This window comes from Streptomyces millisiae (genome assembly GCF_031845425.1).
Taxonomy (GTDB): Bacteria; Actinomycetota; Actinomycetes; order Streptomycetales; family Streptomycetaceae; genus Streptomyces; species Streptomyces millisiae.
Genome location: NZ_JAVREM010000059.1, coordinates 1 through 41,050, shown reverse-complemented (window position 1 = coordinate 41,050; position 41,050 = coordinate 1). Strand labels below are relative to the sequence as shown.

Below are 41,050 nucleotides of genomic sequence, written 5' to 3'. Positions count from 1 at the left end.
GGTGGGAAAAACCTACGCCAGGGGCCACCGCGGCAGCGAAGGGCCCAGGTGGGTGGACTTGGGCGGCATGCCCGCCCCGCTGGCCGCGCCGGACCAGATCTGGTCCCACGTCGGCGGCGGCAGGATCAGGCCGACCTCCTCGGGCCCCGGCGGCTCGGTGGTGTAGCGCGGCGCCACCGGCACCCCCTGGTCCTCGCAGAGCGCGGGGATCAGCACGTGGTCGCTGATCGCCGCCGGCAGCTCCACCCACTCCGGGGGCACGAACCGCAGCCGACCGGCCATGGTCGCCGGCGACACCTCGGAGACCTCCCAGGCCCGGCCGCCGCCGGTCAGCACGAAGGTGCCGCTGCGCGGTGCGAGCCGCGCGCCGGCCGGCAGCTCGGTGACCCGCGCGACCCGGGCCGCCGTGGCCACCGCGCGGCCGAGGTCGAGGCCGGGCACCGCCCGGTGGGTGGCGGAGAGGGTCAGCGGGTAGCGGCGGTGGTCGACGACCAGCGCCGGCAGCCGGCCGGCCGCCGCGCCCGGCTCGGCCCGGCGCAGCCGCCTGGCGGCCTCCAGCCGGTGGTGGCCGTCGGCGAGCAGCACCGGCGGCAGGGCGGGAGGCACGTCGGTCCACGCCGGGTCGCACGCCCACAGCAGCTGGGTGCCGCCCTCCGGGGTGGGGAGTTCGCGGACCGGCGGCCCCTTGACCGTCTCGTCCACGCACTGCTGGAAGGAGCCGAGATCGGTCGCGGCCAGCAGTAACGGCTCGACCGGCGCGTCGGTCTGTTCGAGGAGCCGGACCTGGTTCCGCACGGCCGACTCGGCGACCTGCTGGTGCCGCAGCACGTGCCCGGTCTCCACCCCGTGCAGGCCCAACGCGCCGACCACGCCGCGTTGTTCGACGGCGCCGAGGGCGTCACGGCGTTCCACGACGAAGTAGGTGCGCCCGAGGGGCAGGAGGAGGTCTGTCCGTGGGGCCGGGGTCCGGGGCGGGACCAGCGCGGGGAACAGCTCAGGCCGCAGTGTGCTCCTCCTCCTTCACTGCCTCCCTCAGCATGTCCCGCGGCACGTCGGCACGTGGGATCTCCCGGGCCATCGCCCCGGCCAGCACGGACGGCCCGGGTTCCGGCGCCGGAGCCGGCAGCACCACGGGCCGCAGCGTGTCGAGCGCCTTGCGCAGCACCGCCTCCAGCTCCTGGGGGCTGTCGGCGACCGCCGTGACGTAGCCATGTCCGGCGACCCGGCTGGTGGCCTCCGGAACATGACTCCCCACGGGAACCGCGATCTCCAGCTCCCGCACCCCGGCGAGCGCCCGCGCCTCCGCGATCCCCTCCACCGCCTCGAAATGGCCGGGCGGCAGCCGCAGGAACCGGATGCCGGCACACCGCGGCTCGCCGAAGTCGGGCTCCGGCAGCGGCAGTCCGAGCGCGCTGGCGACGCTGAGCGCGATCAGGTCGGTCCCGGTGGCCAGCCGCAGCAGGTCGTGCACCTCGGTGGCTCCCGGGTGGGCGTGCGACTCGATGAGCCGCGGCCCCTCGGCGGTGACGATGACCTCGGTCTGCGAGAGCCCGTTGCGCTGGCCCGCCGAGTTGAGCGTGGCGACGACCAGTCGGTGGATCCGCTCCCGCGTGTCCTCGTCCAGATCGGCCGGCATGTCGTAGCCGGTCGTCCGCTGGTGCTCGGTGATGACGGCTCCCACCAGGTCGCGGGGGCCGTACTTCCTGGTGACGGCGAGGACCGTGTGCTCGCCTGCCCGCGAGTGCGCCTCGACGCTGTACTCCGGGCCGTCGAGGAACTCCTCGACGATCAGGGCGGGTTCGCCCGCCAGCTGGGCGGCCAGGTCCGACGCGTCCACCGCGCTGCGCAGCAGATGCACGTCCTGGCCGCCCGAGCCGGTGCGCGGCTTGGCCACGCACGGGAAGCCGACGCGCTCGGCGACGGCCACCAGATGCGCGGCACGGTCACAGTGCTCGAACCGGACGGGGGCACCGGTGAGCTGGTTGACCCTGCCGCGCAAGGCCGCCTTGTCCGTGAGGTACGCGACGGCCGCATGGGGGTTGCCCGGGAAGCGGAGCGCTTCGTTCGCCCGGGCGGCGATCAGGGCGCTGGCCTCGGTGAAGCCGAACACAGCAGCCCTGGCGGGAAGGTTGGTGAGATGGCCGACGGCCATCATCAGTTGGGGATGGTCGGTCCAGTCGACCGTGATCGCCTGGTCGGCGAGGGCGACGGCCTCCCGAACTCCCGGTCGTGACAGGTCGGGTGCCAACACCAGGGTGCGGGCGCCGACCCGGCGGGCCGCCTCGACCACCGCAGGGCGCGGGCTGAGCAGAACCGCCATCGGTGACTGGGGCGTCATCGTGCCGCCTCCTTGAGTCCACGAGATCCGAGGTTCGAGTCCACGTCCACGTCCAGTTCCAGGTCGACCGCGTCACCGGCCGAGGTGCCGGGCTCCCCGCGGGTCGCGCATCAGCCCCAGACGCTGCCGAGGGTGTCGTTCTGCCCGGCACTCGTGTCCTGAGCCGTGGCGACCCCACCGGACACCGCCGCGATCACGAAGGCGGCGAGAACGCTGAGAACAAACTTCTTCACGGGATCCCTCTTCCGTGTCCACATAGGCGAACATGAGTGGCATGCTGGCCCAATCATGCTCACGAGCATTCACGGCGAAGTCGATAGAATCGCTGTGGCATCATCTCGCCTGTCAAGTTGACGCCAAGGGGCTGGCCGATGTCGTTCGAGGAAGAAGATCGTGAGCGAATCCGGCAAAATAGACGCAGCGGCCGCCCGAGTTTACCGGCTCCGCGTGACTCACCCCACCAACTCCGTTGAATGGATTGCCGTTCGTGCTGGTCTTACACCGGAGCAAGTGAAGGACGCGGAGTTCCAGCTCGCCGAGTTGGGCCTGTTGCGGCCGTCCCCGAGCGGCGGCCGGGTGGCCATCAGCCCCGAGAGCGCCGCCGACGCGCTCCTCGCGCCGATGGAACAGGACATTCTCCAACGACGCATCGCGATGGCGGCGACCAGGGCCAGGCTGCACGCCCTCTCCGGCGACTACCTGGAAGCCCGCAGCATGCGCTCGGCCAAGAGCAGCATCGAGATCGTCGAGGGCATCGACAACATCCGCGCCGTCATCGACGACCTCGGCCGCACCTGCGCCAAGTCCCTGGACGCGCTGGTGTACGGCGGCCCACAGACCGACGACGCCCTCCGCGCCGCGCTGGCCGTGGACCGCGAGCTCCTCTCCCGTGGCATCCGGATCCGCTCGATCTTCCAGCACTCGGCGCGCGGCCACCGCGCCACCACCGTCTACGCGGCCACCCTCGCCAGCGAGGGCGGCCAGGTGCGCAGCACCGCCGTGTTGCCGTCCCGGATGCTGATCTACGACGACTGCGCGGTGCTGCCGCTCGACCCCCTGAACACGGCGGGCGGCGCCGCCCTGGTGCGCGATCCCGCGGTGCTCAAGTTCCTCAAGCAGCTCTTCGAGCACTACTGGGACCGGGCGTTGGACTTCGCCGAGGAGCAACGCACCGGCCCCGAGCCGGCCGGTGTCGAGCGCGAGGTGCTGCTGCTGATGGCGGCGGGCAAGAAGGACGAGGCGATCGCCCACCAGTTGGGCATGTCGCCCCGGTCCGTCAGCCGCATCGTCGCCCGCCTGATGGAGCGCCTCGGCGCCGAGAGCCGGTTCCAGGCGGGCGCGCGGGCCGCGCTCAACGGCTGGCTGTCCTGACACGACCACTCCGACGGGAAGGGGTGCGGACGATGGATGTGAGCACGACACAGGCGGGCGACGCCGTCGGCGACGGTGAGGCCGGCGCGGTGCTGGGCGACGACGAGGAGATCGACGCGGCGACCGTTCGCGTGTACCAGCTGCGGGTCACCCATCCCACCGACCTGGTCAGCCAGTTGGCGGCGCGGGCCGGTCTCGACCGGGAGCAGGTCAGCCAGGCCGAGAAGAAGCTCTCCCAGCTCGGCCTGTTGCAGCGCTCGCCGAGCGGCGGCTGGGTGGCGATCAGCCCGGAGAGCGCGGCGGAGGCGCTGCTCGCCCCGTTGGAGCGCGACATCCTCCAGCAGCGGATCGCGATGGCGGCCACCAGGGAGCAGTTGCACGCGCTCTCCGGCGACTACCTGGAAGCCCGCAGCATGCGCTCGGCCAAGAGCAGCATCGAGGTGGTCGAGGGGATAGAGAACGTCCGCGCGGTGATCGACGACCTGGGCCGCACCTGCACCACCTCGTTGGACTCCATGCAACCGGGTGGCGGCGTGACCGACGCGGCCGTCCGGGCGGCCGCACCGCTGGACATGGAGTTGCTGTCGCGCGGCATCACCATGCGGTCGCTGTTCCAGCACAGCGCCCGCCGCCACCGCAACACCGTGCAGTACGTGGAGCGGCTGACCACCGCCGGCGGGTCGGTGCGCAGCACCGGCACGCTGCCGTCCCGCATGCTGATCTACGACCGGGACTGCGTGGTGCTGCCGCTCGACCCGCTGGACACGGCGGCGGGCGCGGCCATCGTCCGGGACCCCTCGGTGCTGAGCTTCCTGTGCCAGGTCTTCGAACAGTGCTGGGAGGACGGCCGGGACTTCGTCGAGCCCGACGTGGCGGCGCCGGACACCGAGCCGGTGGGCGTCGAGCGCGAGGTGCTGCTGCTCATGGCGACCGGCCGCACCAACGACGACATCGCGCTGCGGCTCGGCGTCTCCCAGCGGTCGGTGAGCCGGACGGTGGCGCAGCTGATGGCGCGGCTCGGCGCCACCAACCGCTTCCAGGCGGGGGTGCGGGCGGCCGAGCTGGGCTGGCTGACCGTTCAGGACCCGGCGGAGGCGTAGAGCCCCTGGTCGGCCTCCGGCAGCCAGGAGCCGGCCGGGCGTTCCAACCAGGAGCCGCGGCCGCCCAGATCGCGGGCGGCCGCGGTGAGCGCGTCGAGCCCCGGGTGGTGCGGCCCGCGCCGCCACACCATGGAGACCGGGGAGAGCGGCACGGGTTCGACGAGCGGTCGCAGCACCATGCCCGGCACGCCGACGAACTCCGTGCTGGCCAGCACGGACCAGCCCTGCCTGCGCACGACCCGGCCGAACTCCGCCTCGCCCTCGATCTTCGGGAACGGCGGCGCGAGGTGGATGCCGCGCCCGGCGAAGAGGCTGCGGGCGTAGTCGGTCCACTCGGTGGTCTCCTCGTTGCCCGCCGCCGCGTACAGCGTCTCGCCCGCCAGTTCGGCGAGCGGCACCCGGGGCAGCGCGGCCAGCCGGTGGTCGCCCGGCAGCAGCACGGCCACCCGCTCGAAGCGGATCAGCCGGTGCGCGAGCCCGGCCCGCACGGCCGGGGCGAGGCCGGCCACCCGGCCGAACGACACGTCGAGCCGGCCGTCGGCGATCTCGGCCGCCGCCCTGGCGAGGCCGCTGTGGTAGCGGGCGACGAACTCGAGCTCGGGCGCGATCAGCCGCGCCTCGTCGAGCACCCGCTGCCCGGTGGCGACCCGCGCCGCCACGTCCACCACCAGTGGCCGGTCGCCACCGGCCGCCACGGCGGCGCCGAGCCCGTCGTACGCCGCCAGCACACGGCGCGCGTGCGGCAGCAGGCGCTCCCCCTCCCGGGTGAGGGCCACATGCCGGGTGCTCCGGTCGAAGAGCGCCGTCCCCCACTCGCGTTCCAGCCGCCTGATGTCCCGGCTGAGCGCCTGCTGCGCCACGAAGAGCCGGCCGGCGGCCCGGGTGAAGTGCAGTTCCTCGGCCACCGTGACGAACGCGCGCAGCAGTCGGGGATCGGTCTCGTGGTGCACGAGGACCATTCTCACGCGCCCCAGCCGATTCACAACAGGGGCGCGTGAATGGGCGCTGATCAGGTGTTGGACGCGGCGCCTCGCCCTTGGCGAGGGTGGATGCCATGCCGACCATGCTCTTCGCCCTCACCGGGGGCACGCTGATCGCCGCCCTCCCCTCGGCCCTGGACACCCGCCCACCCGCCGCGCGGGCGAACCCACGACGCCGCCGGCCGTCGTCCGCCGGCCGGCGAGCCGGGCGCGGGACACCCCCGCTCCGCCGACGGGCGGACGAGTGAGCGGCTAGGTCCTGTCCGGGCGGTCTTCGAGGATCAGCCCGCGGCGTCAGACGCGGTGCATCGCAAGGCACCGGATCGCAGCTCATACTTGGCCGTATTCGCGCGATTCGGTAACGCAGCGAGGTGCCGTGTATGGCGTCGCGGGCCCGAAGAAGATCGCCCGGACAGGGCCTAGAGCGCCGTGAGGAAGGCCGCGGCCAGCGGCCCGGCGTCGCGGCCGCCCGAGCCGCCGTCCTCGAGCACCACCGCGAACGCCAGGTCGCCCTCGCCGAGGAAGCCGATCATCCACGCGTTGGTCGACAGCTCGCCGTCCTCCGCCCGGTACTCGGCCGTCCCGGTCTTGCCGTGCGGCTCGCCCGGCACGCCGTCCAGCGCCGAGGCGCTGCCCTCCGTCACGGTGGCCCGCATCATCGTGCGGAGCGCCGCGACCGTGGACTCGGACAGCTCGGTGTCCGCCTGGTACGGCTCCTCCACGGCCGCCGGGACCAGCAGCGGCTGGCGGAACGTTCCGTCCGCCACGGTGGCGGCCACCGAGGCCATCACCAGCGGGCTGGCCTGCACCTGGCCCTGCCCGATCAGCGACGCGGCCAGCGCGTTCTCGTCCTCGGCGACCGGCACGCTGCCGTCGAAGGTGACGGCGCCCACGCTCCACTCCTCGCCTATGCCGAAGGCCCGCGCCGTCCGGTTGAGGGTGTCGTCCTCGAAGCGGTCCCGGTTGCCGATGAACGCCGTGTTGCAGGACTCGGTGAACGCCTCGCGCAGGGTCGTCTCGGGCCCGAGCTCGAACTCGTTCTGGTTCTCGAAGGCCTGGCCGTTCACGGTGACCTCACGGGGGCAGCCGAGGCGGTCGTCCGGCGTCACCCCGGCTTCGAGCAGCGCGGCCGCCGTCACTACCTTGAAGGTGGACCCGGGCGCCAACTGCCCCTGGAGGGACCGGTTGAACCCGTCGAGCGGCCAGTCGGCCGCGGCCAGCACCTCGCCGGACGACGGCCGTATCGCGACGATCGAGCCGGCCCGCCCGAGGTCGTCGAGCGCCTCCTCGGCCGCGGCCTGCACCTCGGGGTCGATCGTGGTCTCCACCGGGCTGCCGGCCTCGCCACCCTCCTGCTCGTAGAGGGTGTCGACGGCCTCGCCCGACTCGCGGTCGGCGATCACCACCGCGGAGGCGGGGGTGCCGGCCAACTGCTCGTCGTAGCGCTGCTGCAGCCCCGAGGAGCCGGCGCCGGACTCGGGGTCGAGGCCCCCGACCAGCGACCTGGCCGCGTGCGCCAGCGGCCTGGTGTCCTCCTGGACCTGGATCCCGGGCACGGCCCCCAACTCCCCGGCGTGCTCCTGGTAGTCGGCGTCCCGCAGGGTCACCACCGGCACCGCCTGGTCCGGCTCGGCCGCGGCCACCCGGTCCGCCAGCGCCTCGGTGTCGACCCCCACGTCCAGCGCGTCGATCGCCTCGTACGCCGCCGCGGGATCGCTGAGCATCGCGGGCCAGAGGCTGATGTCCCACACGGTCGAAGGGCCGGCCAACTGGCTGCCGTCGGCCGCGAGTATGGGCGCCCGCTCGGGCTCCTCGGTGGTGAGGACCAGCGTCTGCCCCTCCCCCAACCGCGGGTGGACGACGGCGGGTTCCCAGCGCACCAGCCAACGGTCCTCCTCGCCGGGCACCATCACCGCGGCCGAGTCGTAGGACCAGTCGCCCAGCTCCCCCAGGGTGAACGTCGCGGTGAACGGCACCCGCATCGCCTCGTCCGCGTCCTCGACCGCCTCGGCCTCGCCGGCGATCTCCAGCACGGTCTCCTCGGAGCCCATGTTCTCCGCCACCGAGTCGAGCAACGAACGCGCGCCCTCCGGATCGTCGGTGAGCGACGCGGCCCGCGCCAGGTCACCGTCGGCCCAGGCGCGCAGGAAGGCGTCCGCGCCGTCCCGCGCCTGGTCGGAGCGGCCGTCGCCGTCCACGCCACGGAGCACGAGCACCGCGACCACCGCCAACACCGTGACCAGCACGGCGCCACCTATCACCACGCTTCGATGAGACCGCCAACTCGCCGGCTGCCGCTGCGGGTCCCACCCCGGTGCACTGTTCCCCATGGCGCGCACCCTACCGCCGCCACCCGGGCCAAGCCGAGCAGAAACGACAAAGACGACGTGGCCTGGAACGACGCGGGGCTCTGAAACGACGAAGGCGACGCGGCCCGCGCGGAGCGCGGGCGCACGTCGCCTGTCGACGGAGTGGAGATGGCGGGAATCGAACCCGCGTCCAACGAAGCAGAAGGAGGGCTTCTCCGAGCGCAGTCCGCTCTGATTTTCTCAGCCCCGGAGATCACGCGGACAAGTCTCCGACGGGCTCAGTCGCTGTTTGGTGTCCCCTTAGCTCCCGCGACCGGAGCTAACAGGTGAGTTCCCTAGCTGATGCCAGACACCGGGACGGGAACAGGCCCGGGCTGACACTTCGCGAGTCGCTGCTCAGGCAGCGAGGGCGAAGGAATCGCGCTTGTTATTGGCGATTATTTTTTCACGGCACATGGTTAACGAGATCATTGCCGCGCTTCCTCGGCTCGCTTCCCCTACTTCGACATCCGCTGTCGAAACCGATCATCCCCATGTTGAGTTAACAAACACCACGACCGCTCCCGGCCGCGTCCCTGCCATGATACGTCACGCGCGCTGCCTGCGGCGAGCCGCCGAGACGACGCGCTCCGCCTCCCGGCGGTCCTGCTTCTCCCGCAGCGTCTGCCGCTTGTCGTAGTCCCGCTTGCCCCGCGCCAGGGCGAGCTCGACCTTGGCTCGTCCGTTCAGGAAGTAGAGGGAGAGCGGCACCAGCGTCAGGCCCGTCTCCTGGATCCGGCCGACCAGCTTGTCGATCTCCGCGCGGTGCATCAGCAGCTTCCGCTTCCGCCGGGCGCTGTGGTTGGTCCAGGTGCCCTGCGCGTACTCGGGGATGTGCACGTTGTGCAGCCACACCTCGCCGCCGTCGATCTGGCCGAAACCGTCGACGAGGGACGCGCGGCCCTGGCGCAGCGACTTCACCTCGGTGCCGGTCAGTACCAGACCGCATTCGTACGTGTCCAGAACGTGATAGTCGTGCCGCGCCTTCTTGTTCTGCGCGATCAGCTTGCGCCCCGTTTCCTTTGCCATGACCAGCCGAGTCTACCGGCCGGCCGCCAGACCGCCGAGCACGTTTTCCGCCCGCTCCTCGGCGTCCTCGCCGGGGCCGACGAGCAGGTCGGGCACGAGTCCCTCGGAGCCGACCGTACGGCCCGACGGGGTGGCGTAGCGGCCCACGGTCAGCTCGGCGACCGAGCCGTCCGGCTGCACGTCCGGCATCTGGACGGTGCCCTTGCCGAAGGTCGGGGTGCCGACGATCACCGCGCGGTTGCGGTCCTGGAGGGCGCCGGTCAGCATCTCGGCCGAGCTCATGGTGCCGCCGTCCACCAGCACCACCAGGGGCCTCTCCGTGTCCCCGCCGGGCTCGGCGTGCAGCGCGTTCTGCTCGCCGCGCACGTCGTAGGTGGCGACCAGGCCGCCGTCCAGGAAGACGGAGGCCGCGGCGGCGGCCTCGGTGAGCAGCCCGCCGGTGTTCCCGCGCAGGTCGAGCACGATGCCGTCCTCCGGCGGCGCGCTGTGTGCCGCGGCCCGGACCAGCTCGCCCGAGCCCTCGACGAAGGAGCTGACGTGGATCCTGGTGACGCCCGGCTCGTCGCGGGTGACGGTGACCGGGCGGGCGGTCAGCCGGGCGCGCTCCACCTGGACCGTGGTGACCACGTCCTCCCGCGCGACGCCGAGCAGCACCGTGCTGCCGGCGGGCGCCGGCTCGGGGCCCGCGCTGCCGCGCAGCCGGCTCACGGCGTCGGTGACCGGGCGGCCGGTGAGCGGCACGCCGTCGATGGTGACCAGTTCGTCGCCGGCCCGGACGCCGGCGCGCTCGGCCGGGCTGCCCGGGTGCACCTCGCTGACCACGATGCGGCCCTCGGCGGTGCTGATCACCGCGATCCCGGTGCCGACGTACTCGCCGGCCAGGTTCAGCCGGACCGACTGGTACTCCTCCGCCGAGTAGGCGCTCGCCCAGCGGTCGCCGCTACGGCTCACCAACTCGCCGGCGTCGTCGAGCGTCTCGGCCCGCTCCGGGCCCGGCCCGGCGGCCGGCACCGGCTGGCCGGAGCCCGCCGCCTCCGGCCAGGAGCCGGTGGCGGCGCCCGTCACGAGCACCCCGGCGAAGACACACGCCAGGGCGGTCCCCCGCCTGGCGGCGGCACCCCCGCCCCGTGGCCCAAACGAAACTCCGTGACACGGTCGTGACATGGTGCGGAGTGTAGGACACCCCCGGGGGGCGCACGGGAGTTTCACCCGGTACGTCCGGGTGCACGCCACGGTGATAAATCACACGCGCCCTACACGCGCAGGTACTTGCGGAGCGCGAAGAAGGCCGCCAGGGAGGGCATCAGCGCGCTCACCACCAGCACCAACGGCAGCACCGAGAGCACCGCGTCCCAGCCGATGAAGTTGATCAGCGGGATCTGCTCGGCCAGGAAGTTGTTGATCGCGAAGTACTTGACGCCCACGATCAGCACACAGGCGAACAACCCGCCGAGCAGGCCGGCGATCGCCGCCTCCAGGATGAACGGCAGCTGGATGTAGAGGCTGGACGCGCCGACCAGACGCATGATCCCGGTCTCCCGGCGCCGGCTGAACGCCGAGACCCGCACCGTGTTCACGATCAGCAGCATCGCCACCACCAGCATCAGCGCCATCAGCCCGAGCGCCGCGTAGTTGACGCCGTTGAGCAGGTCGAACAGGTTCTCCAGCGTCGAGCGCTGGTCCTGCACCGACTGCACGCCCTCCCGACCCGCGAACGCCGAGGACACGACGTCGTACTGGGTCGGGTCGGTCAGCTTGACCCGGTACGACTCCTGCATCTGGTCCGGGGTGACCACGGCGGCGATCGGCGAGTCGGCCTGCTGCTCCTGGTAGTGCGTGTACGCCTCGTCGGCCGACTCGTAGAAGACGTCCTCGACGAGCTCCAGTTCCTCGAGCTCCGCCAGCAGTTGCTCCTTCTGGTCCTCGGTGACCGCGCCGCGGGCGCAGGCGGGGTCGGTCTGGGCGTCGTTCTCGTTGCAGAGGAATATCGACACCTCGACCCGGTCGTACCAGAAGTCCTTCATGCTGTTGACCTGCTGGTTGGTCAGCAGCGAGCCGCCGAGCAGGGACAGCGAGAGGGCGACCGACACGATCACCGCGAAGGTCATCGTCAGATTGCGGCGGAGACCGACGCCGATCTCCGACAGGACGAAGTGGGCGCGCATGGCGTCCTTTCAGTCGGGGCTCAGGCCGGGGTCAGTGCTGGTAGCCGTAGACGCCGCGGGTCTGGTCGCGGACGAGACGGCCCTTCTCGAGCTCGATGACGCGCTTGCGCATCTGGTCCACGATCTGCGCGTCGTGGGTGGCCATGACGACGGTCGTGCCGGTGCGGTTGATGCGGTCCAGGAGCTTCATGATGCCGACCGAGGTCTGCGGGTCCAGGTTGCCGGTCGGCTCGTCCGCGATCAGCAGCATCGGCCGGTTGACGAACGCCCGTGCGATGGCGACGCGTTGCTGCTCACCGCCGGAGAGCTCACCCGGCATCCGCTCCTCCTTGCCGCCGAGGCCGACGAGTTCGAGGACCTCCGGCACGGTCTTGCGGATCTGCCCGCGGGGCTTGCCGATGACCTCGAGCGCGAAGGCGACGTTCTCGCCCACCGTCTTGTTCGGCAGCAGCCGGAAGTCCTGGAACACGGTGCCGAGTTGGCGGCGCATCTGGGGGATCTTCCAGTTGGAGAGCCGGCCCAGGTCCTTGCCGAGCACGTGCACCGAGCCGTGGCTGGCGCGCTCCTCGCGCAGCAGCAGCCGCAGGAAGGTGGACTTGCCGGAGCCGGAGGAGCCCACCAGGAAGACGAACTCGCCGCGTTCGACCTCGAGGGACACGTTGTTGAGGGCCGGCGCGTTCTGCTTCGGGTACGTCTTGGAGACGTTGTCGAATCGGATCACGGTTACACCATGTCGGGATGGGGTACATGCGGGGGGCTCCCCGTCGCTGGGGCAGACCATACGCGAAGCGGCGTGTGGTCCGCAGGCGGCGTCCCAGGCCATCCGCTTTTGCCGGTTTCGCTCCCGTTGGGTGGATCGGGGTCCTGTTTCCAGGCCGGTCCCCGGCGGGATCCGGCCCGGATCCGGTCGGGCTTCTGCGTTTCCGTACGGACCCTGGCACAGTAGGGAGCAGGGGGAGATGAGAGGAGACGATCGCATGACCGCCGACTGGCTGGTGTGCGCCAACTGCGCGGGGCGGGTCAGCGAGGGCCGTTGCGCCGTCTGCCGGGCCGAGCTCGCGCGGCTGCGCGCGGAGCGTGGCCCGTGGGGCGCGCTCGGCAGCCCCGCCGGTCTCGTCGCCCTGCTGCTGGCGCTGGTGGCCGTGCTGCTGCTGGTCGCCAGGCCCGCCTGAGCGGGCCGGAGCCCGGGACTCGAACGAGCGGGCCCGGGGCAGCAGCGCCGCCCCGGGCCCGTTCTGATGTGCGTGGTGTTACGCGGTGCACGCGCGCCGTGACCTGGCTGGTCAGGCGGCGGCCGCACCACCGTTCTTGGTGATCAGCCGCGGCAGGTAGCGGAAGGCCACGCCGCCCGCGATCATGGTCGCGGCACCGATGATCAGCAGCGTCTCGTTCATGGAGGCGCCGGTCTCGGCCAGCTCGCCGTTGCCGCTGGGAACGGCCTCGGCCTCCTCCTCGGTCAGCTGCTCGGTCGGGTCGTTCTGCTCGATCGGCGAGGTGGCACCCTCGGAGTCGGGCTGCGGACCGCCGGCGCCCTCGGCGACACCCTCGGGGCTACCGCCGTCGGCGCCGTTGGCCGCGCCACCGTCGTCAGCACCGCCGTCGTCCGCGCCACCGTCATCGGCACCGCCGTCGTCCGCGCCACCGTCATCGGCACCGCCGTCGTCCGCGCCACCGTCATCGGCACCGCCGTCGTCCGCGCCACCGTCATCGGCACCGCCGTCGTCCGCGCCACCGTCGTCAGCACCGCCGTCGTCCGCGCCACCGTCATCGGCACCGCCGTCGTCCGCGCCACCGTCGTCAGCACCGCCGTCATCGGCACCGCCGTCGTCAGCACCGCCGTCGTCCGCGCCACCGTCATCGGCACCGCCGTCGTTGCCCTCGGTCAGACCGAGAATGGCACCGTCCGCGCCCTCGGCGACGCCGAGGATGGCGGCGTCCTGGGCGGTCGGCGCCGAGCTGTCCTTGCTCTGCTCACCCGCGGACGCCGTGCCGACGACGGCGAGCGAGGCGCCCGCCGCGAAGACGGCGGCCGCGGCGACGCGCGCCATGTTGGCGCGTGTCTTGGGACTGGCCATAGATGCACTACCCCCTGTAGCTGTTCGGTACAGACTATGTCCCGCTTGTCATGGGCAGCCTGCGCAAGGGCGGCGCCCGGCGCGGAGGGCACCGAGCCTCTCACGCGCCCCTTGCGCAACACGCACCCCTGGACATAGGCATGCCAGGCGAACAGCTTTCCCGCTGAAACGACCCCCGTCAAGCGGGATGTCCGGTAAATGCCGAGCGGGCCAAGAAAGTTGTGTGAAGGTTACTTCTCCTGCTGTTTCCGCCAGCGGATTCCCGCCTCCAGGAAGTCATCGATATCCCCGTCCAAAACACCCTGGGGGTTTCCGACTTCGTGTTCGGTACGAAGATCCTTGACCATCTGGTACGGCTGGAGGACGTAGCTCCGCATCTGGTTGCCCCAGGAGTTGCCGCCGTCGCCCTTGAGCGCGTCCATCTTGGCCTGCTCCTGCGCCCGTTGGTGGGCGAGCAGCCGGGCCTGCAGCACGCGCATCGCGGCGGCGCGGTTCTGGATCTGGGACTTCTCGTTCTGACAGGAGACGACGATGCCGGTGGGCAGGTGGGTGATGCGGACCGCCGAGTCCGTGGTGTTGACGGACTGTCCACCGGGGCCCGAGGAGCGGAAGACGTCCACCCGGATCTCGTTCTCCGGGACCTCGATGTGGTCGGTCTGCTCCACCACCGGCAGCACCTCGACGCCGGCGAACGAGGTCTGGCGGCGGCCCTGGTTGTCGAACGGGGAGATCCGCACCATGCGGTGGGTGCCCTGCTCGACCGAGAGCGTGCCGTAGGCGTAGGGGGCCTTGACGGTGAAGGTGGTCGACTTGATGCCGGCCTCCTCCGCGTAGGAGGTGTCGAGCACCTCGGTCGGGTAGCCCTTGCGCTCGGCCCAGCGCAGGTACATGCGCTGCAGCTGCTCCGCGAAGTCGGCCGCGTCCACGCCGCCGGCCTCGGCCCTGATGCTGACCATGGCCTCGCGCTGGTCGTACTCGCCGGAGAGCAGGGTGCGGACCTCGAGCTCGTCCACCGCCTTCTGGACGGCGGCCAGCTCGGCCTCGGCCTCCTTGCGGGTGTCCGCGTCGGACTCGGCCTCGGCGAGCTCGAAGAGCACCTCGAGGTCGTCGATGCGGCTGTGCAGCTCCTCGGTCTTGCGCACCTGGGCCTGGAGCAGGGAGAGCTTGCTGGTGACCTGCTGGGCGCGCTCCGGGTCGTCCCAGAGGGTGGGGGCGGCCGCCTGCTCCTCAAGCGAGGCGACCTCGGCCCGCAGGCTGTCCAGGTCGAGGACGGCCTCGATCGACTCCATGGTGGAGGCGAGAGACTTCAGAGCTTCGGATACATCGACAACTGCCACACGTCCAGCGTAACGGCTGGGCGCCGCGGCCAGCGGCGCGCGCCGTCGGCGGGCGGCGTGGCCGCCCGCCGACGGGCCGCTACGCGGGCTGGGAGAGCTGGACGTCCGCCCTGGGCGGGCCGCCGGCCGGCTCGCCCAGGCCGCCGTCGCTGCTGTCGCCGCCGGAGAACAGCAGCCAGCCGCCGAGCGCGGCGGCGCAGACCAGGGCGGCGGCCGTCACGGCCAGCCGCCTGCGGCGGCGGGCGGCCGCGGCGTTCCTGGCCGAGCCGGCCCGGCGCTCGCCGGCGGTCCTGATGGTGCGCGCGGTGCCGTGCGCGCCCCCGGCCAGCTCCTCCGCGTCCGGTACCCGCATCCGGGTGTGGGTCTCGCGCTCCGAGTCGGGCGCGGTGCCGCGGACCAGCGGCACCGCGACCCGCCCCGCGCCACCGCCGCCACCGCCCGCGGCGGCCAGGGCCGCGATCGGCTCCTCCGCCTCGACGGGCTCGGGCGCCGCGTCCTCCTCCGGGTCGCCGATGTCGAGCGGCGGCAGACCCTCCAGGGACGGCAGCAACTCGCGCAGTCGGGAGGCCAGCTCGGCCGCGCGCAGTCGGGAGGCCGGCGCCTTGGCGAGGCACTGCTGGATCAGCTCCCACAGCTCGCGCGGGATGCCGGGCAGCTCGGCGGCCTTCTCGGTGACCTGCCGGCGCAGCACGGCGCCCGGGTGGCCGCCGCCGAAGGGGGTGAAGCCGGCCAGCAGCTCGTAGAGGACGGTGACCAGCGCGTAGATGTCCACGGCCGCGCGGGGCGGCAGGCCCTCCACGATCTCGGGGGCCAGATAGTCGGGGGTGCCGACGACGCCGCCCTTGCCGCCGTGCCGCGGCTCGTCGATCAGCTTGGCGACGCCGAAGTCGGTGAGCAGCGCGACCCGGCCGCCCTCGGGGGTGTCGAGCAGGATGTTCTCGGGCTTGACGTCACGGTGCACGATGCCGGCGGCGTGCGCGACGGCCAGGCCATTGGCGACGGCCGCGGTGATCGCCACGGCCTCGCGCGGCGCGAGACGGCGCTCGCGCTCCAGGTGGCGGCGCAGGTCGGGGCCGCGCACCAGGTCCATGACCAGGGCGACCTCCTGGCCGTCGGGGGTGTCGCCCGAGTCCGCGATGATCAGGTCGCGGACGCCGACGATGTTGGGGTGTTCGAGTCCGAGCAGGGCGTGCCGCTCGTGGGCGAAGCGCTCGGCCAGGTCGCGGTCCGCGGCGAGGTCCTCACGCAGGAGCTTGATCGCCACGGGGCCGTCGGGCCCGTCCCCGAGCCACACCGTTCCGGCACTGCCGCGGCCGAGCACACGGTGGACGGTGTAGTGGCTGCCGATGTTCCGTGCCATGGCGTGAGGCTACGACGACCCGTCAGGTGACGGGACTACCGCGTGCCCGGCTTGCCCGGTTTTATTGGCATGCCCGGACGAAATTCCACCCTCGGAAGTCGATAAATCCCCGAGGTCGTCGATTATTCGGGGACGCTGTTCTGGATGTCCTCGACTTGCTGATTGGCCTCCTCGATCAGGCCCAGCCATTCCCGGACGTCGTCGAACCACCCGGTGACGGTGTCCCAGAAACTCCGGCCGTCGGCAATCCAGTCCTGAAGCGGCGTGAAGTTCCAGACCAGAAAGCAGATGACGACGAGGATCAGCACCATGAACAGGCAGCCCTTGAGGCAGCCGAGCCCCGGGATGCGCATGGGGTTCGCGCTCCGTGACCGGCCGCGCGGCTCGTCGTTCCGGCGCGGGGCCGGCTCCTGGTAGCGCGGCGGCACCGGCGGCTGGTAGCGCTGCGGTTGCTGCTGGTACTGCTGGGGCTGGTACTGCTGCGGCTGCTGGTACTGGGGTGGCGGCGCCACGGGGTAGCCGTAGGCCCCGCCCTGGCCCTGCTGCTGTGGCGGGGGCGCGACGCGCTGCGGGCGGCGCTGGGGGCGCCGCTGTGGGGCGCGCTGCAGGGGGTCGAGCGCCGGCTCGGCGGGCTGGACCCTGGTCGGTTCGTTGCGGTCGCGGGCGGCCCGCAGCTGGTCACCCCAGGCCGTCGGGAGCTGCGGCTCGGGCGGCGGCGCGCCCTGGGCCGGCATGGCCCGGGTGGCCGACAGGTCGTCGTCGCGCCCACCGCCGCCCTGGCCGTGGTCGGGTCCCGCGCCGTGCTGCGGGAGCACGCTGGTGGCGCCGTAGGGGTCGGAGCCGCCGGCGGAGGCCGAGCCGCCGGGCAGCACCTGGGTGGGCTCGGCGGATCCTGGCGGGCTGATCCCCGTGCCCGGCACCAGGACCGGGTTGGTGTCCGGCGCGAGCAGCGCGGCGACGCCGAGCGCGGCCGTGCGCTGCTCGGGGCTCGCGTTCTCCGCGATGCCGGCGGCGACGGTCCGCAGCGCGCGGGCCAGCGCGGCGGCGCTCGGCCGCTCGTCCGGGCTCTTGCGCAGGCAGCAGTCGATGACGGTCCACAGCGGGTCGGGCAGCCCGGCGGGCCTGCGGGGCTCGTCGCTCAGGTGCCGGCGGAGGATCTCCAGGGTGCTCGCGCCGCCGAACGGCGGCTGCCCGGTGACCAGCTCGTACAGCACGATGCCGGCCGCGTAGACGTCGACGGCCGAGGTCTGCGGGCGGCCCTCGGCGGACTCGGGGGCGACGTAGGACGGGGTGCCGACGAACTCGCTGGCGCGGGTGACGCCGGGCGAGTCGGCCAGCCTGGCGATGCCGAAGTCGGTGAGCATCGGCCGCAGCGCCACGTTCTCGTCGTCGGCGCCGGCGAGCAGCACGTTGGCCGGCTTGAGGTCGCGGTGCACGATGCCGCGGGCGTGGGCGGCGGCCAGCGCGTCGGCGATCTGGGCGGTGAGCAGCGCCGCGGCCACCGGCGAGAACCGGCGGTTCTCGTAGAGGTAGCGGTGCAGGTCGGGGCCGTCGATCAGGTCCATGACCAGCGCTATCATCTCGCCCTCGACCACCAGGTCGCGGGTGCGGACGATGTTCTGGTGGTTGTCCCCGCTGAGCCGCAGCAGCACCGCGCGCTCGCGCAGGAAGCGCATCACCACGTCGGGGTCGGAGGCGAGCTCCTCCTTGAGGACCTTGATGGCGACCCGCTCGCCCGGCTGTCCCGCCACGGCCGCCTCGTCCCCGGCGGACTCGCGCTGGCGGCCCCGGTAGACGGTGCCCGTGGCACCGCGCCCCAGGGGCTCCTCGAGCAGGTATTTGCTGCCTACCGGCCGCACGTGAGCTCCCTGGCATCGCTGGTGGTGACGGGTTCGAGGTCCCTACTGTAGTGCGACCGCCCGCGGAAGGGCGGCGCCGTCCGCACGGCCGGGCCCGGGCCGGGGCCACGGCCGGCTCACGTGGGGGGACGCCGTCCCGTGGCGCTTGGTTGCGCTCCACGGTCCGGCGGGCCTTACGATCACCTCCGCCGCCGCGACGAGCCGCGGCGGGTGCCACCGATCAGTTTTGGTCAGAAGTCTTGGTCGGAATCTGGTCAGAAGCAGCCAATCAAGATCACTAACTGTCGGGAGCGCGGCGCGCCGTCAGTGGCGGGTGCGAGGATGCTTTCAGCATCAGCATCCGATGCGACGACTGGTGCGAGCGGGCGCGTGACAGCCGGGGCTGGCGAGGTGACCGGGAGGGCCGATGCCGATTCAGATCAGGTTGACCGTTCTCGGACACGGAGACGCCGCCGCGGGCGTCGACGTGCAGGTCGCCGCCCCCGCCGACACCCCGCTCGCCGCCGTGCTCGGCTCGCTGGCCGCCGCCCTCGCGCCCGGCTCCGCGACGCCGGGCGCCGTCTTCTGCGAGGACCACAGGCTCGACCCGAGGCGCGCCCTCCTCGGCCAGCCGCCCCTGGTCGACGGCGCCGTGCTCGCCTTCCACAAGCCGGTCGAGAGCGCGGGCCACGAGCCGGTGCCCGGCAGGCTCCTGGTCGTGGCCGGCCCCGACGCGGGCGGCGTCCACCTGCTGCGCGGCGGCGTCGCCAGGATCGGGCGCTCGGCCGAGGCCGACATCCCGCTCGACGACCCGGACGTCTCGCGCGTCCACTGCGCCATCTCCCTCGACCCCGGCGGCCGGGTGACGGTCACCGACCTCGGCTCGCGCAACGGCACGCTGCTCGACGGCCGGCCGGTCACCGGCGGCCCGGTGCCGATGCCGCCGGGCGCCCTGCTGCGGCTCGGCGAGTCGCTGATAAGGGTCGAGGTCGAGGGCGCCGTGCCACCCCCGCCCGTCGCGCCACCCGGCGTCCCCCAGGCCCGCAGACGCGGCCTGAAGGACCTGGCCGGGCGGCGACAGTCCGGCGGCGCCCCGGCCGAGCCGGAGACCGCCCGCGCCGCGGCCCCGGAGCCGGCCGCGGCCGACGCGCGCTGGCCCGACCTCGCGGCGCTGCTGCTGACGGCCCTCGGCTCGCCCCGCGCCCCCGCGGCCGGCCCTCGGCTGTGGGAGCGCGGCGCCACCCACCAGGACGCGTTCGGCGTCCGGCTCGGCACCGCGCAGCGCGGGGCCGAGCCCCCGAGACCCGTCACCGTGGCACTGCCGGAGGCCGGCTCGCTCGGTCTGGCGGGGCCACGGGAGCGGGTGGCGGGCGTCGCCAGGGCCGCCCTGGCCCAGCTGGCCGCGCTGCACCCGCCGAGCGCGCTCGAACTGGTGGTGCTCGCCCCCGGCCGGGCGAGCGAGTGGTCCTGGCTCGGCTGGCTCCCGCACACCCGCCCCGCCCGGGGCCAGGACTGCCGGCTGCTGCTGGCCTTCGAGCCCGCGCAGGCGACCGCCAGGATCCAGGAGCTGACCGAGCTCGCCGCCCGACCGTTCGCCGGCCGCCGCACCGTGGTGCTGGTCGACGGCGACCCCGGCGGCCCCGAGGCCAGGGCGGCCCTCGCCCACCTGGCGATAACGGGGCCGGCCGCCGGCATCCATCTGATCGTCCTCGCCGAGGCGCCGCCGGCCACCCCGGCCTCGCCCACGGCGCAGACGCTGGCCGCCGCCAGGGCCGCCTCCCCGCTCTTCCGCGCCTGCGGCACGGTGGGCCTGCTCACCGGCGCGGTCGCCACCTCGCTGCGGCTCATCGGCTCGGACGGCGCGGAGAGCCCGGCCGCCGGAGCCGACGCCGTGTCGGCGGCCTGGGCCGAGCGGTTCGCCAGGGCGCTGGCGCCCGTCACCGAGGAGACCGTGGGCCGGCCGGCCGGGTCGCCCCGCCAGGCCGCCGCGCCGCTCCCCGAGAGCTGTCGCCTGCTCGACGCGCTCGAGCTGGCCCGGGTCACGCCCGGCACGCTGCGGGAGCGCTGGCACCGGCACACCGGCCTGCCGCTGGTGCTCGGCGCGGGCGTCGAGGGCCCGGTGGCCGTCGACCTCGCCGACCTGACCGCCCCGCTGACCGTCGACGGCGGCCCGGGCTCCGGCCGCACCGAGCTGCTGAACACGCTGGCCGCCTCGCTGGCGAGCGCGCTCTCCCCCCGCGACCTGTCCCTGCTGCTGGTCGAGGGCGCGGGCGCGGGCCTGCGCCCGAGCGCCGAGCTGCCGCACGTCGCGTCGTACGTGGGGGCCACCGACCCGGTGCGGATACGAGCCTTCGCCCAGGCCCTGCGGGAGGAGCTCAAGCGGCGGGCCGCGCTGCTCGGCGAGGCCGACTTCGGCCGCGCCCCCACCAGGACCCGCCGGGTCCACCCGCCGCGCCCGGCGGTGGAGGACGACCTGCCGCCGATGCTGGCGCGCGGCAGCGACCCCCTGCCCTGGCTGGTGGTGCTGGTCGACGACTTCGACGCCCTGCTGACCCCGCCGCTCGGCGCGCCGGGGCGGCAGGCCGCCGGCTCGGTGCTGCGGGTGCTCGACGCGGTGTCCGGCGAGGGCCGGCGCCTCGGCGTCCGGCTGATCGTGGCGGGCGGCCGGGTGGCGGCCGGCGCCCCGGCCTGGATCTCGCTGACCGGCCAGCCGCCCGGGCGCGGCGAGCTGTGGCGGGCCGGCGCGACCACGGCCTTCCAGGCCGGCCGGGTCACCGGCCGCATCCCCCGCACCGCGACGCTGCGGCCCACCGTCACCCGGCTCGACTGGGCCCGCGCCGGCGATCCGCCGACCACCCGCCCCGTCCGCGAGCTCGGCAACGGCCCGACGGACGTGGCCCTCCTCGCCAGCGCGGCCACCCGCGCGGCGGAGACGGACCACCCCACCGCGACGCTGGTCTGACCGCTCCGAGTCGTGAAGATCGCGCCCTCCGCGAAGGGGGTGTGACCTGCGGACTTCGGCCAGCGCGCAACAGCGTGGTCGCGCCCCCTCACACTTCGTCAAGCTGGGTGCCGTGAGGGGGGAACGCTCGACTCCTCCGCCTCCGTGAGACAACCCCAGGACGAGGAGAACTCATGCGAACCATGCGCAAGTTGGCCGTCTCCACGGCCGTCACCACGGCCCTCGTGACCGGCGCGACGGTGCTGGCCGCCGCGCCGGCGTCGGCGACGCCGGACCGCGGCGCGGTCTCGGCCGACTCCATCGAGGCGTCGGCCTGGTACTGCGGCTACGACAACCGGACGACGCCGCCCACCATCGCGTACGGCAGCTCGGGCAACACCGTGCGCGAGGCCCAGTGTCTGCTCAACACCTTCGGCTACGGCCTCGCGGTCGACGGTCAGTTCGGGCCCGCGACCCGCTCCGCCGTGCGCAACTTCCAGTCCCGGTTCGGGCTGGCCGTCGACGGGATCGTCGGCCCGAACACCTGGTACGGGCTGCGCAACTACTGATCGCGCCGCGCGAGCCGCCCCGGCCACCGCTGGGGCGGCTCGCCCGCTTCCCGGAAGGAGCACCTGCCATGCCATCCCCGCGCAGCGCGACGGCCGCGGTGGCGATCGCCGCCGTCGTGTTCACCGGTCTCGGCACGCTGAACACCGCCCAGGCCGCCGACGTACGCCCGACCGCGCACTACTGCGGCTACGACAGCCGTGTGACGCCACCCACCATCGCGTACGGCAGTACCGGCGATACCGTTCGCGAGCTGTGGTGCCTCCTGGTCGTCTGTGGCTACGACCCGGGGGCTTACGACGGCGTCTTCGGCGACGGGCTGCGGCGGGCCGTCCGCGCGTTCCAGCGCGACCACGGCCTGGCCGTGGACGGGATCGTCGGCCCGACCACCTGGTACGCCCTTCGCAACTGCGTGCCTGCCTGACGCGTCACGCCTCGGCCCGCAGCAGGGTCCGTCCCAGCGGGGTCAGGGTGTGGACGACGACGTTCCCCCGGCGGACCGAGTCGGCGAGGCCAGCCTGCCGGAGCACCATGGCGTGTTCGCTCGCGGTGGGGGCGGCGACGCCCGCGCGGCGGGCGAGCTCGCCGGTGGTGCAGCCGTCCTCGATCACGCCGAGGCAGGCCGCGCGGGTCGTGCCCAGCAGCCTGACGAGGGCGCGGCGCCGGGTGCCCTCGTCAGGTTCCTCGAACCAGCCGGGCTCGAGCCCGATCTGGTACACGAGCGTGGCGGGGCCCTCCGGGGCGGCCCGCAGGATGGGGTGCCGCCCGCAGAAGACGCTCGGCAGCAGGACGAGGCCCCGGCCGGCCAGGTCGACCTCGCGGTCGGTCCGCTGCCGCACGGTCAGCACCGGCGGCTCCCACCGCGCCGGCGGCTGGAGGGTGCCGAGCAGGCTCTCGCCGCCGGCGTCGAGCAGCCTCCTGGCGCGGGCGGCCCGTTCGGCGTCGACGAGGCGGTGGATCCGTGGCCAGTAGGGCGCGATGGCGAGTTCCTCGTAGAGGCGCAGCACCGCGCGGTCCCGAGGCGACGCCGGATCGGGGAGGTCCGGGGACGGGCGGGCCAGCGTGCGCAGTCGGGCCAGCGTGGGCGGTGGCAGGCGGACCAACCCCGCGCGCACCCGGGTCCGCCAGGGGTCGAAGACGCTCCGCCCCTGGTCGGCGCCGAGCCGCCGGAGGCTCAACACCGTCTCCACCCACCGCTCCGGCCCGTCCGCGAGGCCGACCCGACAGAGATCCGCATCCGTGACGCGCACGCGCAGCACGACGACAACACTCCCCCCGGACGGCCCCCACAGCACGTCCTGCGGTCAGTGTGCGCGGGCCCGCATCCGCCCAACAGCCTCCTTTTCGGCCATTTCGCCGCCAATCATGACAAAAACTCGCCTTCGTGATCGTCGCGTGACTGGCGCGGCGGAACGGGCCGGCCGTCGTCGGGTGATGCCGTCAGCTTGTGAATGCACACATGCGAACGCATCCAGACTTGTCTGGACCACATCCCGCGCACGGCAATAACATCCCGATCACAAAGGCGACTTGGCTACCGTCTGCTCTTGCCCGGGCATCCTCCCGGGCGTAGGACATTCGCCACAGGACATGCGGTGTGGCAGGCCCTGCAGCCGGCTCGGCGCATTGCCGCACCTGAAGGGGTGAGGCTGTGTTCATGCACGGTTCAGGCCGGAAATCCCGGCGAGGGGCCGGAGGAACCAGGGGGTCCACGCGTGCCGTGGCCGCGGCCGCGCTGACGCTCTCGACGCTTGCGACGCTCACCGCGTGCGGCGGTGAAGAGGGCGAGGACCGGGGCAACCGGCAGTCGACCATCGAGCTGCCGGACCTCAGCGGGCAGAGCCTGGAGGTCGCCGCGGTCTGGACGGGCGCGGAGCGGGACAACTTCCTCCGCGTGATGGACGAGTTCGAGCGGCTGACCGGCGCCTCGGTCAGCTTCGTGCCGAGCGGTGACAACGTCTCGCAGTTCGTCAGTTCCAAGATCGAGGGCGGCGCGCCGCCCGACATCGTGATGGTCCCGCAGCCCGGCGTGCTGCGGGAGTTCGCCGCGAACGGCTGGATAGCCCCGGTCGGCGACCTCGTCCAGGAGCAGCTGGACGCCAACTACACGCCGGGTTGGCAGGCCGTCGGCCAACACGAGGGCGAGCAGTACGGCGTGTACGTCAAGGTCGCCAACAAGTCGTTGGTCTGGTACAGCTCGACGGCCTTCGACTACGCGGGCGTCTCGGCGCCGTCGACCTGGGACGAGTTCGTCGACACGGCCTGGACGGTCTGGGAGTCGGGCACCACGCCGGTCTCGGTGGCCGGCGGCGACGGCTGGACGCTGACCGACTGGTTCGAGAACATCTACCTCTCGCAGGCCGGGCCCGAGGCGTACGACCAGCTGATCGCGCACGAGATCCCGTGGACCGACCAGACGGTCACCGACGCGCTGACCACGCTCGGCGAGCTCTTCGGTGCCAACCAACTGCTGGCGAACGGCAACAGCGGCTCGTTGCAGACGGACTTCCCGACCTCCGTCACCCAGACCTTCATCAACCTGGAGATCCCGGACGCCGCGATGGTCTTCGAGGCCGACTTCGTCGGGGCCGTCATCACGGACTCCACGGACGCGGTGATCGGCGAGGACGCGCTGGTGTTCCCCTTCCCGGCGGTCGGCGAGGGCGACCCGCCGGTGGTGAGCGCGGGAGACGCCGCGGTCGCGGTGGCGCCGGACGGCGAGGCGTCGGAGGCGCAGGAGGCGATGCTGGCCTTCCTCGCCTCCACCGACGCCGCCGCGATCTGGGCCGAGGGCGGCGGCATGGTCTCCCCCAACCGGTCGCTCGACCTCGCCGCCTACCCCAACGACGTGCAGCGGGGCATCGCGGACGCGCTGATCTCGGCGGGCGACGACTTCCGCTTCGACCTGTCCGACCAGACGCCGGCGGCCTTCGGCGGCACCACCGGGCAGGGCATGTGGCAGGGCCTGCAGAACTTCCTGCGGAACCCGGACGACATCGAGGGCGCCCAGCAGTACCTGGAGTCGCAGGCGGCGAGGGCGTATGGCGACTGAGGCCCCGACCGCAACCGACCGGCGGACGACGCCGCGACGCTTCAACGACGACTCATCACGGACGGAGATCTCATGGCTTCCGGCAAGGCGGTGATCAGAGCCCGCCCCTGGGCGGTAGCCAGCTTCCTGCTGCCGGCGCTGCTGCTGCTCGGCGCGCTGGTCCTCTACCCCATCGGGTACTCGATCTGGTACAGCTTCTTCGACGCGTCGGGCGACGAGTTCGTCGGCCTCGACAACTTCACGGAGATCTTCTCCAACGAGGCGACCAGGACGGCGCTGCGCAACAACCTGATCTGGATCATCCTGGCGCCCACGGTGGCCACCGCGCTGGGCCTGATCTTCGCGGTGCTGACCGAACGCATCCGCTGGGCCACGGCGTTCAAGCTGCTGGTGTTCATGCCGATGGCGGTCTCGATGCTGGCCTCCGGCATCATCTTCCGGCTGGTCTACGAGCAGAACCCGGAGCGCGGCCTGGCCAACGCCGTGCTGACCACGGTCCACGACACCTTCGTCGGCTCCTCGTCCTGGCCGGACGCCGAGCCGCGCCCCGGCGGGCCGCTCACCGCGCAGGAGGACGGCTCCTACCTGCTGGACGCGCCGGTCTCGGCCGGCACCCCGGTGCTGCTGCCGCTGGTCGCGGTGCCCCAGCCGGAGCTGGCGGACGCCGAGCCGGCCGCCACCGCGGCGAGCGACCCGGGGCAGGTCACCGGCACGGTGTGGATGGACTTCACCCGGGGTGGCGGCGGCGAGCGGAACGCCATCGACGGCGAGGAGCGCGCGCTCGCGGGCATCACCGTCGAGGCGGTGCGGGACGGCGAGGTGGTGGCCGAGGCGGACACGGCGGCCGACGGCACCTTCGCGCTGCCGGCGGAACAGGCGGACGGCGCCCAGCTACGGCTGGCCGCCGACAGCTTCGCCGCCCCCTACAACGGCGCGAGCTGGCTCGGTCCCGACCTGATCACCCCGGCGATCATCGGCGCCTACGTGTGGATGTGGGCGGGCTTCGCGATGGTGCTGATCGCCGCGGGCCTGGCCAGCGTGCCCCGGGAGACCCTGGAGGCGGCGCGCGTCGACGGCGCCAACGAGTGGCAGGTGTTCCGCCGGGTCACCGTCCCGCTGCTCGCCCCGGTGCTGGCCGTGGTGATGGTGACGCTGATGATCAACGTCCTGAAGATCTTCGATCTGGTCTACATCATCGCGCCCAGCTCCAGCCAGGCCGACGCCAACGTGCTGGCGCTCCAGCTCTACATCTCCGCCTTCGGCGCCGAGCCCGACCAGGGCCTGGGCAGCGCGATCGCGGTGCTGTTGCTGCTGCTGGTGGTGCCGATGATCATCTTCAACCTGAGAAGGCTGCGACGGGAGAACCAGCGGTGACCGCCACCACCTTGACCGCGCAGGCGCCGGAGCCGGCGAAGGACACCGGCCCGGCCGCCGACTCCGGCCCGCCGCCCCGCTCGTTGGGCTCCCGGCTGGCCTCGTTCGCCGCGAGCGGCGCCGTGCGCGTCCTGCTCGTCGTGCTCGCGCTGATCTGGCTGCTGCCGACCGCGGGGCTCTTCGCCTCCTCCTTCCGCACGCCGCGCGACATCGCGTCGACGGGCTGGTGGGAGGCGCTGACCGATCCCGGACAGTGGACGTTCGAGAACTACGACGCGCTGCTCTCCAACGACACCTTCACCAGCTCGATCTGGACCACGATCGCGATCACCGTGCCCTCCACGGTGCTGGTGGTCGTGCTGGGCGCGGCGGCCGGCTACGCCTTCGCCTGGCTGGACTTCCCCGGCCGCGACTACTGGTTCCTGCTGGTGGTGGCGCTGCTCGTGGTGCCGGTGCAGGTGGCGCTGCTGCCGGTGGCCCGGCTCTTCAACACGCTGGGGATCTTCGAGACGACGCCGGGCGTGGTGATCTTCCACTCCGCGTTCGGCCTGCCGTTCGCCATCTTCCTGCTGCGCAACTTCTTCGCGGACATCCCGCGCGAGTTGCTGGAGGCGGCGCGGCTCGACGGCGCGGGCGAGCTGCGGCTCTTCACCCGGGTGGTGCTGCCGCTCGGCGGCCCGGCGATCGCGGCGCTGGCGATCTTCCAGTTCATGTGGGTGTGGAACGACATGCTGGTGGCGCTGATCTTCGCGGACGCGGGTTCGCCGCCGATGACGGTGGCGCTCCAGCAGGAGATGCGGCAGTTCGGCAGCAACTTCGACGTGCTGGCGCCGGGCGCGTTCCTCACGATGCTGATCCCGTTGGCGATCTTCTTCGCCTTCCAGCGGCAGTTCGTGGCCGGCGTGATGTCGGGCGCGGTGAAGTAGCGCCGCCCCGCACCGCCGCCTCGTGGCCGCCGGTCCGCTTCCCGCGGGCCGGCGGCTACGCCGTTCGGTGGGATCGCGGGCGCGACACCTCGGACCATCCCCGGGATGACGGTACGGAAGAGAGATTGTCAGATCGTCCGGACAATCCCCTACCTGGATGTGGTGCCGTGCCCCGCTTCAGCATCATCGTGCCCGCCTTCCGAGTCCAGGCGTACCTGCCGGCCTGCCTGACGTCCGTGCTCTCCCAGGACTTCCGGGACGTCGAGCTGATCGTGGTCGACGACGCCTCGCCCGACGGCTGCGGCGAGATCGCCGCCGACGTCGCCGCCGCCGACCCCCGCGTCACCGTGATCACGCTCGACCGGAACGTGGGCCCAGGGCCGGCCCGCAACGCCGGCATCGACCGGGCCACCGGCGACTACCTGCTGTTCCTCGACGGCGACGACGTCCTGACCCCCGGCTCGCTCGCCGCCCTCGACGCCAGGATCACCGCCACCGGCGACCCCGAGCTGCTGGTGTTCGGCCACGCCCGGCTCGCCTGGCACGGCCGGGTCACCCCCGCCGACCCGCCCGGCACGCTGACCGCGCGCCCGACCGAGGCCACCCCGCTGGCCGGCCGGCCGGAGCTGCTCGGCATGGAGCCGATCGCCTGGGCCCGCGCCTACCGCCGCGACCTCGTCACCCGGCTCGGCCTGCGCTTCCCCGCCGGCCACTACCAGGACGTGCCCTTCGCCTACCCGGCGCTGGCCGGCGCCGGTTCCATCGCCGTCCTCGACCGGGTCTGCCTGCACCACCGGGAGCGCCGGCACGGCGGCCGGGCCGAGAGCGCGGGGAGCGGGCACCTGGACGTGCTGCGCCAGTACGAGCTGGCCTTCGCGCTGCTGCCCACCGACCGCTGGCGGGCCGCCCTCTACCGCCGGATGGTGGCGCACCTGACCGCCGTCCACCGGGGCACCGCGCTGCCGGCCGCCGACCGGGCCGCCTTCCTGCGCGCCTGCCGGGAGCTGTGCCTCAGGCACCGGGCGGCCGCCGGCGCCACGGCCATCGGCGGCCGGCGCGGCGCCGGCCTCCCGCTGCCCAGGCTCCGCGGCCGGCACGCCTACCGGCTGCTCGCCGCCGCCCGGCGCCTGACGCGCCGGACCCGCGCCGCGCTCGGCGTGCTGGGCGCCCGCGTACGCGCCGCCGCCGCTGGCGCGCGCGCCGTCGCGCTCCGGGCGCACTACCGCCTCCAGCTGCACCGGCCCCTCGATCCCCAGCTCGCCGTCTTCACCACCCACGACCGGCGCTACGCCTGCCACCCGGCCGCCCTGGAGGCCAAGGTGCGCGAGCTCGCCCCCGGCATCCGCACCGCCTGGGCGGCCGGCCCCGAGCACCCGCTGCCCGCCGGCATCCAGCGCCTGGTCCCCGGCACCGCCGGCTACTGGACGGCGCTGGCCCGCGCCCGGTACCTGGTCTCCAACACCGACTTCCCCGCCACGCTGGCCGACCGCCGGGGCCAGCTGCGCCTCCAGACCCACCGCGGCACCCCGCTCGCCCCCCAGGGCCTCGACGTCGCCGACCGCGAACTCGACCCGCTGCTGCGCCAGATCGACCGCTGGGACCACTGCCTGTCGGCCAACCGGCACACCACCCTGGCCTGGCAGACCGCCTTCCCGGCCGGCTACACGGTCCTGGAGTACGGCTCACCGCGCGCCGACCTCTTCCACACGGCGCGCCCCGAGGAGGTCGCGGACGTCCGCGCCCGCCTCGGCGTGCCCGAGGGCGCGCGCGCCGTGCTGTACGCCCCCGCCCCGCGTGGCTATCCGCGCCAGCCGCTCGACACCCTGGAACTGGCCCGCGAACTCGGCCCCGACTTCGCCGTGCTGAGCGCGGAGGAGCACCCGGACACGCCGCTGGAGAGGCTCTGCCTGGCCGCCGACACGCTGGTCACCGACTACGCCCCCGTGCTCTTCGACTACGCCGGCCTCGACCGGCCGATCGTCGTCCACATCCCCGACTGGGAGGCGTACCGCGCCGTCCACGGCACCTACCTCGACCTGCCCGCCGTCGCCCCCGGCCCGGTCACCAGGACCCTCCCGGAGCTGGCCGCCACCCTGCTCCGCCCGTGGCTGTGGACCCACCCGCGCTCGGCCGCGCTGCGCGCCGAGTTCCGCCGCCGGTTCTGCCCCTACGACGACGGCTTCGCCGCGGAACGCGTGGTGCGCGCCTTCTTCCTCGACGGGCGTGGGGTGCCGCCCGTGGTCCCCGACGAGTGCCGCCGGCCCGTGCCGTCCCCCGTCGCCATCACGCCACGCGCCGCCGTCACGCCGCCTCCCCCTCAGCCCAACGCCCCGAGAAAGGTGAGCACATGTCCTATCTGATCACCGGCGGCGCCGGCTACGTCGGCGCCCACGTGGTGCGTGCCCTGGCCCAGGCCGGCGAGAGCGTCGCGGTCTACGACGACCTCTCCACCGGCGACACCACCCGGCTGCCCGACGGCGTCCCGCTGGTGCGCGGCTCCGTGCTCGACCGCGGCCTGCTCGACCGGACCCTCACCGAGCACCGGGTCACCACCGTCGTCCACCTCGCCGGCCACCAGGACGCCGCCGAGTCCGTCCGCCAGCCGCTGCGGTACTACCGGGAGAACCTGCACGGCCTCCAGATCCTGCTGGAGGCGGTACGCGGCGCCCGCGTCCCCCGCTTCGTGTTCGGCTCATCGGCGGCGGTCTACGGCGCCCCCGAGACGGAACTGATCACCGAGGACGCCCCCTGCCTGCCGACCACCCCGTACGGCGAGACCAAGCTCGCCGGCGAGTGGCTGGTGCGCGCCGCGGGCCGCGCCCACGGCATCAACACCGCCGCCCTGCGCTGCGTCAACGTCGCCGGCACCGCGGCGCCGCACCTGGCGGACACCGCGGGCCGCGGCCTGCTCCCGATGACGTTCGAGTACCTGCACGCCGGCTCCCCGGCCCGGATCCTCGGCGACGACTACCCGACCGGGGACGGCACCTGCGTGCGCGACTTCGTGCACGTCGAGGACGTGGCCGACGCCTTCGTGGCCGCCGCCCAGGCGCTGGTCGAGCAGCCGACCCCCGACCACCTGCCCCTCAACGTCTCGCGCGGCGAGGGCGTCTCGGTCCGCCAACTGATCCGCGCCGTCGCCGAGATCACCGGCCACACCCGGCTGCGCCCCAGGACCGCCCCGCGCCGCCCGGGCGACCCGGCCAGGATCGTCGCCTGCCCCGACCTGGCCGCCAAGCACCTGGGCTGGACCGCGAGCCGCTCCCTGGAGGACATGATCACCTCGGCCTGGGCCGGCTGGCTGCGCACCGCCCCCTGAGCCGTCAGGCGGTCGCCCGCCGCCGCTGCTCGCGGTGGCGGGCGACCGCGTCGTTGTTGGAGCAGCGGACGGAGCAGTAGGCGCGCCGGCCGTTGCGGGAGGTGTCCACGTAGGCGAGGCCGCAGTTGGCGCGGGCGCAGCGGCCCAGGCGCTCGGGCGCGGCGAAGCAGACGACGTAGGCGAGGCCGGCCGCGGTGACGGCGCGGATGTGGGCGGCGGGCCCGGCGCCGGGGAAGCTGTAGTGCAGGTGCGGGTCACGGCCGCCGTGTTGGGAGATGTAGGGCCGGCTGGAGGCGTCGGCCAGCAGCGCGTTGATGGTCTCGCAGCGCCGGGTGGTGTCCTGCGGCCCGAAGCAGGGGGCGAGCCGGCGGCTCCAGTTCCAGATGTCCCCGGCCTCCGCCTCGTCGAGCCTGGGGCGGGAGATGTCCCGCGCGACCAGCAGGGGTTCGAGCTGGTCGGGGGTGGGTGGGGCGGGGAGGTTGACGAGGTCGGCGGCGAGCCGGGCGGCCTCGCCGCCGTAATGGTTGAACTGCATAAGGCCATGACATCACGCTGGACGTCATGAGCACCATCCTGCTGGTACTGGGACAGATCACCTCGCTCCAGCTCGGCGCCGCGGTCGCCAAGGGCGCCTACGACCAGGTCAGTCCGCTGGCCCTGGCCGGGCTCCGGCTGACCATCGCTGCCCTCGTGCTGTGTGCCGTCGCCCGGCCCCGGGTGCGCGCCCTCGACGCACGCCAGTGGCGGGCCGTGGTGGGGCTCGGCCTGATCCTGGCGACGATGAACGTGGCCTACTTCGGCGCCCTCGAACGGCTGCCGATCGGGGTGGCCGCCACCCTGGAGCTGCTCGGCCCGCTGGCGCTCGCGGTCGGCCTCTCGCGCCGCCCGGGGCAGCTGTCGGCCGCGCTGCTGGCGCTCGCCGGGGTGCTGCTGCTGGCCGCGCCCGGCGCCTCGCTGGCCGCCGCCGGGGTGGTCCTCGGGGTGCTGGCCGGCGCCTGCCGGGCCGGGTACGTGCTGCTCAACAGGCAGGTGGGGGCCGTGTTCTCGGACTGGACGGGGCTCGCCCTGGCGCTCGCGGTCGGCGCCTGCGCCCTGGCCCCGGTGGCGGCCGTGGTGGACGGCGGCGCGGTGGTGGCGCACCCCGACGCGCTCGGCGCCGGGCTCGCGGTGGCGGTGCTGTCCTCGCTCGTCCCCTACACGCTGGACATGGTGGTGCTGCGGCGGGTGGACGCCCGCACCTTCGGCGTGCTGCTGTCGCTCACCCCGGCGGTCGGCGCGGCCGTGGGCTTCACGCTGCTCGACGAGCGGCTGAGCGCCCGTCAGCTCGGCGCGATCGCACTCGTGGTGGCGGCCAGCGCCTGGGCCGTCGCGCAGTCGCGGCGCCGAAGCACCGAGCCCGTCAGGATCCACACGCCGCGTGCCGAGGCATCGGACGCGGCGGCCGAGGAGGACGTCTGCCCGGTCTGCGGCCGGCCGGCCCCGGGCTCCGGGGAGCAGTGGACGCTGCGCTCCCGGCACCACTCCTCGCAGGGCTCGGTCGAGTACTGCGCCACCGCGGGCGGCTGCCTGGTGGTGCTGGTGGACGGCGAGATCGTCAAGCACACGGCGTAAGGGAGCTGGACCCCGGCGAGGCGCTTACGGCGGGCCTGGACCGAGCAGCGTCAGCGCGCCGTAGCAGCCGGAGGCCAGCGCCGCCAGCGCGACCACCAGCGCGCGCCGCCGGGGCGGCAGCCGCAGCAGCGCCATGGTCGCCGGCAGCAGCAGCGCGAAGGCCGGCATCATCAGCCGTGGCCGGGAGCCGAAGTAGCCGGAGCCGACCAGCGACGTGACCACCACGACGACCGTGTAGACCAGCAGCGCCAGCGGCCACCGCCCCCGCGCCAACAGCCACAGCAGCCAGCCCACCAGGGCCAGCGCGGCGGCCAGGCCGATCCCGCCGAGCACGTTGCCCGTCAGGTTCTCCCAGACGAAGCCGAGCAGCGCCAGACCGCCGTCGAAGCGGTTGCCCCACTCCGCCTGCACCTCGAAGTAGCCGAACGGGCCGCCCCGCCGCACCCCCACGTAGACCACGTAGCCGAGCCAGCCGAGCGGCGCCAGCGCCACGCCGAGCAGCAACCGCGGCGGCAGCCACCCCGGCAGCCGCGGCGACGCCCGCCGCGCCCGCCACACCTGGACGGCGGCCGGCAGCCACACGGCGGCCACCACGGCCGCCCCGCTGGGGCGGGTCAGCCCGGCCGCGAGCGCCAGCGCGCCGGCCCACACCCAGCGCCCGGTGAGCACCGCGTACAGCGCCCAGGCGGCGAGCGCGGTGAACAGCGTCTCGGTGTACGCCATCGACTGGACGAAGGCCGTCGGATACGCCCCCCACAGCGCCGCCAGCAGCACGCCGGCCGCCCGCCGCCCGGTGACCAGCGCGGTGACGGCGTAGATCCCCCAGGCGGCGGCCAGCGCGGCGACCTGGGAGACCAGCAGCCCCGCGTCGCCCGCCCCGAGCGGGGTGACGGCGATGACCGCCCGCTCCAGCGCCGGAAGCAGCGGGAAGAACGCCAGGTCGGAATGGACGCCGCCGTCCGCGAGCCGCACCTCGTAGCCGTAGCCGCCCTCGGCGATCCTGGCGTACCACAGCGAGTCCCAGCGGGCGGTCAGCAGCGTGTGCGGACTCCGGTCCTCGACGGCCGCCCAGATCGCCAACAGGATCAGCCCCGCCGCCCGCACCCCGGCGTACGCCAGCAGCGCGGGCGCCGCGGCGCGCGGCGTCGGCGATCCCGCGCCGGGGGACGCCGACGGCTCGTCCACGCCCTCCGGGGACCGCGACGAGGTCAGGGCCACCGGCGGTCAGTCCCCGCCCGGCGGCGCGCGGCCGGACGGATCACGGCGCCCACCCGCCCGGCCCGACCCGCGGCGAGGTCGCCGAGCAGCAGCCGCCAGGGCAGCACCGCCGCCTCCAACTGCACCCCGGCCGACATCTTCGAGGCGCCCTGCCGGCGCTCCTCGAAGCGGATCGGGATCTCCACGGCCGGGCAACCGGCGCGCACCGCCGCGTACTTCAGCTCCACCTGGAAGCAGTACCCGTTGCTGCGGACCTCTTCCAGGCGGAGCGCGCGCACCACGTCGGCGTGCCAGAGCACGAAGCCGGCGGTGGCGTCCCGCAGGCCGGTGCGCAGCACCGCGCCGACGTAGCGGTTGGCCCAGCGGGAGAGCAGCCGCCGGTGCGGGGCCCACTCGCTGGCGAGCCGACCGCCCGGCACATAGCGGCTGCCGACCACGAAGCCGGCGCCGGTGGCCAGGGCGCTGCCGATCAGCTGCGGCACGTAGGCCACGGCGTGGCTGCCGTCCGCGTCCATCTGGAGCACGTACTCCGCGCCCCGCTCGACAGCCCTGGTCATCCCGGCGACATAGGCGCGGCCCAGGCCGTCCTTGACGGTGCGGTGCAGCACCTCGACCCGGCCCGGGTGGCTCTCGGCCAGCTCCTCGGCGATCCGCCCCGTGCCGTCCGGGCTGTTGTCGTCCACCACGAGCAGCCGCAGCCCGGGCAGCGGCAGCGCGAGCAGCTCCTCGGCGATGACCGGCAGGCTCTCGGCCTCGTTGTAGGTGGGCATCACCACGGTGACCGCCACGTCACCGCACGCCTCGATCCACGCGGGGGCCGAGCCCTCGGGCGCCGCACCCGCCATGGTCCGCTCCAGTCGCTCGTGAGGCTGATGATCCGAACGACATCGTAACCATGGCCGTCCAGGGGCCCGGGAGGTGCGTGCCGGGAAGCCGGGGGGTCGCTTCCCGGCACGCGGTCTCGCGGGTCAGCGGTTGCTGCGCAGCAGGGTCCGCATGGTCCGCATGGCCACCGAGAGGTTCGCCAGGTCGAAGCTCTCCGAGGACTGGATGTCCCGCAGGGTGGTGCGGGCCCGGCCCAGGATCGCCGCGCTGCGCTGGGCCCAGGCCGCGAACCGCTCCTCGGGGGTGGCGTCCGCGTCGCCCTCGGCCAGCACGTCCGCCGTGATCAGCTGGTGCGCGGCGTACAGATCCTCGCGGATCGCGGTGCGCGCCATGGACTGCCAGCGGTCGGCCCGCGGCAGCTCGCTGATCCGGTCCTGGAGCTGGGTGATGCCCAGCTCGTCGCTGAGGTGGAAGTAGACCTCGGCGACGTCCAGCAGCTCCCGGCCCGTGCGGTCGGCGACGGCCACGATGTCGAGCGCGGGGAAGACCGCCGAGAACCCGGCCACCTGCTGGGCCAGCTCCGCCGGCACGCCCGAGCTCACGAGGTCGTCGTGCAGGCTGGCGTGCCACTCCAGGTCGCGGCCGCGCAGCAGCTTGGGCAGCTCCTGCCAGACCTGGCCGACCCGCTCGCCGAACAGCTCGATGGTGTCGGTCAGCTGCAGCGGCTGCGGGCGGTTGTTGAGCAGCCAGCGGGCACCGCGCTCCACCAGCCGCCTGGCGTGCAGCCTGATCCTGGTGAGGGTGGCGGCCGCCACCTGGTTGTCCAGGCTCTCGGCGGTGTCCCAGATCCCGGCCAGGCCGAAGATCGCGCGGGACGCGGTGTGCGCGCGGACGACCTCCTCGGTGGAGGCGCCGGACTCCTCCTGCATCCGGTGGACGAAGGAGCAGCCGCCGACGTTGATCGTGTCGTTCACCAGGAGGGTGGTGATGATCTCGCGGCGCAGCGCGTGGCCCTCGACGCGGTCGGGGAACCGCTCGCGCAGGGCGGTCGGGAAGTAGGCGTAGAGCAGCCGGCTGACGTAGGGGTCGTCGGGCAGCCCGGTGGACAGCAGCTCGGCGGTGACGGTCAGCTTGGCGTAGCCGAGCAGCACCGACAGCTCGGGCTGGGTGAGGCCGCGGCCGACGGCCCGACGCTCGCGGAACTCGTCGTCCGAGGGCAGGAACTCGAGGTCCCGGTCGAGCCGGCCGCTCTCGCTGAGCCTGCGGATCAGCCGCTGGTGCGCCTGGACCAGTCCTGGCGCGGTGGCCTCGCTGTTGGCCAGCACCACGTTCTGCGCGTAGTTGTTGCGCAGCACCAGGGCGGCGACCTCGTCGGTCATCTCGGCGAGCAGCGCGTTCCGCTGCTTGAGGGTCAGGTCGCCGTTGGCCACCACGGAGTTGAGCAGGATCTTGATGTTGACCTCGTGGTCCGAGGTGTCGACGCCCGCGCTGTTGTCGATGGCGTCGGTGTTGCAACGGCCGCCGGCCGCCGCGAACTCGATCCTGCCGCGCTGGGTGAGGCCCAGGTTGCCGCCCTCGCCGACGACCTTGGCCCGCAGGTCCCGGCCGTCGACCCGGATCGCGTCGTTGGCCTTGTCGCCCACGTCGGCGTGGGTCTCGGCCGAGGACTTCACATAGGTGCCGATGCCGCCGTTCCACAGCAGGTCGACGGGGGCGCGCAGGATGGCCTGCATCAGCTCGGCCGGGGTGAGCGCCGCGACGTCGGACCCGATCCCGAGGGCCGCGCGGACCTGCGGGGTGACGGGGATGGACTTCGCGGTCCGCGGGTGGACGCCGCCGCCCTTGGAGATCAGCGAGGTGTCGTAGTCGGCCCAGGACGAGCGGGGCAGCTCGAACAGCCGGCGCCGCTCGGCGTAGGAGACGGCCGCGTCCGGCTCGGGGTCGAGGAAGATGTGCCGGTGGTCGAAGGCGGCGACCAGCCTGATGTGCTCGGAGAGCAGCATGCCGTTGCCGAAGACGTCACCCGACATGTCGCCGATGCCGGCGACCGTGAAGTCCTGGGTCTGGGTGTCGTGGCCCAGCTCCCTGAAGTGCCGCTTGACGGACTCCCAGGCGCCCCGGGCGGTGATGCCCATGCCCTTGTGGTCGTAGCCGGCGGAGCCGCCGGAGGCGAAGGCGTCGCCCAGCCAGAAGCCGTAGGCCTGGGCGACCTCGTTGGCGATGTCGGAGAAGGTGGCGGTGCCCTTGTCGGCGGCGACCACCAGGTAGGTGTCGTCGCCGTCGTGCCGCACCACGTCGGCCGGCGGCACGACGCGGCCCTCCACCAGGTTGTCGGTGATGTCGAGCAGGCCCGAGATGAACGTGCGGTAGCAGGCGATGCCCTCGGCCAGCCAGGCGTCCCGGTCCTCGGCCGGGCTCGGCAGCTGCTTGCCGACGAAGCCGCCCTTGGCGCCGACCGGCACGATCACCGTGTTCTTCACCTCCTGGGCCTTCACCAGGCCCAGGATCTCGGTGCGGAAGTCCTCCCGGCGGTCGGACCAGCGCAGGCCGCCGCGGGCGACCTTGCCGAACCGCAGGTGGACGCCCTCGACGCGCGGCGAGTACACCCAGATCTCGAAGGCCGGGCGCGGCTCGGGCAGGTCGGGGATGCCCTTGGGGTCGAGCTTGAGCGACAGGTAGCCGTGCGGCTTCCCGTCCTGGTCGGACTGGAAGTAGTTCACCCGCAGGGTGGCCTTGATGACGTTGAGGAACGCGCGCAGGATGCGGTCCTCGTCCAGGTTGACCACCTGTTCGAGGGCGCCGTCCAGCTCCTCGAGCAGCCCGTCGGTCAGCTCGCGGCCGGCGCTCTGCCGCTGCGGGGCGTGCCGGGCCTCGAACAGGTTCACCAGGAGGCGGGTGGTGTGCACGTTCCGCTGGAGGGTGACCTCCATGCGCTCCTGGGTGAAACGGGCGCCGGCCTGCCACAGGTACTTGGCGTAGGCCCGCAGCACCATCGCCTCCCGCCAGGTGAGCCCGGCGGAGAGCACCAGCGCGTTGAACCCGTCGTTCTCCGCGGCGCCGGTCCAGGCGGCGGCGAACGCGTCCTGGAACCGCTCGCGGGCGTCGGCGCCGAGGCCGGCGGCCAGCGCCTCGGGGATCCGGATGCCGAAGTCGTAGATCCAGGCGGTGGACCCGTCCCCGACGCGCAGCTCGTACGGCCGCTCGTCGACGACCTCGACGCCCAGGCACTGGAGCACCGGCAGGACGGCGGAGAGCGAGACCGGCTCGCCGATCCGGTAGATCTTGAACCGCCGCTCGCCGGGCGCCGCGTCGACCGGCTCGTAGAGGCTGAGCGCGAAGTCCCGCCCGCGGCCCGGCTCCAGGCTCACCACGTACTGGAGGTCCGCGACGGCGGCGCGCGGCGGGAAGTCCGCCTTGTAGCCCTCGGGGAAGGCGCTCGCGTAGCGGCGGCCGAGCTCGGCGGCGCGCTCCTCGCCGCACTCGGCGAGCAGCGCGTCCGTGAAGCCGTCGGCCCAGGAGCGCGACGCCTCGGCCAGCCGGGCCTCGATCCGCTCGACGTCGGCGTCGGTGAGCTCGGGCAGCTCGGTGCCGGCCGGCACCCGGATCACGAAGTGCAGCCTGGACAGCACGGACTCGGTGTTCCAGGCGGTGAAGTCGACGTTGCTGCCGCCGAGTTCCTCGACGAGGATGTCGGTCAGCCGCAGCCGGACCGAGGTGGTGTAACGATCCCGCGGCAGGTAGACCAGGGCCGAGTAGTAGCGGCCGTACTCCTCCTGCCGGAGGAACAGCCGCAGCCGGCGGCGCTCCTGGAGGTGGAGCACGGAGCCCGTGATGCTGCCCAGCGTCTCGACCGGGGTCTGGAACAGCTCGTCGCGCGGGTAGGTCTCCAGGATCTGCAGCAGGTCCCGGCCGCTGTGGCTGTCGGCGCCGAAGCCGGCCCGGTCAAGGACCTCGGCGACCTTGCGGCGGATGACGGGGATCCGGCGCACCGAGCCGGTGTAGGCGGCGGCCGAGAACAGGCCGAGGAAGCGGCGCTCGCCCACCACCTTGCCCTGGGCGTCGAACTTCTTGACGCCCACGTAGTCCAGGTAGGACCTGCGGTGCACGGTGGCGCGGCTGTTGGCCTTGGTGAGGATCAGCAGCTTGGGCTCGCGGGCCTTGGCCCGGGCGGAGGGCGAGAGCCTGCTGAACGCCGCGGAGGCGGTGGGGTTCGCCGAGTCCGGGTCGTGGGCCGGGTCGGAGCGCAGGATGCCGAGACCGGTGCCGGGGATGGCGCGCAGCACGTCGCCCTCGCCGCCGTTGTCCTCGCGGGCCAGCTCGTACTCGCGGTAGCCGAGGAAGGTGAAGTGGTCGGCCGCGAGCCAGCGCAGCAGCTCCCTGGCCTCCTCGACGTCGGGCTCGGTGAGCTCGGCGGCGAGCGGCTCGCCGGGCAGCTCCTCGGCGATGCGCAGCGCGGTGCCGCGCATCTTCTGCCAGTCCTCGACGGCCTCGCGGACGTCGCGGAGCACCCGGCGCAGGTCGGCCTCGATGCGCCGCAGGTCGTCGCTGTCGGTCTCGCGGTCGATCTCGACGTGGATCCAGGACTCCAGGACGGCGTCGGCGGGACGCTCGGCGGCGCCGCCGTTGGTGTCGAGCACCTCGACGAGCCGGCCGGTCACGTCGCGGCGGACCAGGACCTGGGGGTGGACGACCACGTGGATGCCCCGGCCCTGCCGGGACAGCTCGTTGGTCACCGAGTCGACCAGGAACGGCGCGTCGTCGGTGACGACCTCGACGACGGTGTGACTGGAGGACCAGCCGTTCTGCTCGACCGTGGGGGTGTGGACGCGCACGTTCGCCGTGCCCTGCGGGCGGTTGGCGGCGAGCCGGTAGTGGGACACGGCGGCGCCGTAGACGTCGACCGGGTCGCGGCCGGCGATGTCCTCGGGGGCGATGAAGAGGTAGTAGCGCTGGAGGTAGGCGCTGAGCACGGCGGAGTCCATGCCGTGGCCGGGCGGGCCTCCGGCGACACCGTGCTCCGCTACCTGGGCGGCTTGTGCCAGCAGTTCGGCTTTGGCTTCGTCCAGCTTGTTGTGCATGTCCTCTGGCTCCTGTCGCGCACCGTCGGGCGACGTCGGGGTTCGGTCACCGGGCAGCGCTCGATCTCGTGAGGCTCGATCTCGTTGATCACGCGGATCGTGGGAATCGGGTGACGGGGAAGGCTCCCGGCGGAACGGACCAGCGACGGGGCCGGCCCGGCTATCCGCCGGGCGCCCGAGGAGGCGGCGCTGCCTCCGGCCGGAACGCCGGCCGCTATCGCGCTGATCACGGACACCAGGCTATCCCCACCGGCCCCGGCGCAGGGCCCCAGTTGAGCAAGATCAGAGGGTAGCGGGGGCACCTGTGACCAACTCCTCAGCAACGCGCACCGCGTCCGCGAGGCTGTCGACCACGGGCACTCCGGCGCGCGCGAGACTGCGCCGGCTGTGCGACCCCCCGCTGTAGAGCACGGCCTTGGCCCCCACGTGACGGGCGGCGACCGCGTCGTCCACCGCGTCCCCGATGACCACCACCGAGCCGGGCTCGACCCCGCCGAGCGCGGCCACATGGCGGGCCATCTGCTCGGCCTTCCCGGTGACGCTCCCGCCGCCGGTGCTGCCGTCCACCCGGGTGAAGTGCTCCGCGACGCCGAGCCGCGCGAGCAGCGGCAGCAGCTGCTCGTGCGCGGCGAGCGAGCACACCGACTGGGTGCGGCCGGCCGCCCGCCAGGCCGCCAGCAGCTCGGCCGCGCCCTCGGCGAGCGCCACGCCGGCGACCAGGGCCCGGTAGTGCCGGTGGAAGGCGCCGTCCAGCACCTCCCACTCCTCCCCCACGACCGGCCGCCCCAGCAGCCGCTCGTAGAACAGGGGCACCGGCACGCAGAACAGCTCCCGGTACCGCTCGAGCGTGATCGGCGGTATCCCCAGCTCCTCGAACGAGGCGTTGGTCGCCGCCACCACCACGGCGGTGTCGTGCAGCAGAGTCCCGTTCCAGTCCCACACCAGATGTGTCGCCATGACCCTCACGGTACGGGGAGCCACTGACAACGGGGTTACAGAAGGTGATCGATCTCCTGCACGCCGTACCACAGCAGCTCGTGGTCGGCGGCACCGTCCACCACGAACTGCGCGTCGTCGTCCCCCAGGTCGGCGGCGCCGAGCGCGGCGGCGGCCGCGGCGATGTCGGACTCCGCGTCCGGCGCGTCCACGTGCACCGAGGCCAGCTTCGCCACCGGCACGGCCTCCGTCAGCCGCACCTCGGCCAACGCCTCCGGATCCATGGCCCGGTCCGGGTCGGCGACCGCGGCACGGTCCGGCACGTCGGCGGCGACCACCACGCGACGCCTGACGGCCTCGGGATCCACGGCCAGCAGCCGGAGCGACGCCTGCGCGGCGCGGCTCATCGCCGCGTACTCCAACTCCTCCTGGTCGCCGGAGAGGTACCACTCGCGCAGGGCCGGCGTGACGGCGTAGGCGACGAGCGGCGCCGGCCCGGCCTCTCCCGACCGGTGCAGCTCCGCGAGCCCGGCGAGGGTGAGGGGCAGGTAGACGCGCATGGCCGGTCACTGTACCAGCCGAGCCCGATCTTGCCGCTGGGTAATCGGATAGCTACAATCCGCCACAGTTACCAGTGAGTAGCTTTTTTATCGGGGGTGGTATTCCAGATGAGAACCAGCAATCGCCGGCCCGCCAACCGCCAGGACTCGCGGCGCCCGAACCGGCCCCTGCCGGCTCGCCGACCGGGCCCCCAGGACTGGTTCGCACACCGGCTGCTGCTGATCCTCAGCGGTCAACGACCGGTCCACACCTTGCTGGGCCACGTCCGCGAGCACGCCTACGAACAACTCATCGGCCTGGCGCCCCACACGCCACTCCGCCCGGCGCCCGGCGAGAACGGCACCCTCGCCCTCCGCGCGGTCGGCGTCTGCCGCCCCTCCCCCGACGCGATCGAGGCCTTCGCCCGCATCACCAGCGGCCCCAGGACCCGCGCGTTCGCCTTCCGGCTGGAGCGGATCGACGCGCGCTGGCAGTGCGTGGCGATCGAACTGGACACCGTCCCCTAGCCACGCCGGCGGCTCGCCGGCCGACGCCACGTGCCGGGCCTGACGGCCCGGTACGGGGCCGGCGCCCGGCCGCGCTGCGCGCGGGCACGGCCCGGTGGGCCGGACCCAGCGCTCCGCGCAGGGGGTCTTCCCCCACCCGCCCGCCCTTTTCGCACGCTTCGCGCGGGGGTGGCCCTGCGGGCCGGGCCCGTGGCG

34 protein-coding genes and 1 other RNA gene are annotated in these 41,050 nt (G+C 73.5%); 14 read left to right on the top strand and 21 right to left on the bottom strand.

Features of this window, described 5'->3' with window-relative positions; genetic code table 11:
* Positions 1-12: 12 nt before the first annotated feature.
* The 3 genes from RNC47_RS28695 to RNC47_RS28685 all read right to left on the bottom strand — a co-directional run bounded on the left by RNC47_RS28695 (position 13) and on the right by RNC47_RS28685 (position 2,571).
* Positions 13-912 carry a DUF1015 family protein gene (locus tag RNC47_RS28695; protein WP_311602847.1) on the bottom strand — a complete coding sequence of 300 codons (900 nt, stop codon included), beginning with the start codon at positions 910-912 and terminating at the stop codon, positions 13-15.
* Positions 913-994: 82 nt separating this feature from the next.
* On the bottom strand, positions 995-2,338 hold the full coding sequence (locus RNC47_RS28690; RefSeq protein ID WP_311602845.1) for an ATP-grasp domain-containing protein: 1,344 nt from the start codon (positions 2,336-2,338) through the stop codon (positions 995-997).
* Positions 2,339-2,448: 110 nt separating this feature from the next.
* Positions 2,449-2,571 (bottom strand): hypothetical protein, encoded by a 123-nt coding sequence (locus RNC47_RS28685; protein ID WP_311602844.1) that lies wholly within the window; start codon positions 2,569-2,571, stop codon positions 2,449-2,451.
* A 277-nt stretch (positions 2,572-2,848) separates the two neighbouring features.
* On the opposite strand from RNC47_RS28685, the gene RNC47_RS28680 reads away from it, so the two are divergent.
* Both RNC47_RS28680 and RNC47_RS28675 read left to right on the top strand, forming a co-directional pair.
* Positions 2,849-3,709, top strand: coding sequence for a helix-turn-helix transcriptional regulator (locus RNC47_RS28680; RefSeq protein ID WP_311602842.1), 861 nt, complete (start codon positions 2,849-2,851; stop codon positions 3,707-3,709).
* A gap of 38 nt (positions 3,710-3,747) precedes the next feature.
* Complete coding sequence (locus RNC47_RS28675) at positions 3,748-4,809, top strand: helix-turn-helix transcriptional regulator (protein WP_311602840.1); 1,062 nt, start codon at positions 3,748-3,750, stop codon at positions 4,807-4,809.
* Here the strand turns inward: RNC47_RS28675 and RNC47_RS28670 are convergent.
* Positions 4,788-5,768, bottom strand: a complete 981-nt coding sequence (locus RNC47_RS28670) for a LysR family transcriptional regulator (protein ID WP_311602853.1) — start codon at positions 5,766-5,768, stop codon at positions 4,788-4,790. The genes RNC47_RS28675 and RNC47_RS28670 overlap by 22 nt on opposite strands.
* A 95-nt stretch (positions 5,769-5,863) precedes the next feature.
* Here RNC47_RS28670 and RNC47_RS28665 point away from each other — a divergent pair, with 95 nt between their 5' ends.
* Positions 5,864-6,037 (top strand): hypothetical protein, encoded by a 174-nt coding sequence (locus RNC47_RS28665; protein WP_311602838.1) that lies wholly within the window; start codon positions 5,864-5,866, stop codon positions 6,035-6,037.
* Positions 6,038-6,208: 171 nt separating this feature from the next.
* On the opposite strand, the gene RNC47_RS28660 is transcribed toward RNC47_RS28665, so the two are convergent.
* From RNC47_RS28660 to ftsE, 6 genes are all read right to left on the bottom strand, one after another.
* Complete coding sequence (locus tag RNC47_RS28660; protein WP_311602837.1) at positions 6,209-8,053, bottom strand: penicillin-binding transpeptidase domain-containing protein; 1,845 nt, start codon at positions 8,051-8,053, stop codon at positions 6,209-6,211.
* 205 nt (positions 8,054-8,258) lie between these two features.
* Positions 8,259-8,631: a transfer-messenger RNA gene (gene ssrA, locus RNC47_RS28655) on the bottom strand.
* A 55-nt stretch (positions 8,632-8,686) separates the two neighbouring features.
* Positions 8,687-9,166 (bottom strand): SsrA-binding protein SmpB, encoded by a 480-nt coding sequence (gene smpB / locus RNC47_RS28650; RefSeq protein WP_311602835.1) that lies wholly within the window; start codon positions 9,164-9,166, stop codon positions 8,687-8,689.
* Positions 9,167-9,178: 12 nt separating this feature from the next.
* Positions 9,179-10,330, bottom strand: a complete 1,152-nt coding sequence (locus RNC47_RS28645; RefSeq protein WP_394814902.1) for a S41 family peptidase — start codon at positions 10,328-10,330, stop codon at positions 9,179-9,181.
* 89 nt (positions 10,331-10,419) lie between these two features.
* Positions 10,420-11,331: a permease-like cell division protein FtsX gene (gene ftsX, locus RNC47_RS28640; RefSeq protein WP_311602833.1), complete on the bottom strand. Its 912-nt coding sequence runs from the start codon at positions 11,329-11,331 to the stop codon at positions 10,420-10,422.
* Between the two features lie 31 nt (positions 11,332-11,362).
* On the bottom strand, positions 11,363-12,052 hold the full coding sequence (gene ftsE / locus RNC47_RS28635; RefSeq protein ID WP_311602832.1) for a cell division ATP-binding protein FtsE: 690 nt from the start codon (positions 12,050-12,052) through the stop codon (positions 11,363-11,365).
* A gap of 256 nt (positions 12,053-12,308) precedes the next feature.
* Between ftsE and RNC47_RS28630 the strand changes: the two genes are divergently transcribed.
* Positions 12,309-12,503: a hypothetical protein gene (locus tag RNC47_RS28630; protein WP_311602830.1), complete on the top strand. Its 195-nt coding sequence runs from the start codon at positions 12,309-12,311 to the stop codon at positions 12,501-12,503.
* 111 nt (positions 12,504-12,614) lie between these two features.
* On the opposite strand, the gene RNC47_RS28625 is transcribed toward RNC47_RS28630, so the two are convergent.
* The 4 genes from RNC47_RS28625 to RNC47_RS28610 form a co-directional block, all read right to left on the bottom strand.
* Positions 12,615-13,406: a hypothetical protein gene (locus RNC47_RS28625; RefSeq protein ID WP_311602828.1), complete on the bottom strand. Its 792-nt coding sequence runs from the start codon at positions 13,404-13,406 to the stop codon at positions 12,615-12,617.
* A 230-nt stretch (positions 13,407-13,636) separates the two neighbouring features.
* Positions 13,637-14,743, bottom strand: coding sequence for a peptide chain release factor 2 (gene prfB / locus RNC47_RS28620; protein ID WP_311602826.1), 1,107 nt, complete (start codon positions 14,741-14,743; stop codon positions 13,637-13,639).
* 79 nt (positions 14,744-14,822) lie between these two features.
* On the bottom strand, positions 14,823-16,103 hold the full coding sequence (locus RNC47_RS28615) for a serine/threonine-protein kinase (protein WP_311602824.1): 1,281 nt from the start codon (positions 16,101-16,103) through the stop codon (positions 14,823-14,825).
* Between the two features lie 122 nt (positions 16,104-16,225).
* Positions 16,226-17,962 carry a serine/threonine-protein kinase gene (locus RNC47_RS28610; protein ID WP_311602822.1) on the bottom strand — a complete coding sequence of 579 codons (1,737 nt, stop codon included), beginning with the start codon at positions 17,960-17,962 and terminating at the stop codon, positions 16,226-16,228.
* Between the two features lie 406 nt (positions 17,963-18,368).
* Here RNC47_RS28610 and RNC47_RS28605 point away from each other — a divergent pair, with 406 nt between their 5' ends.
* The 3 genes from RNC47_RS28605 to RNC47_RS28595 all read left to right on the top strand — a co-directional run bounded on the left by RNC47_RS28605 (position 18,369) and on the right by RNC47_RS28595 (position 21,873).
* The gene (locus RNC47_RS28605; protein ID WP_449657357.1) at positions 18,369-20,903 is read left to right on the top strand and encodes an FHA domain-containing protein; all 2,535 of its coding nucleotides are present in this window, start codon (positions 18,369-18,371) and stop codon (positions 20,901-20,903) included.
* Between the two features lie 173 nt (positions 20,904-21,076).
* A complete protein-coding gene (locus RNC47_RS28600) occupies positions 21,077-21,451 on the top strand; it encodes a peptidoglycan-binding domain-containing protein (RefSeq protein WP_311602821.1) in 375 nt (124 codons plus the stop codon).
* Positions 21,452-21,519: 68 nt separating this feature from the next.
* Complete coding sequence (locus tag RNC47_RS28595) at positions 21,520-21,873, top strand: peptidoglycan-binding domain-containing protein (RefSeq protein WP_311602820.1); 354 nt, start codon at positions 21,520-21,522, stop codon at positions 21,871-21,873.
* 4 nt (positions 21,874-21,877) lie between these two features.
* On the opposite strand, the gene RNC47_RS28590 is transcribed toward RNC47_RS28595, so the two are convergent.
* A complete protein-coding gene (locus tag RNC47_RS28590) occupies positions 21,878-22,708 on the bottom strand; it encodes an ArsR/SmtB family transcription factor (protein WP_311602819.1) in 831 nt (276 codons plus the stop codon).
* A gap of 461 nt (positions 22,709-23,169) precedes the next feature.
* On the opposite strand from RNC47_RS28590, the gene RNC47_RS28585 reads away from it, so the two are divergent.
* The 5 genes from RNC47_RS28585 (at position 23,170) to galE (ending at position 30,120) form a co-directional block, all read left to right on the top strand.
* The gene (locus RNC47_RS28585) at positions 23,170-24,501 is read left to right on the top strand and encodes an ABC transporter substrate-binding protein (RefSeq protein WP_311602818.1); all 1,332 of its coding nucleotides are present in this window, start codon (positions 23,170-23,172) and stop codon (positions 24,499-24,501) included.
* Positions 24,502-24,573: 72 nt separating this feature from the next.
* A complete protein-coding gene (locus RNC47_RS28580; RefSeq protein WP_311602817.1) occupies positions 24,574-25,875 on the top strand; it encodes a carbohydrate ABC transporter permease in 1,302 nt (433 codons plus the stop codon).
* Positions 25,872-26,801 carry a carbohydrate ABC transporter permease gene (locus RNC47_RS28575; protein ID WP_387090356.1) on the top strand — a complete coding sequence of 310 codons (930 nt, stop codon included), beginning with the start codon at positions 25,872-25,874 and terminating at the stop codon, positions 26,799-26,801. The genes RNC47_RS28580 and RNC47_RS28575 overlap by 4 nt, the downstream gene beginning before the upstream one ends.
* Positions 26,802-26,968: 167 nt before the next feature.
* Positions 26,969-29,161 carry a bifunctional glycosyltransferase/CDP-glycerol:glycerophosphate glycerophosphotransferase gene (locus tag RNC47_RS28570; protein WP_311602816.1) on the top strand — a complete coding sequence of 731 codons (2,193 nt, stop codon included), beginning with the start codon at positions 26,969-26,971 and terminating at the stop codon, positions 29,159-29,161.
* A complete protein-coding gene (galE, locus tag RNC47_RS28565) occupies positions 29,149-30,120 on the top strand; it encodes a UDP-glucose 4-epimerase GalE (protein WP_311602815.1) in 972 nt (323 codons plus the stop codon). The genes RNC47_RS28570 and galE overlap by 13 nt, the downstream gene beginning before the upstream one ends.
* 4 nt (positions 30,121-30,124) lie before the next feature.
* Here the strand turns inward: galE and RNC47_RS28560 are convergent, their stop codons facing one another.
* Positions 30,125-30,655: a CGNR zinc finger domain-containing protein gene (locus RNC47_RS28560; RefSeq protein WP_311602814.1), complete on the bottom strand. Its 531-nt coding sequence runs from the start codon at positions 30,653-30,655 to the stop codon at positions 30,125-30,127.
* A gap of 26 nt (positions 30,656-30,681) precedes the next feature.
* Here RNC47_RS28560 and RNC47_RS28555 point away from each other — a divergent pair, with 26 nt between their 5' ends.
* Positions 30,682-31,731 carry an EamA family transporter gene (locus tag RNC47_RS28555; RefSeq protein WP_311602813.1) on the top strand — a complete coding sequence of 350 codons (1,050 nt, stop codon included), beginning with the start codon at positions 30,682-30,684 and terminating at the stop codon, positions 31,729-31,731.
* Between the two features lie 24 nt (positions 31,732-31,755).
* Here the strand turns inward: RNC47_RS28555 and RNC47_RS28550 are convergent, their stop codons facing one another.
* From RNC47_RS28550 to RNC47_RS28530, 5 genes are all read right to left on the bottom strand, one after another.
* Positions 31,756-32,949, bottom strand: a complete 1,194-nt coding sequence (locus RNC47_RS28550; RefSeq protein ID WP_394814901.1) for a hypothetical protein — start codon at positions 32,947-32,949, stop codon at positions 31,756-31,758.
* Positions 32,940-33,794, bottom strand: coding sequence for a polyprenol monophosphomannose synthase (locus RNC47_RS28545; protein WP_311602812.1), 855 nt, complete (start codon positions 33,792-33,794; stop codon positions 32,940-32,942). Before RNC47_RS28545 ends, RNC47_RS28550 begins: the two co-directional genes overlap by 10 nt.
* A 123-nt stretch (positions 33,795-33,917) precedes the next feature.
* Positions 33,918-38,852 carry an NAD-glutamate dehydrogenase gene (locus RNC47_RS28540; protein WP_311602811.1) on the bottom strand — a complete coding sequence of 1,645 codons (4,935 nt, stop codon included), beginning with the start codon at positions 38,850-38,852 and terminating at the stop codon, positions 33,918-33,920.
* 282 nt (positions 38,853-39,134) lie between these two features.
* Positions 39,135-39,809, bottom strand: a complete 675-nt coding sequence (locus tag RNC47_RS28535) for an HAD family hydrolase (protein ID WP_311602810.1) — start codon at positions 39,807-39,809, stop codon at positions 39,135-39,137.
* 35 nt (positions 39,810-39,844) lie between these two features.
* A complete protein-coding gene (locus RNC47_RS28530; protein WP_311602809.1) occupies positions 39,845-40,348 on the bottom strand; it encodes a DUF6912 family protein in 504 nt (167 codons plus the stop codon).
* Positions 40,349-40,456: 108 nt separating this feature from the next.
* On the opposite strand from RNC47_RS28530, the gene RNC47_RS28525 reads away from it, so the two are divergent.
* Positions 40,457-40,855 (top strand): Rv3235 family protein, encoded by a 399-nt coding sequence (locus RNC47_RS28525; RefSeq protein ID WP_311602808.1) that lies wholly within the window; start codon positions 40,457-40,459, stop codon positions 40,853-40,855.
* Positions 40,856-41,050 lie beyond the last annotated feature (195 nt).

What these genes read in the sequence shown, in the direction of transcription:
- RNC47_RS28690 (WP_311602845.1), bottom strand. Translation starts at nt 2,338, where the DNA reads ATGACGCCCCAGTCACCGATGGCGGTTCTGCTCAGCCCGCGCCCTGCG.
- RNC47_RS28670 (WP_311602853.1), bottom strand. Translation starts at nt 5,768, where the DNA reads ATGGTCCTCGTGCACCACGAGACCGATCCCCGACTGCTGCGCGCGTTC.
- RNC47_RS28665 (WP_311602838.1), top strand. Translation starts at nt 5,864, where the DNA reads ATGCCGACCATGCTCTTCGCCCTCACCGGGGGCACGCTGATCGCCGCC.
- smpB (WP_311602835.1), bottom strand. Translation starts at nt 9,166, where the DNA reads ATGGCAAAGGAAACGGGGCGCAAGCTGATCGCGCAGAACAAGAAGGCG.
- RNC47_RS28645 (WP_394814902.1), bottom strand. Translation starts at nt 10,330, where the DNA reads ATGTCACGACCGTGTCACGGAGTTTCGTTTGGGCCACGGGGCGGGGGT.
- ftsX (WP_311602833.1), bottom strand. Translation starts at nt 11,331, where the DNA reads ATGCGCGCCCACTTCGTCCTGTCGGAGATCGGCGTCGGTCTCCGCCGC.
- RNC47_RS28630 (WP_311602830.1), top strand. Translation starts at nt 12,309, where the DNA reads ATGACCGCCGACTGGCTGGTGTGCGCCAACTGCGCGGGGCGGGTCAGC.
- RNC47_RS28625 (WP_311602828.1), bottom strand. Translation starts at nt 13,406, where the DNA reads ATGGCCAGTCCCAAGACACGCGCCAACATGGCGCGCGTCGCCGCGGCC.
- RNC47_RS28615 (WP_311602824.1), bottom strand. Translation starts at nt 16,103, where the DNA reads ATGGCACGGAACATCGGCAGCCACTACACCGTCCACCGTGTGCTCGGC.
- RNC47_RS28605 (WP_449657357.1), top strand. Translation starts at nt 18,369, where the DNA reads ATGCCGATTCAGATCAGGTTGACCGTTCTCGGACACGGAGACGCCGCC.
- RNC47_RS28600 (WP_311602821.1), top strand. Translation starts at nt 21,077, where the DNA reads ATGCGAACCATGCGCAAGTTGGCCGTCTCCACGGCCGTCACCACGGCC.
- RNC47_RS28595 (WP_311602820.1), top strand. Translation starts at nt 21,520, where the DNA reads ATGCCATCCCCGCGCAGCGCGACGGCCGCGGTGGCGATCGCCGCCGTC.
- RNC47_RS28580 (WP_311602817.1), top strand. Translation starts at nt 24,574, where the DNA reads ATGGCTTCCGGCAAGGCGGTGATCAGAGCCCGCCCCTGGGCGGTAGCC.
- galE (WP_311602815.1), top strand. Translation starts at nt 29,149, where the DNA reads ATGTCCTATCTGATCACCGGCGGCGCCGGCTACGTCGGCGCCCACGTG.
- RNC47_RS28560 (WP_311602814.1), bottom strand. Translation starts at nt 30,655, where the DNA reads ATGCAGTTCAACCATTACGGCGGCGAGGCCGCCCGGCTCGCCGCCGAC.
- RNC47_RS28555 (WP_311602813.1), top strand. Translation starts at nt 30,682, where the DNA reads ATGAGCACCATCCTGCTGGTACTGGGACAGATCACCTCGCTCCAGCTC.
- RNC47_RS28545 (WP_311602812.1), bottom strand. Translation starts at nt 33,794, where the DNA reads ATGGCGGGTGCGGCGCCCGAGGGCTCGGCCCCCGCGTGGATCGAGGCG.
- RNC47_RS28540 (WP_311602811.1), bottom strand. Translation starts at nt 38,852, where the DNA reads ATGCACAACAAGCTGGACGAAGCCAAAGCCGAACTGCTGGCACAAGCC.
- RNC47_RS28535 (WP_311602810.1), bottom strand. Translation starts at nt 39,809, where the DNA reads ATGGCGACACATCTGGTGTGGGACTGGAACGGGACTCTGCTGCACGAC.
- RNC47_RS28530 (WP_311602809.1), bottom strand. Translation starts at nt 40,348, where the DNA reads ATGCGCGTCTACCTGCCCCTCACCCTCGCCGGGCTCGCGGAGCTGCAC.
- RNC47_RS28525 (WP_311602808.1), top strand. Translation starts at nt 40,457, where the DNA reads ATGAGAACCAGCAATCGCCGGCCCGCCAACCGCCAGGACTCGCGGCGC.